The 53,984-nt window shown below is 63.1% G+C and carries 60 protein-coding genes, 1 other RNA gene and 1 pseudogene (2 of these 62 cut by a window edge); 34 read left to right on the top strand and 28 right to left on the bottom strand.

Annotated features, from left to right (window positions below; genetic code table 11):
• Positions 1-390: the final stretch of an ion transporter gene (locus tag PCLY_RS09740; protein WP_061239105.1), read on the top strand. It extends 426 nt beyond the left edge of the window; the window shows 390 of its 816 coding nt (coding positions 427-816); the start codon falls outside the window, past its left edge; the stop codon is at positions 388-390.
• 226 nt (positions 391-616) lie between these two features.
• Positions 617-1,453 (top strand): metal-dependent hydrolase, encoded by an 837-nt coding sequence (locus PCLY_RS09735; RefSeq protein ID WP_061239104.1) that lies wholly within the window; start codon positions 617-619, stop codon positions 1,451-1,453.
• Between the two features lie 151 nt (positions 1,454-1,604).
• Here PCLY_RS09735 and PCLY_RS09730 read toward each other — a convergent pair whose 3' ends face one another.
• A complete protein-coding gene (locus PCLY_RS09730) occupies positions 1,605-2,312 on the bottom strand; it encodes a TetR family transcriptional regulator (RefSeq protein ID WP_061239103.1) in 708 nt (235 codons plus the stop codon).
• 116 nt (positions 2,313-2,428) lie between these two features.
• Between PCLY_RS09730 and PCLY_RS09725 the strand changes: the two genes are divergently transcribed.
• From PCLY_RS09725 to PCLY_RS09715, 3 genes are all read left to right on the top strand, one after another.
• A complete protein-coding gene (locus tag PCLY_RS09725) occupies positions 2,429-3,982 on the top strand; it encodes a flavin-containing monooxygenase (protein ID WP_061239102.1) in 1,554 nt (517 codons plus the stop codon).
• Positions 3,979-4,866, top strand: a complete 888-nt coding sequence (locus PCLY_RS09720; protein ID WP_061239101.1) for an SDR family NAD(P)-dependent oxidoreductase — start codon at positions 3,979-3,981, stop codon at positions 4,864-4,866. Before PCLY_RS09725 ends, PCLY_RS09720 begins: the two co-directional genes overlap by 4 nt.
• A gap of 196 nt (positions 4,867-5,062) precedes the next feature.
• Positions 5,063-5,311, top strand: coding sequence for a hypothetical protein (locus PCLY_RS09715; RefSeq protein ID WP_061239100.1), 249 nt, complete (start codon positions 5,063-5,065; stop codon positions 5,309-5,311).
• 103 nt (positions 5,312-5,414) lie between these two features.
• On the opposite strand, the gene PCLY_RS09710 is transcribed toward PCLY_RS09715, so the two are convergent.
• From PCLY_RS09710 to PCLY_RS09700, 3 genes are all read right to left on the bottom strand, one after another.
• Positions 5,415-5,630, bottom strand: coding sequence for a DUF3820 family protein (locus PCLY_RS09710; protein WP_061239099.1), 216 nt, complete (start codon positions 5,628-5,630; stop codon positions 5,415-5,417).
• A 68-nt stretch (positions 5,631-5,698) separates the two neighbouring features.
• Entirely contained in the window at positions 5,699-6,292 is a 594-nt protein-coding gene (locus tag PCLY_RS09705; RefSeq protein ID WP_061239098.1) for a 2-hydroxychromene-2-carboxylate isomerase, read from the bottom strand.
• Positions 6,293-6,335: 43 nt separating this feature from the next.
• Positions 6,336-7,067 (bottom strand): SDR family oxidoreductase, encoded by a 732-nt coding sequence (locus tag PCLY_RS09700; protein WP_061239097.1) that lies wholly within the window; start codon positions 7,065-7,067, stop codon positions 6,336-6,338.
• An 89-nt stretch (positions 7,068-7,156) separates the two neighbouring features.
• Here PCLY_RS09700 and PCLY_RS09695 point away from each other — a divergent pair, with 89 nt between their 5' ends.
• The 6 genes from PCLY_RS09695 to PCLY_RS09670 all read left to right on the top strand — a co-directional run bounded on the left by PCLY_RS09695 (position 7,157) and on the right by PCLY_RS09670 (position 11,157).
• Positions 7,157-7,723 (top strand): TetR/AcrR family transcriptional regulator, encoded by a 567-nt coding sequence (locus PCLY_RS09695; RefSeq protein WP_061239096.1) that lies wholly within the window; start codon positions 7,157-7,159, stop codon positions 7,721-7,723.
• A gap of 48 nt (positions 7,724-7,771) precedes the next feature.
• Positions 7,772-8,422, top strand: coding sequence for a YceH family protein (locus PCLY_RS09690; protein ID WP_061239095.1), 651 nt, complete (start codon positions 7,772-7,774; stop codon positions 8,420-8,422).
• Between the two features lie 32 nt (positions 8,423-8,454).
• Positions 8,455-8,772, top strand: a complete 318-nt coding sequence (locus PCLY_RS09685) for an I78 family peptidase inhibitor (RefSeq protein ID WP_082768062.1) — start codon at positions 8,455-8,457, stop codon at positions 8,770-8,772.
• Positions 8,773-8,845: 73 nt separating this feature from the next.
• Positions 8,846-9,298: a MarR family winged helix-turn-helix transcriptional regulator gene (locus tag PCLY_RS09680; RefSeq protein WP_061239093.1), complete on the top strand. Its 453-nt coding sequence runs from the start codon at positions 8,846-8,848 to the stop codon at positions 9,296-9,298.
• A 360-nt stretch (positions 9,299-9,658) separates the two neighbouring features.
• Positions 9,659-10,084, top strand: coding sequence for an organic hydroperoxide resistance protein (locus PCLY_RS09675; RefSeq protein ID WP_061239092.1), 426 nt, complete (start codon positions 9,659-9,661; stop codon positions 10,082-10,084).
• A 56-nt stretch (positions 10,085-10,140) separates the two neighbouring features.
• Positions 10,141-11,157: an alpha/beta hydrolase gene (locus PCLY_RS09670; RefSeq protein ID WP_061239091.1), complete on the top strand. Its 1,017-nt coding sequence runs from the start codon at positions 10,141-10,143 to the stop codon at positions 11,155-11,157.
• A 182-nt stretch (positions 11,158-11,339) separates the two neighbouring features.
• On the opposite strand, the gene PCLY_RS09665 is transcribed toward PCLY_RS09670, so the two are convergent.
• From PCLY_RS09665 to PCLY_RS25015, 6 genes are all read right to left on the bottom strand, one after another.
• Positions 11,340-12,707, bottom strand: coding sequence for an aspartate aminotransferase family protein (locus PCLY_RS09665; protein WP_061239090.1), 1,368 nt, complete (start codon positions 12,705-12,707; stop codon positions 11,340-11,342).
• A 23-nt stretch (positions 12,708-12,730) separates the two neighbouring features.
• Positions 12,731-14,077, bottom strand: a complete 1,347-nt coding sequence (locus tag PCLY_RS09660; protein WP_061239089.1) for a glutamine synthetase family protein — start codon at positions 14,075-14,077, stop codon at positions 12,731-12,733.
• Between the two features lie 26 nt (positions 14,078-14,103).
• Positions 14,104-14,661: a helix-turn-helix domain-containing protein gene (locus PCLY_RS09655; RefSeq protein WP_061239088.1), complete on the bottom strand. Its 558-nt coding sequence runs from the start codon at positions 14,659-14,661 to the stop codon at positions 14,104-14,106.
• A gap of 16 nt (positions 14,662-14,677) precedes the next feature.
• Positions 14,678-15,967, bottom strand: coding sequence for an NAD(P)/FAD-dependent oxidoreductase (locus PCLY_RS09650; RefSeq protein WP_061239087.1), 1,290 nt, complete (start codon positions 15,965-15,967; stop codon positions 14,678-14,680).
• Positions 15,968-16,046: 79 nt separating this feature from the next.
• Entirely contained in the window at positions 16,047-16,346 is a 300-nt protein-coding gene (locus PCLY_RS09645; RefSeq protein WP_061239086.1) for a protein kinase family protein, read from the bottom strand.
• Positions 16,347-16,366: 20 nt separating this feature from the next.
• Complete coding sequence (locus PCLY_RS25015) at positions 16,367-16,513, bottom strand: hypothetical protein (RefSeq protein WP_197432168.1); 147 nt, start codon at positions 16,511-16,513, stop codon at positions 16,367-16,369.
• 328 nt (positions 16,514-16,841) lie between these two features.
• Here PCLY_RS25015 and PCLY_RS09640 point away from each other — a divergent pair, with 328 nt between their 5' ends.
• Positions 16,842-17,789 carry an AraC family transcriptional regulator gene (locus PCLY_RS09640; protein ID WP_061239085.1) on the top strand — a complete coding sequence of 316 codons (948 nt, stop codon included), beginning with the start codon at positions 16,842-16,844 and terminating at the stop codon, positions 17,787-17,789.
• A gap of 89 nt (positions 17,790-17,878) precedes the next feature.
• Here the strand turns inward: PCLY_RS09640 and PCLY_RS25295 are convergent.
• The 6 genes and pseudogenes from PCLY_RS25295 to dnaX all read right to left on the bottom strand — a co-directional run.
• Positions 17,879-17,986: pseudogene (locus tag PCLY_RS25295) on the bottom strand (acyl-CoA dehydrogenase family protein); the annotation flags it as partial.
• 23 nt (positions 17,987-18,009) lie between these two features.
• Positions 18,010-19,158: an acyl-CoA dehydrogenase family protein gene (locus PCLY_RS09635; RefSeq protein ID WP_061239084.1), complete on the bottom strand. Its 1,149-nt coding sequence runs from the start codon at positions 19,156-19,158 to the stop codon at positions 18,010-18,012.
• Positions 19,159-19,224: 66 nt separating this feature from the next.
• On the bottom strand, positions 19,225-19,806 hold the full coding sequence (locus tag PCLY_RS09630; protein WP_061239549.1) for an eCIS core domain-containing protein: 582 nt from the start codon (positions 19,804-19,806) through the stop codon (positions 19,225-19,227).
• A gap of 29 nt (positions 19,807-19,835) precedes the next feature.
• Positions 19,836-20,435, bottom strand: coding sequence for a recombination mediator RecR (gene recR, locus PCLY_RS09625; protein ID WP_061239083.1), 600 nt, complete (start codon positions 20,433-20,435; stop codon positions 19,836-19,838).
• A 234-nt stretch (positions 20,436-20,669) separates the two neighbouring features.
• A complete protein-coding gene (locus PCLY_RS09620; protein WP_061239082.1) occupies positions 20,670-20,996 on the bottom strand; it encodes a YbaB/EbfC family nucleoid-associated protein in 327 nt (108 codons plus the stop codon).
• Between the two features lie 23 nt (positions 20,997-21,019).
• Positions 21,020-23,131, bottom strand: coding sequence for a DNA polymerase III subunit gamma/tau (gene dnaX / locus PCLY_RS09615; RefSeq protein WP_061239081.1), 2,112 nt, complete (start codon positions 23,129-23,131; stop codon positions 21,020-21,022).
• A gap of 467 nt (positions 23,132-23,598) precedes the next feature.
• Here dnaX and PCLY_RS09610 point away from each other — a divergent pair, with 467 nt between their 5' ends.
• Positions 23,599-23,820 carry a hypothetical protein gene (locus PCLY_RS09610; protein WP_061239080.1) on the top strand — a complete coding sequence of 74 codons (222 nt, stop codon included), beginning with the start codon at positions 23,599-23,601 and terminating at the stop codon, positions 23,818-23,820.
• A 62-nt stretch (positions 23,821-23,882) separates the two neighbouring features.
• Positions 23,883-24,170 (top strand): DUF3509 domain-containing protein, encoded by a 288-nt coding sequence (locus PCLY_RS09605; RefSeq protein WP_061239079.1) that lies wholly within the window; start codon positions 23,883-23,885, stop codon positions 24,168-24,170.
• A 69-nt stretch (positions 24,171-24,239) separates the two neighbouring features.
• On the opposite strand, the gene PCLY_RS09600 is transcribed toward PCLY_RS09605, so the two are convergent.
• Entirely contained in the window at positions 24,240-25,763 is a 1,524-nt protein-coding gene (locus PCLY_RS09600) for a BCCT family transporter (RefSeq protein WP_231740139.1), read from the bottom strand.
• 373 nt (positions 25,764-26,136) lie between these two features.
• Between PCLY_RS09600 and PCLY_RS09595 the strand changes: the two genes are divergently transcribed.
• The 8 genes from PCLY_RS09595 (at position 26,137) to PCLY_RS09560 (ending at position 32,937) form a co-directional block, all read left to right on the top strand.
• Entirely contained in the window at positions 26,137-26,727 is a 591-nt protein-coding gene (locus PCLY_RS09595; protein ID WP_061239077.1) for an amino acid synthesis family protein, read from the top strand.
• 25 nt (positions 26,728-26,752) lie between these two features.
• Entirely contained in the window at positions 26,753-27,586 is an 834-nt protein-coding gene (locus tag PCLY_RS09590; protein WP_061239076.1) for an alpha/beta fold hydrolase, read from the top strand.
• Entirely contained in the window at positions 27,583-29,064 is a 1,482-nt protein-coding gene (locus PCLY_RS09585) for an aldehyde dehydrogenase (protein WP_061239075.1), read from the top strand. The genes PCLY_RS09590 and PCLY_RS09585 overlap by 4 nt, the downstream gene beginning before the upstream one ends.
• Before the next feature lie 12 nt (positions 29,065-29,076).
• Positions 29,077-29,562: a flavin reductase family protein gene (locus tag PCLY_RS09580; RefSeq protein ID WP_061239074.1), complete on the top strand. Its 486-nt coding sequence runs from the start codon at positions 29,077-29,079 to the stop codon at positions 29,560-29,562.
• A gap of 132 nt (positions 29,563-29,694) precedes the next feature.
• Positions 29,695-31,134 carry an NAD-dependent succinate-semialdehyde dehydrogenase gene (locus tag PCLY_RS09575; RefSeq protein WP_061239073.1) on the top strand — a complete coding sequence of 480 codons (1,440 nt, stop codon included), beginning with the start codon at positions 29,695-29,697 and terminating at the stop codon, positions 31,132-31,134.
• A gap of 18 nt (positions 31,135-31,152) precedes the next feature.
• Entirely contained in the window at positions 31,153-31,551 is a 399-nt protein-coding gene (locus PCLY_RS09570; RefSeq protein WP_061239072.1) for a carboxymuconolactone decarboxylase family protein, read from the top strand.
• 65 nt (positions 31,552-31,616) lie between these two features.
• Entirely contained in the window at positions 31,617-32,369 is a 753-nt protein-coding gene (locus PCLY_RS09565; protein WP_061239071.1) for a GntR family transcriptional regulator, read from the top strand.
• Positions 32,370-32,373: 4 nt separating this feature from the next.
• Positions 32,374-32,937, top strand: a complete 564-nt coding sequence (locus PCLY_RS09560) for an NUDIX hydrolase (RefSeq protein WP_061239070.1) — start codon at positions 32,374-32,376, stop codon at positions 32,935-32,937.
• Positions 32,938-33,046: 109 nt separating this feature from the next.
• Here PCLY_RS09560 and PCLY_RS09555 read toward each other — a convergent pair whose 3' ends face one another.
• On the bottom strand, positions 33,047-33,340 hold the full coding sequence (locus tag PCLY_RS09555; RefSeq protein ID WP_061239069.1) for a DUF1330 domain-containing protein: 294 nt from the start codon (positions 33,338-33,340) through the stop codon (positions 33,047-33,049).
• 77 nt (positions 33,341-33,417) lie between these two features.
• Between PCLY_RS09555 and ribBA the strand changes: the two genes are divergently transcribed.
• The 7 genes from ribBA to PCLY_RS09520 all read left to right on the top strand — a co-directional run bounded on the left by ribBA (position 33,418) and on the right by PCLY_RS09520 (position 40,517).
• Positions 33,418-34,527 (top strand): bifunctional 3,4-dihydroxy-2-butanone-4-phosphate synthase/GTP cyclohydrolase II, encoded by a 1,110-nt coding sequence (gene ribBA, locus PCLY_RS09550; RefSeq protein WP_061239068.1) that lies wholly within the window; start codon positions 33,418-33,420, stop codon positions 34,525-34,527.
• 257 nt (positions 34,528-34,784) lie between these two features.
• Positions 34,785-35,810 (top strand): ABC transporter substrate-binding protein, encoded by a 1,026-nt coding sequence (locus PCLY_RS09545; RefSeq protein ID WP_061239067.1) that lies wholly within the window; start codon positions 34,785-34,787, stop codon positions 35,808-35,810.
• Positions 35,807-36,703, top strand: coding sequence for an ABC transporter permease (locus tag PCLY_RS09540; protein ID WP_061239066.1), 897 nt, complete (start codon positions 35,807-35,809; stop codon positions 36,701-36,703). Before PCLY_RS09545 ends, PCLY_RS09540 begins: the two co-directional genes overlap by 4 nt.
• A gap of 3 nt (positions 36,704-36,706) precedes the next feature.
• Entirely contained in the window at positions 36,707-37,516 is an 810-nt protein-coding gene (locus PCLY_RS09535; RefSeq protein WP_061239065.1) for an ABC transporter permease, read from the top strand.
• Positions 37,517-37,533: 17 nt separating this feature from the next.
• Positions 37,534-38,682, top strand: coding sequence for an ABC transporter ATP-binding protein (locus PCLY_RS09530; protein ID WP_061239064.1), 1,149 nt, complete (start codon positions 37,534-37,536; stop codon positions 38,680-38,682).
• A 246-nt stretch (positions 38,683-38,928) separates the two neighbouring features.
• Positions 38,929-39,945 carry an ABC transporter substrate-binding protein gene (locus PCLY_RS09525; RefSeq protein ID WP_061239063.1) on the top strand — a complete coding sequence of 339 codons (1,017 nt, stop codon included), beginning with the start codon at positions 38,929-38,931 and terminating at the stop codon, positions 39,943-39,945.
• 86 nt (positions 39,946-40,031) lie between these two features.
• Positions 40,032-40,517 (top strand): flavin reductase family protein, encoded by a 486-nt coding sequence (locus PCLY_RS09520; protein ID WP_061239062.1) that lies wholly within the window; start codon positions 40,032-40,034, stop codon positions 40,515-40,517.
• A gap of 66 nt (positions 40,518-40,583) precedes the next feature.
• Here PCLY_RS09520 and PCLY_RS09515 read toward each other — a convergent pair whose 3' ends face one another.
• Positions 40,584-42,530: a methyl-accepting chemotaxis protein gene (locus PCLY_RS09515; protein WP_061239061.1), complete on the bottom strand. Its 1,947-nt coding sequence runs from the start codon at positions 42,528-42,530 to the stop codon at positions 40,584-40,586.
• A gap of 188 nt (positions 42,531-42,718) precedes the next feature.
• Here PCLY_RS09515 and PCLY_RS09510 point away from each other — a divergent pair, with 188 nt between their 5' ends.
• Positions 42,719-43,762 (top strand): LLM class flavin-dependent oxidoreductase, encoded by a 1,044-nt coding sequence (locus PCLY_RS09510; RefSeq protein ID WP_061239060.1) that lies wholly within the window; start codon positions 42,719-42,721, stop codon positions 43,760-43,762.
• Positions 43,763-43,930: 168 nt separating this feature from the next.
• Here PCLY_RS09510 and ffs read toward each other — a convergent pair.
• Together ffs and PCLY_RS09500 are read right to left on the bottom strand one after the other, a co-directional pair.
• An RNA gene (gene ffs, locus PCLY_RS09505) (signal recognition particle sRNA small type) lies at positions 43,931-44,027 on the bottom strand.
• Between the two features lie 103 nt (positions 44,028-44,130).
• A complete protein-coding gene (locus tag PCLY_RS09500; protein ID WP_061239059.1) occupies positions 44,131-45,765 on the bottom strand; it encodes a methyl-accepting chemotaxis protein in 1,635 nt (544 codons plus the stop codon).
• A 277-nt stretch (positions 45,766-46,042) separates the two neighbouring features.
• Between PCLY_RS09500 and PCLY_RS09495 the strand changes: the two genes are divergently transcribed.
• Positions 46,043-46,321 (top strand): HU family DNA-binding protein, encoded by a 279-nt coding sequence (locus tag PCLY_RS09495; protein WP_037004832.1) that lies wholly within the window; start codon positions 46,043-46,045, stop codon positions 46,319-46,321.
• Between the two features lie 52 nt (positions 46,322-46,373).
• On the opposite strand, the gene PCLY_RS09490 is transcribed toward PCLY_RS09495, so the two are convergent.
• The 4 genes from PCLY_RS09490 to PCLY_RS09475 all read right to left on the bottom strand — a co-directional run bounded on the left by PCLY_RS09490 (position 46,374) and on the right by PCLY_RS09475 (position 49,394).
• A complete protein-coding gene (locus PCLY_RS09490) occupies positions 46,374-46,883 on the bottom strand; it encodes a cupredoxin domain-containing protein (RefSeq protein ID WP_061239058.1) in 510 nt (169 codons plus the stop codon).
• A 100-nt stretch (positions 46,884-46,983) separates the two neighbouring features.
• Positions 46,984-47,301: a hypothetical protein gene (locus tag PCLY_RS09485; protein WP_156458579.1), complete on the bottom strand. Its 318-nt coding sequence runs from the start codon at positions 47,299-47,301 to the stop codon at positions 46,984-46,986.
• A 197-nt stretch (positions 47,302-47,498) separates the two neighbouring features.
• Positions 47,499-48,101: a glutathione S-transferase family protein gene (locus PCLY_RS09480; RefSeq protein ID WP_061239056.1), complete on the bottom strand. Its 603-nt coding sequence runs from the start codon at positions 48,099-48,101 to the stop codon at positions 47,499-47,501.
• 135 nt (positions 48,102-48,236) lie between these two features.
• Positions 48,237-49,394, bottom strand: a complete 1,158-nt coding sequence (locus PCLY_RS09475; RefSeq protein ID WP_061239055.1) for an aminotransferase-like domain-containing protein — start codon at positions 49,392-49,394, stop codon at positions 48,237-48,239.
• A gap of 83 nt (positions 49,395-49,477) precedes the next feature.
• On the opposite strand from PCLY_RS09475, the gene PCLY_RS09470 reads away from it, so the two are divergent.
• Complete coding sequence (locus tag PCLY_RS09470; protein WP_061239054.1) at positions 49,478-49,990, top strand: MarR family winged helix-turn-helix transcriptional regulator; 513 nt, start codon at positions 49,478-49,480, stop codon at positions 49,988-49,990.
• A gap of 39 nt (positions 49,991-50,029) precedes the next feature.
• Here PCLY_RS09470 and PCLY_RS09465 read toward each other — a convergent pair whose 3' ends face one another.
• On the bottom strand, positions 50,030-50,671 hold the full coding sequence (locus PCLY_RS09465) for a hypothetical protein (protein WP_061239053.1): 642 nt from the start codon (positions 50,669-50,671) through the stop codon (positions 50,030-50,032).
• Between the two features lie 144 nt (positions 50,672-50,815).
• On the opposite strand from PCLY_RS09465, the gene PCLY_RS09460 reads away from it, so the two are divergent.
• Both PCLY_RS09460 and PCLY_RS09455 read left to right on the top strand, forming a co-directional pair.
• Entirely contained in the window at positions 50,816-51,427 is a 612-nt protein-coding gene (locus tag PCLY_RS09460; RefSeq protein WP_061239052.1) for a LysE family translocator, read from the top strand.
• A complete protein-coding gene (locus PCLY_RS09455; RefSeq protein ID WP_061239051.1) occupies positions 51,427-52,623 on the top strand; it encodes a benzoate/H(+) symporter BenE family transporter in 1,197 nt (398 codons plus the stop codon). Before PCLY_RS09460 ends, PCLY_RS09455 begins: the two co-directional genes overlap by 1 nt.
• Positions 52,624-52,682: 59 nt before the next feature.
• On the opposite strand, the gene PCLY_RS09450 is transcribed toward PCLY_RS09455, so the two are convergent.
• Both PCLY_RS09450 and pyrF read right to left on the bottom strand, forming a co-directional pair.
• On the bottom strand, positions 52,683-53,444 hold the full coding sequence (locus PCLY_RS09450) for an SDR family oxidoreductase (protein ID WP_061239050.1): 762 nt from the start codon (positions 53,442-53,444) through the stop codon (positions 52,683-52,685).
• A gap of 219 nt (positions 53,445-53,663) precedes the next feature.
• A protein-coding gene (gene pyrF / locus PCLY_RS09445) for an orotidine-5'-phosphate decarboxylase (protein ID WP_061239049.1) crosses the window boundary here: on the bottom strand, positions 53,664-53,984 show its final stretch. Its footprint extends 381 nt past the window's final position; only the last 321 of its 702 coding nucleotides appear in the window; its start codon lies beyond the right edge, outside the window; its stop codon occupies positions 53,664-53,666.

Below are 53,984 nucleotides of genomic sequence, written 5' to 3'. Positions count from 1 at the left end.
AGCATCGTCATGCTGATGGGGCTGATCTTCTACGTCGCCGCAGTAATGGCCACCCAGCTGTTCGGCGCGAGCTTTCCAGAGTGGTTCGGTAACATCGGCGCCAGCCTGTACACCCTGTTCCAGGTGATGACACTGGAAAGCTGGTCGATGGGCATCGTGCGTCCGGTGATGGAGCAGCATCCGCTGGCCTGGCTGTTCTTCGTGCCCTACATCCTCATCGCTACCTTCATGATGCTCAACCTGTTCATCGCGGTCATCGTCAACGCGATGCAGAGTACTCACGAGCCCAACGCCGAGGAACTGGCCGCCGCCGCACGCGAACAGGCGATTCTCGACGAGCTGCGTGCACTGCGCAGCGAAGTGGCCGAACTCCGCCGCAGCGCGCCGTAAACCCCGCCACTGACGCAGCCCGTAGCCTCTAGCGCTGCGGGTTGTCACCCTCTCCCCCGACAACACCCGCCTTAAGTTGGCAGCGCACAACGCGCTCACGTCCGATAGTTACATCGTTCAATGACACAGTTGGTCTGTCGAGATTAGCCACCCACGACCCCGAATGCTGTCAGCCGGAGCCGCACAACAATCGGGAGCAGCAACTCCCCAGAAGAGGACTCGAACGATGAGCGCCAGCGCCACCCTGCCCCAGCCGAAATCCAGCTTTCCGGTCCGCCGCATGGACTTCAGCTTCAGCGAGACACCGAAATACTGGTTCTACGACGACCCCTTCATGAGCCAGTTCATGAACAACCTGTCGTCGCTATTTCCCTACGGCGAGAAGTTCTTCGTCGACAGCGTGCGCGCCGTACGTGACCAGGTCACCGAGCCGCAACTGAAGAAGGACATCAGCGCCTTCATCGGCCAGGAAGCCATGCACTCCAAGGAGCACGCGGCGTACAACGACTACGCCAATGCCCACGATATCGATCTGGAACGCCTGGAGCTGCGGATCAAGGTGCTGCTGGAATGGACGACTCGCTTCAGCACCAAGAAGCACCGCCTGGCGGCCACCTGTGCCCTCGAGCACTTCACCGCGACCATGGCAGAGCAACTGCTCAAGCGCGAAGACCTCACCACGCAGATGAACGACCCCAAGCTCTATCAGCTGTGGATGTGGCACGCGATCGAGGAGAACGAGCACAAGGCCGTCTGCTATGACGTCTACCAGCAGGTCTACGGCGGCTACTTCACCCGTGTGTTGGTGATGATGCTGACCACCCTGATGTTTCTCGGCGTGATCGGCTGGTTCCAGATCCATCTGCTGCGCAAGGACGGCCAGCTGTTCAACTGGCGCAGCTGGGGTTTCGGCCTGAAGACGCTGTTCGGTCCGCGCAACGGCTTCTTCACCAAGCTGATCGGCCCCTACCTGGATTACTACCGACCCGGTTTCCATCCCAAGGACCACGATACCGAGGCGCTGGAGAACCGCTGGCGCGAGCGCCTCGGATTCAGCAACTGATCTCAGGGCGGCCCAAGCCGCCCTTTTTCGTTCAAGTGTGCACTTCGTATGAATGCTGTAGGAGTGGCTTCAGCCGCGAACGGCATCGCGGCTGTAGCCGCTTCTACAAAAGCACTGCATACCCCGCACATCCCACAGCAGCAGGCGCCCCTCAGCCCAGTCGCAGCTGCCCCATGCTCTGCAGCACGCTGGCGCCGGTGAACAGCATGACGATCTGCTCCTCAGCCAATGCACAGATCGCCTCGCGCCGCTGCGGCTGGCCGATGTAGTCCAGCGACTGCTCGAACAGACTGCGGCTGATCAGCCCTGAAACCTGGCGCAGCGCCGCCGCGCTGACGATGCCCGGCAACAGCTTGAACTCGATGATGTCCGCAGCCATGTCATCGGCGAAATCGTTCATCACCTGGCGCAAGGCTTCGCGCAACACCGGCGAGGCGCCGTGCAGTTCGCGCACGCCGAGGATGAATGCCTCGGGGTGCTCGGCGACGAAGTCGAAGAATAGTTGCACCGTCTCATGGCAGACCCGCCGCCCACGTCCCAGATCGATACCGAGCAACTTGGGCAGCATCGGCCTCTCATCCTTCACCGCACGCTGCGCGGCCTCGCGGCGCAGGTCACGCAACGGCTGGCGCAGCAAGGTGGTGATCTCACCGATCACGGTCAGGCCGAGGTCGTCGACATCACGGAAATGCCGGTAGAAGGTGTTGGGATTGAGCCCGGCCTCGCGCGCCAACTCCCGCAACCCCAGGCTGCTGAGACTGCGGCTGGTTGAGGTGAGACGTAACGCCGCCTCCATCAACAGGCGCTTGCCAGGCGCTGAGCCGGCCTTTTCGCGTACCTGCGCGTCGTCGCTTTGCATCCTTACCCCTACCTAAAGTTGGCTTGTTGATCGGGTGGCTTGCCGATGAGTATACACATGTCTACCTTGGTAGACAGATGTAGACACCTACAAGAACGACAAGCAGGAGCTCGGCCATGAATGCGCCCGTGTCACCCCCTACCGCTGCCCGCCATTGCAAGATCGCCATCCTCGGCAGCGGCTTTTCCGGCCTCGGCATGGCCATTCGTCTCAAGCAACAGGGCGAGCAGGACTTCCTGCTGTTCGAGAGAGAGGCAGGCGTCGGCGGCACCTGGCGGGTGAACAACTACCCGGGCTGCGGCTGCGACGTGCAATCGCACCTGTACTCCTTCTCCTTCGAGCCGAATCCGAACTGGACACGGATGTTCGCCAAACAACCGGAGATCAAGGCCTACCTGGAAGGTTGCTGGGAGAAATACCGCCTGCAGGACAAGACCCTGCTGGGCACCGAAGTGGTACAGATGCGCTGGGACGAGCACGCCGAGCTGTGGCACCTGCAGGACCGCGCCGGTAACCGCTACAGCGCGCAGTTCGTGGTCTCCGGCATGGGCGCCCTGTCCACGCCTTCGATTCCCAAGCTCAAGGGCCTGGAAAACTTCACTGGTGAGGTGTTCCATTCGCAGCAGTGGAATCACGACTATGACCTGACCGGCAAACGCGTGGCCGTGATCGGCACCGGCGCCTCGGCCATTCAGTTCGTGCCGCAGATCCAGAAGCAGGTCGGGCATCTCGACCTCTACCAGCGCACGGCGCCGTGGATCATGCCCAAGCCGGATCGCGCCATTCGCGACGGCGAGCGCACCCGTTTCAAGCGTTTCCCGCTGGCGCAGAAACTCTGGCGCGGCGCGCTATACGGCATCCTCGAAAGCCGGGTCATCGCCTTCGCCTTCGCCCCGCGCCTGCTGCGCATGGCTCAGGGCATCGCCAAGCAGCACATCAAGAAGCAGATCAAGGACCCGGTGCTGCGCGCCAAAGTGACCCCGGACTACACCATGGGCTGCAAGCGCGTGCTGATCTCCAACGATTACTACCCGGCGCTGACCCAGGCCAATGTCGAGGTGATCACCGATGGTGTCGCCGAGATCCTGCCACACGGCGTGCGCACAGCCGACGGTCAGCAGCGCGACGTCGACGCGATCATCTTCGGCACCGGCTTCACCCCCAGCGACCCGTTGCCGCGCGGCACCGTGTTCGGCCGTGGCGGCGTCGACCTGCTCGACACCTGGCCCGAAGGCCCGGAAGCCTACAAGGGCACCATGACCGCCGGCTTCCCCAACCTGTTCTTCCTCATGGGGCCGAATACCGGGCTGGGCCACAACTCCATGGTCTACATGATCGAGTCGCAGATCACCTACGTACTCGGTGCCCTCAAGCAGCTCGAAGAGAGGCGGCTGCAGAGCCTGGAGCCCAAGCGCGAGGCGCAGGACAGCTTCAACAGGAAGATCCAGGGCACTCTCGGTAATACCGTGTGGAACGCCGGCGGCTGCATGAGCTGGTACCTGCACCCGGTCAGCGGGCGTAACTGTACGGTGTGGCCGGGCTTCACCTGGCGCTACCGCATGCTCACGCGCAACTTCGACCCACATGCCTATCACTTCAGCCGTACACAGGCCGTTCATCCGGCGCAGAGCAACGCCATCACCCTCGATGTGCAGGAGGTCACCGCATGAAATCCTTCGAAAACAAAGTAGCCGCCATCACCGGCGCCGGCTCCGGTATCGGCCGCGCCCTCGCCTACCACCTGGCTCGTCAGGGCTGTCACCTGGCGCTGTCCGACGTCAATGTCGAGGGCCTCAAGGAAACCGCCGAACAGGCGCGCAAGCTCGGCGTTACCGTCAGCCAGCAGCGTGTAGATGTGGCGGATCGCGCCGCTGTCGAGGCCTGGGCCGAGCAGATCGTCAACGAGTTCGGCCGGGTCAATGCCATCTTCAACAATGCCGGCGTGGCTCAGGGCGGTACCGTGGAAGGCAACGACTACGCCGACTACGAGTGGATCATGAACATCAACTTCTGGGGCGTGGTCAACGGCACCAAGGCCTTCCTGCCCTACCTCAAGACTGCAGGCCAAGGTCATGTGGTCAACGTGTCCAGCGTCTTCGGTCTGTTCTCCCAACCCGGCATGAGCGCCTACAACGCCAGCAAGTTCGCCGTGCGCGGCTTTACCGAGTCGCTGCGCCAGGAGCTGGACATGGCCGCTTGCGGGGTTTCCGCCAGTTGCGTACACCCCGGCGGCATTCGCACCAACATCGCCAAGACCGCACGGATGAACGACAGCCTGGCCAAGGTCACCGGCCAGGCCGCCGAGCAGGCACGCCAGCAATTCAACGACCAGTTGCTACGTACCACGCCAGAGCAGGCGGCGAAGGTCATCGTAGGTGGCGTGCTGGCCAACAAGCGACGCATCCTAATCGGCGCTGACGCCCGCACCCTGGACTGGATGCAGCGCAGCATGCCGGCGCTGTATCAACGCCTGGTGACCCTGTCCATGCGCCTGGCCGCCCGCTTTGCCGCAAAGCCAGGAAGCACCGACAAAGTACGTGAAGCGACCGAGTGAAATAGCTGCGCCCCCCACAGCGCCGGCGATTGCCGGCTCTGTGCGTTCGTCGGGCAACGCTCACAGTTACAGCATCTGGACTAAGGTAAGGGGACAGACGCACCACTCATCCACACGGCGCCGCTACCGGCTCCCGGCTGGAACCTCGCTGTAGCGTCGACACCGAGGGCGGCGCCTCGATCTACGAGGTGGCCTAATGAGCGCGCTTACCTGCACCCACCGCGACCACACTATCCACGCCAGTGTCATGGAACACCCAGGTTTACCGACACCCTGGGCCGGCGGTTGCCAAATCACCGATCCTGCGGGCAATACCAGCAAACGGCAGACACTGCCGCTGGATTACGCCTTCATGGATGATTTGACCAAGGCCCAGCACGCCTCCATCGCCCACGGTAAGTGGCTGGTGGACCAGAAGCTGGATCATGGGCGCAACTGGCACTGACGTGAGGGCATTGCCGTAGGCTGTCGCGGAGCTGCCAATGCTGTTCGCACCGCAATTCTGCACACGCGTGGCCGGTGCGTGCGGCATCCCCGACAAGCCGCGCTTAAGTACCCTTGCGCAGTGGATCGAGCAGCGGCTTGAGACCGTTGTGGTCGATCTCCTGCATCAGCGCCAGCAACTGACCCAGCTCTCCCTTGGGGAATCCTTCGCGGGCGAACCAGTTGAGGTAGTGCCCCGGCAGATCGGCGATCAGCCGATCCTTGTACTTGCCATAAGGCATGCGGCGGGTCACCAGGAGTTTCAGTGCTTCGGGGTTCATCGGGTGCTCGAACGGCCGGACAATAATCCGGCCATTGTGCCAGGCATAGGGCTCGGAACGGAAAGCGCCTAGACGCGAAGAGCTTCGCGAACGAAATCCAGGCGATCCTGGCCAAAGAACATCGCGTCACCGACGAAGCAGGTCGGCGCGCCGAATACACCGCGCTTGATGGCCTCCTCGGTGGTCGCCTTGAGCGCATCCTTGACCTCTACTTCAGCGATCTGCGCCTGCATTTGCGTCGCATCGAAACCGGCCGCCACCAGCACGTCCGCCACCTTGGCCGGATCGCCCATGTTCACCCCATCGACCCAGATCGCCCGAAATAGCACCTGCAAAACATCGTCGAAGCGTTCCGGCTGATGCAACTGCACAGCGACCAGCAAGCGCATCAGCGTCAGGGTATTGATCGGAAAATGCGGGTTGAAGCGCATCGGTACGCCGTAGCGCTCGGCAAAACGCGCCAGGTCGCGAATCATGTAACGGCCCTTGGCCGGAATCATCGCTGGCGAGGCATTACCCGTCGCCTGGAATACAGCACCAAGCAGCATCGGCCGATAAATCAGTTCGGCACCGGCCTCGCGACACAGAGCGGGCAGCTGGGTATGGGCCAGGTAGGAGGCCGGGCTGCCCAGGTCGAAGAAGAACTCCACCGTCTTGCTCATCAGTTTCACTCGCTCGCTAGGGTGATTGTGGGCTCAACACAGATTACCAGCGCTCCATCCACGGCCGCAGGTCCAACTCGAAAGTCCAGGCATCGCGCGGCTGGCTGTGCAGGAACCAGTAGCTGTCAGCGATGTGCTCGGGGTCGAGGATGCCATCCTGATCCTTCCTGGCATAGACCTCAGGAAAGCTGTCACGGATGAACGCGGTATCGATGGCGCCATCCACCACCGCATGGGCCACATGCACGTTCAACGGCCCCAGCTCTCGCGCCATGCTCTGCGCCAGCGCACGAATGCCATGCTTGGCACCGGCGAACGCGGCGAATCCAGCAGCGCCGCGTAAACCGGCAGTGGCGCCAGTGAACAGGATGCTGCCACGGCCACGGGCGACCATGCGTCTGGCCACGGCCTGACTGGTGAGAAAGCCGGAGAAGCAAGCCATCTCCCAGATCTTGAAGTACTTGCGTGCGGTCTCTTCGAGGATGCTGCATGGGACGTTGGCGCCGATATTGAACACCATCACCTCGATCGGCCCGATGTCACGCTCGATGTTCTCTACCAACTCAGCCACCTGCTCTTCGCGCCGCGCGTCGGATGCAAAACCGTGCGCCTCACCACCCTCGTCGCGGATTTGCTCCAGCAACGGCTGCAGCTTGTCTAGGCTGCGCCGAGTAACGCAGGCGACATACCCCTCGCGGGCAAAACGTCGGGCAATGGCGCCGCCGGTGGCATCCCCGGCGCCAATGATCAAAGCGACTTTCTTGTTCTCGTTCATGGCTTTCTCCATTAACTAACGACCGTTAGATTAACGAACGTTATGCTATGCTTTCGAGCAGGTCAATCCAGCATAGAAGGGAGCCAAGCATGCGCTACAGCGCCGAACACAAGGCCGAAACCCGCGAACGCTTGCTCGCCAGCAGCGGCGCGCTGGCCAAGCAGCAGGGTTTTGCCGTGACCGGCGTGGATGCGCTGATGAAGACCATCGGCCTGACCGGCGCGGCCTTCTACAGCCACTTCCCGAGCAAGGACGATCTGTTCGCCGAACTGATCGAACGCGAGCTGCATAACAGCCTGAGCCGACTTGGTGGCGAAGCGGGGGATACCGGGCGCGACAAACTGCAACGCTGCCTGAACGCCTATCTCAGCCTGGCGCATGTCGAGCAACCGGACAAAGGCTGCGTACTACCGACCCTGGGCGCGGAGATCGCCCGTGCCGATGAACCCGTGCGGCTGCGTACCGAGCAGCAGATTCTGCAGCTGCAGAGCGCTTGGGCCGAGATTATCGGCGACCCGCAACTGGCCTGGACGATACTCGCGCAATGCCTCGGCAGCCTGCTGCTGGCGCGCATGATGGCCAGTGATGAATCGCGCCGCCAGGTACTCGACGCCAGCCTGGACATGCTCGAACACACATTGATGCCTGTCAGCTGAACGCGGATGCCGTTAACCTAGACAGGTTCTTTCTGCCAGGATCGCCTCATGTCGCACGCCCCGTCCCCGCTGGTTGGTGAAACCCCACTGCACGCCGTCGAGGTGCGCATTCTCGGCTGCCTGATCGAAAAACAACTGACCACACCGGAAACCTATCCGCTGACGCTCAATGCGGTGCAACTGGCCTGCAACCAGAAGACCAGTCGCGAACCCTTGATGAATCTGGAAACCGGTGAAGTCGGGCGCTACCTGCGCAGCCTCGAAGGCCGCCAGCTGGTGCACCTGGTGATGGGCAGCCGTGCCGATCGCTGGGAACAGCGCTGCGACAAGCAACTGGAGTTGGTCAAACCCCAGACGGTATTGCTCGGCCTGCTTCTGCTGCGCGGCCCCCAGACGCTCAATGAGCTGCTCACGCGTAGCAATCGCATGCACGATTTCGACGATGTCGCAGAAGTCCAGCATCAACTGGAGCGCCTGATCGGTCGCGGCCTGGCCATGCTGCTGCCGCGCCAGAGCGGTCAGCGCGAGGATCGCTACATGCATCTGCTCGGCGAACCTGCCGACCTGGAAAACATCCTGGCCAACCGCCCAGCCGCTCGCGCAGAGGTTGCGGCACCTAACGATGATCGACTGGTCGAACTGGAAGCGCGCATCGCAGCGCTGGAAGAACGCCTGGCGCGCCTAGAAGGCGCGCAATGAAAGCCACACCTATGGACAAGGAGCCCAACGCGTTGAACCTCAAGACTCGTTTCAGCCTGATACTCGCCACCGCAATGCTCGCCGCCGGCTGCAGCAGCACCGCCGAAAAACCGGCCTCCATCACCACACCAAGCGGCCCGACTCCGGACAGCTGCACCTCGTCCGCTGTCGAGCACTTCAAAGGCCAGGCTGCGACGCCCGAACTGCTCGAACAGGCGCGTCAGCAAGCCGGAGCCAGCACCGCCCGCATTCTTACGCCAAACAGCGTGGTGACCTTGGAATACAACGGTCAACGCCTTAACCTCAACGTCGATGACCAACGAGTGATCACCCGCGTATCCTGCGGTTGATGCCATCGAGGTGCGGGTCAATTCCCGCACCACTTGGCGGACAACGCCAACCACCTTCGCACAGGCCAATGCCATGATCTCCCAAGTGGAACCCTGCGCCGAGCTGATGCTGGATAACCAGCTGTGCTTCGCCCTCTATTCCACCTCACTGATGATGACCAAGACCTACAAGCCCTTGTTGCAGGCGCTCGGTCTCACCTATCCGCAATATCTGGCCATGCTGGTGCTGTGGGAAAACGAGGGCATCACCGTCAGTGAGATCAGCGCACGCATGCTGACCGACCCCGGCTCTTTGACGCCTCTGCTCAAGCGCCTGGAAAGCGAAGGCCTGCTGCAACGCCAACGCAGCAGTCAGGACGAACGCGTGGTACAGCTGTACCTCACCGACGCAGGTCGTGCCCTGCACGAACAGGCCAAATCACTACCGGCCTGCATCCTCAAGGCGTCTGCCTTGAACATGGAACAGTTGGGCAAGCTACGTGACGACCTGATCGAACTGCGCAGTCATCTGCAAGACGCCCTCTGATCCCTGGCGATGCCAGCCACCGCCTGCTCCCGCTGAACCCTATAGGCCTTTCTTCGCGCGATACCTCGTGTGCGTCACATGCAACGACCTCACCGCGCACACGGGCCCGTATCCCCTGCTCGCCCTGAACCACTATGGCCTTTGAATCTGGCAAATGCCCCCTGCATCTCCTGCCAGGCATGGCGGCAACCCTTGCCACGTGCGCTTATTCCTAAAAAATAAAATCGTATAGCCAAATCTTCCATAGATTTATCTTGTGCACTAATGTTTTGCGCAATATATTTCGCTCCATGGAAACGATTAGCGCACAAAAGATTAGCGAGCCAATCCATCTCTACCCTACCGACAAGGATCAATGCCATGACCATCGAAAACGTTCTCTACCGTGCAACCGCTGAAGCCTTTGGTGGCCGTGAAGGCCGCGCCGTTTCTTCCGACGGTGTCCTCGAAATCGCCCTGACTACCCCGAAAGAACTTGGCGGTGCCGGCGGCAACGGCACCAACCCGGAGCAACTGTTCGCTGCCGGTTATTCCGCCTGCTTCCTCGGCGCCCTGAAATTCGTCGCAGCCCGCGACAAGCTGAGCATCCCGGCTGACACCTTCATCGAAGGCACCGTCGGCATCGGCGCCATTCCCACCGGCTTCGGCATCGAAGTGGAACTGCGCATCAGCCTGCCGGGCCTGGATCGCGACGCCGCGCAAACCCTGGTGGATCGCGCGCATATCGTCTGCCCTTACTCCAACGCCACCCGCGGCAACATCGACGTCACTTTGACCATCGTCTGACCGATCCGGCGCTGGGCCTCCCGGCGCCCTCGCCGAAAAGGAACAGGAACAGGAACATGAAAATCTCGCGCACACTCAGCGCCGGGCTGCTCGCCCTGGCCATCAACAGCAGCTTTGCTGCCGGCAGCCCCGGCGTGGAACGCACCACCCAAGGCTTCCTCGATGCTCTGGCCGCCGGTGGCGGTCAACCGCTGGAAACCCTCTCGCCGAAAGACGCCCGCGCCGTACTGGTCGGCGCACAGGCCAGCGTCAAGGTCGATTTGTCCGGCATCAAGATGGACACCAAGGTGATCCAGGTGAATGGTCAGTCGCTAACCCTCAAGGTGGTACGCCCAGAAGGTGCGCGCGGCATCCTGCCGGGATTCATGTTCTTCCACGGTGGTGGCTGGGTGCTGGGCGACTACCCGACCCACGAACGCCTGATCCGTGACCTGGTGGTGGGCTCCGGCGCGGCGGCTATCTACGTCGACTACACGCCGTCGCCGGAAGCCAAGTACCCGACCGCGATCAACCAGGCCTACGCCGCCACCAAATGGGTCGCCGACAACGGCAGCCAGATCGGTGTCGACGGTTCGCGCCTGGCGGTGGCCGGCAACAGTGTCGGCGGCAACATGGCCGCTGTGGTGGCCATCAAGGCCAAAGAGGCTGGCACGCCGAAGTTGCGCGCCCAGGTATTGCTGTGGCCAGTGACCGACGCCAACTTCAACAATGGCTCCTACAACCAGTTCGCCGAAGGCCACTTCCTGACCCGCGGCATGATGGAATGGTTCTGGGACAACTACACCACCGACCCGAAGCAGCGTAACGAGATCCATGCATCGCCACTGCGCGCCAGCCTGGAACAGCTCAAAGGCCTGCCGCCGGCACTGGTGCAGACCGCCGAGATGGATGTGCTGCGTGACGAAGGCGAAGCCTACGCCCGCCGCCTCAACGCTGCCGGCGTACCGGTGACCGCCGTGCGCTACAACGGCATGATCCACGACTACGGCCTGCTCAATGTCGTGGCCGAAGTGCCGGCGATACGTACCGCTCTGGATCAGGCCGCGCAGACGTTGAAAAACAGCCTCAAGTAAGCGGCTGAACAACAAACCCCCGCCACCGATGCCGGTTGCGGGGTTTTCTTTTGATCATCGTCCTTCGCGGCTGAAGCCGCTCCTACGCAAAAGCTACATCTGTAGGAGCGGCTGGGCGGCATTACGCTTTAGCTGCGGGTTGTTCCTGTCGCGGCTGAAGCCCCTCCCACCGGATCGTGAGCTTATGCCAGGCTACGCACCTGCTCCCAGGTCAGATCCAGGCACTTGCGTGCTTTCTCCACCAGTTCATCCACCTCCGCCTGGCTGATCACCAGAGGCGGCGCGATGATCATGGTGTCGCCGACGGCGCGCATGATCAGACCGTTGTTGAAGCAGTGGCCACGACAGACCATGCCCACGCCCACATCAGCGGAGAAGCGCTTGCGCGTGGCCTTGTCCTGCACCAGTTCGATGGCGCCGAGCATGCCGACGCCGCGCACTTCGCCCACCAGTGGGTGATCGGCCAGCTCACGCAGGCGCTTTTGCAGGTAGGGCGCGGTTTGCGCCTTGACCCGCTCGACGATGCCTTCTTCCTTGAGAATGCGCAGGTTCTCCAGGCCCACCGCCGCCGCTACCGGGTGGCCGGAATAGGTGAAACCGTGGTTGAAGTCGCCGTGCGCCTCGATCTCCTCGAACACCTTGTCGCTGACGATCAACCCGCCCATCGGCACGTAGCCCGAGGTCAGGCCCTTGGCAATGGTCATCAGGTCGGGTTTCAGATCGTAGTACTGACTGCCGAACCACTCGCCCGTCCGGCCGAAGCCGCAGATCACCTCGTCGGCGACGAACAGGATGTCGTACTTGGCGAGGATTTCCTTGATACGCGGCCAGTAGGTTTCCGGCGGGATGATCACACCGCCTGCGCCCTGGATCGGCTCGGCGATAAAGGCCGCCACGTTTTCCTCGCCCAGTTCGAGAATCTTCTTCTCCAACTGATCGGCAGCCCAGATGCCGAAGGCTTCCGGGGTCATATCACCGCCTTCACCAAACCAGTACGGCTGCGGAATATGGGCGATGCCCGGGATCGGCAGATCGCCCTGCTCGTGCATGAATTTCATGCCGCCGAGGCTGGCGCCGGCCACGGTGGAGCCGTGGTAGCCGTTCTCGCGGCCGATGATGATCTTCTTGCTCGGTTGGCCCTTGCATGCCCAGTAGTGGCGCACCAGGCGCAGCATGGTGTCGTTGCCTTCAGAGCCCGAACCGGTGAAGAACACATGGTTCATGCCGGCCGGCGCCAGCTGGGAGATGGCATGAGCCAGCTCCAGCACTGGCGGGTGGGCGGTCTGGAAGAAGGTGTTGTAGAACGGAAGCTGCAACATCTGTTTGGAAGCTGCAGCGACCAGTTCCTCACGGCCATAGCCGACGGCCACGCACCACAGGCCGGCCATGCCATCGAGGATCTTGTTGCCCTCGCTGTCCCACAGGTGCACGCCCTTCGCTTCGGTGATGATGCGCGGGCCCTTCTCGGCCAACTGCTTGTAATCACTGAACGGCGCCAGGTGATGGGCCTGGCTCAGTGCCTGCCAGTGGGCGGTCTTGGGGTTGTTCATGGCGTCTCCTTCTATCCGTGACATCACAGGTACCAGCGGTATTCGCGCGGGCTGATGTCGTGCATGAAGGCCAGGTGATCCTGGCGTTTGTTCTCGCAATAAACCATGACGAACTCGCTGCCCAGGCCGGCGGCGACCCGCTCGCTGGTCTGCATGCGGCGCACGGCGTCGAGCATGTCCTTGGGAAAGTGGACGCCACTGGCGCGGTCGTCATTCAGGGGTGCGATGGGCTCGACCTTGGCGTCGAGGCCCTGCTCGATACTGCTCAGCAGCGCCGCCAGCACCAGGTAAGGGTTGGCGTCGGCGCCTGGCAGGCGGAACTCCAGGCGCAGGTTGCGCGCGTCCGATTCGGGAATGCGCACACAGGCGTCGCGATCCTCGAAGCCCCAACTGGCCTTGCTCGCCGAGTTCACCTGGGCGCCGAAGCGGCGGTAACTGTTGTGGTTCGGCGCGTAGATCGGCATCAGTTCCGGCAGCAGTTCCAGACAACCGGCCACGGCATGGCGCAACGGACGCTGCGCATCACGGGCCAGCAGGTTGTCGCCCGCCTCGTCGTACAGGCTGACGTGGATATGCATGCCGCTGCCCGGATACTGCAGATACGGCTTGGCCATGAAGCTGGCGCGATGGCCATGCTTGAGCGCCACGCCACGGGCCACCCGGCAGAACAGCGCCGACCAGTCGGCCGCCTGCATCGGGTCGGTGTTGTGGCTGAAGTTGATCTCGAACTGCCCCGGGCCGATCTCGGCGGTGATCACCGTGGTATCGATGCCCTGCAGACGCGCGGTCTCGCTGATGTCGTCGAGCACCTCGGCAAAGCGCGAGAGGCGCTCGATGTGCATGTTCGGCTGGTCGTCAGCATCGCCACTCAGATCATCGCGCGGGTACTGCGGCAAGCCGTCCTTGAGCGCCTTGTCGAACAGGTAGAACTCCAGTTCGAAGGCCACCACCGGACGAATGCCACGCGCCGCCAGACGCTCCACCACCCTCGCCAGCACCTCGCGCGGCTCGAATTCGATGGGCGCCTCGGTGCCATCAGAGCTGATCAGCATCTGCCCCAGCGGTTGGCGCTCCCAGTTCACTGGTTTGAGCGTGCCGGGGATCAGTCGCCGTGGCGCGTCCGGGTCGCCATCATGGAAGCAATAGTCACCAATTTCGTAGAGGCCGCCCTGGGCACCGAGCAGCACGCAGTTCTGCGGCAACTTCAGGGCACTGCCGGCGGCGACCTTCTCCAGCATCTCGATGGGGTAGCGCTTGCCATAGAAATGCCCGGGAATGTCCAGGCAGATCAGGTCGACGAAGCGCACCTCGGGGTGGGCCTGGCGGAATTGGCGGACTTCGTCGAGCAGCTCGACTCGGATGGCGTTCATTGTGGTTATTTCCGGTTCACGGGAGGTCAGGTGTAGATCCACAACACCCGTGCGGGGGTGTCGCCTTGGTTGGCATAACGCAGGTGCGCATAGCTCGGCACCTGGAAAACATCGCCGGGATAGAGGGTGGCGCTCTGTTCATCCTCGCCCAGCCACAGCGTTAGCTGGCCTTCGAGCACGTAGCCGGCCTGCTCGGAGCGGTCGCTCATCTGCCGCTCGCCGCTGCTGGCACCGGGTTCGAGCAGGCTGTCGACCACCATGAAGGCGCCCTGCAAGGTTGGCGAGGCCATGATGTCGGTGATGCCACCGGCCAGGTACAGGGTGCGGCGCTCGTCGGGACGGGTGACCCAGTCCAACGCCTTGGGCTTGGGCAGGCTGTAGAAATAGGTAGTCGGCACGTCGAGCGCCTCGGCGATGGCAGTCAGATCAGCCACCGTCGGCCGCGACAGGCCGCGCTCGACCTGCGAGAGAAAACCCACGGAGCGACCGACGCGCTCGGCCAGCTCGTTGAGGGTGACCTTCTTGTGCTTGCGCAGGTCATGGATAAGCACGGCCAGTGCCGCCATTTCCAGATGGTTGTCCATATCAGGGCTGTCCATTTCAGAAGCTGTCTCTCAGTCGGTACCAGGCCTTGCCGATGGCCTCGAGCGGCGCCGCCAGGCGTTCGCCAAATGGAAATGCGGGGTTGCGCAGTTGCTGATACAGGGCCAGTTCATCGTCATGGCCGAGGATCGCGTCGCTGACTGCCCGAGCCGCCGCCAGCGTCGGCAGCACGCCATGGCCGGAGAAACCCTGCAGCCAATAGCGGCCATTCTCGCCGCCAATATCCGGGGTGCGCGCACGGGTGATATCGATATGCCCGCCCCAGGCGAAGTCGATGGCTACGCCTGATAATTGCGGGAAGACGCGCTCGAGGAAAGGCCGGGTGGCGGCTGCCATGTCCCTTGGCAAGCCGCCCAGGTAGGTGCAGCCGCCGCCGAACAGCAGACGGTGATCCGGAGTGCGGCGGAAGTAATCGAGGACGAACTGGTTGTCGGTGACGCAGGCATTGCGCGGCAACAACGCCTCGGCGCGTTCTGCGCCCAGCGGCGCGGTGGCGATCTGGTAAGTGCCTACCGGTAGGATACGCCGCGCCAGACACGGCTCCAGGCGATCGATATAGGTGTTGCAGGCCAGCACCAGTTGATCGGCCTGCACGCTACCCTGCTGGGTACGCACTCGGTAGCGGCCGCCCTGCGCCTCCTGGCTCAACGCACGGCTCTGCTCGAAGATCTGCCCACCAGCGCGAACGAAGGCCTCGGCCAGACCGAGCGCCAGCTTGAGCGGGTTGAGGTGCCCCGCCTCGGGGTCGTAAAGCCCGGCCTGATAGCGCTCGCTGGCAACCCACTGCGGCATCTGCTCGCGGGAGACGAACTGCAGAGCGCGGTGCCCCCACTTATAGGCGGCCTGCTCCTGCCACTCATGCAGCAACGCCACGCGCCGCGGCAGCACCGCCGTCCACAGATGGCCACGCCGGTAATCGCAGTCGAAACCATGGCGCTGGGGCAGTTCACGCAGCTCGTTGGCAGCCCAGACCATGCCACTCCAAAGACGCCGCGCACGCTCGACGCCAAGCGCCTTTTCCAGCGGCGGCATATCGCAGGACCAGCCCAGAATCGCCTGCCCGCCGTTACGACCGGAGGCGGCCCAGGCCACGCGACTGGCTTCCAGCAGAATGACCTTGCGCCCCACTTCGGCCAGACGCAAGGCAGTGTGCAGGCCACTGAAACCGGCGCCGACCACCAGTACATCGCACTGCAACTCACCTTGCAGGATCGGATGATGCTTCAGTCGATCACTGCAGCTTTGCGCGTAGTAGCTGTCGACGTGCTCACTGGCGTGGCAAAACATAGACGACTCATGAAATTTAAATTAATTAATTTCATGAAAATCTATAGAGATAAATTCACAAAGGCAAGCCTGAGCGGCCTCAGGCAACCTGTCGCTTCAACTCCATACCGCATTCGAGATGACTGAACAGCCCCTCGTCTATCGCCGCGGCGATTACCTGACGCAGTCCCTCACTGCCAAGGAAAGCGTCGCGTGCCGCTGCCGAACTCCAATGCCCTTCGACCTGCCAGGTCAGCGAGTCGCCATGCAGGGCAGACACACTCAGGCGTTCACAGCCCGGAATATCCCGGCCGACCTCATGCAAGCGCGCCAGGCATCGCCCCAGCCGGATCGAGCGGTCGTGGCGAGCGCGAACGGTCATACGGTGAATGATGCTCATGGCAACCTCCTGGAAGTGAATCAGTACACACCGGCAGCGTTTCGCTGCAGAACGTGGGGTGCTGCGTCCGGCTCTGCAAAAGCCGCCTCGCCGACGGCCCTGGAATCGAGCCAGGCCGTGGCGAGCAACAACAGCGTCAGCGGCGCGATCAGCCATCTGGCGGACATGGCGCGCTCCTTGAGTGACGTAAGGGACACCGCTTAGCGGGTGACAGGGCTACTGCTGGCGTTCGGGCCGACACAGGGACACGGCGCGATGACTGCAACGATCAGGCAGAACGTCATCAGGGCGTTAGTCGATTACTGGCAAATTCTTGCCTAAAACTGCATTACCTGAATCTGCCGCAGGCAGCTAGATCGCTGCGCAAGATATCTTGAAACACCCCGCATCACTGGTAATTTGCCCATTACTGGCAAATATTTGCCTAATCCTGCCGCACCCCATGACTTGCCTGAAAAACCTGGCTAGGCTGCGCTGACTTTCTGGAGGCGCGCCATGCACTCATCCATCCATACCGCCACAAATCTCGACACGCCCCTTGCCGAACTGAGCCATGAAATGGCGCGCCTCGTCGAACGCTTCGTCCCCGAGGACGGCCTGCACCTCACTGCCATTCCCGGTCTGAAACTGGCGCGTGCGACGACGCCGAGCCTGCCGATGCAGACGGTGTACGACCCTTGCCTGTGCATCATCGCCCAGGGGCGCAAGGAGATCCGCCTGGGCGACGAACTCTACGTCTATGACCCGCTGAATTATCTGGTGGCATCGGTGGTGCTCCCGGTGACCGGCCGGGTAATCGAAGCCAGTCCGGAGGCGCCCTATCTGAGCCTGGCACTGGAAATCGACCCGGCACTGATCAGCAGCCTGCTCACCGAAATGCCGCCCATCCCGGCACCGGATGCCGCCTCACAACGCGCGCTGTTTCTCGACCGCTTAGACCCCCGCCTGCTGGATGCGGTGATTCGTCTACTGCGACTGCTGGAGACTCCGCGCGACATCGCCATGTTGGCGCCATTGGCCCTGCGCGAAATTTTCTATCGCATGCTGCTCAGCCCGCAGGGCCATCGCCTGCATGAGATCGTGATCGCCGACAGCCAGAGCCAGCGCATCTCCCGCGCCATCGAATGGCTGCGCAAGAACTTTGATCAGCCGCTACGCATCGAGGAACTGGCCCGCGAGGTGAACCTGAGCCCATCCACCCTGCACCATCGCTTCAAGGCCGTGACGGCGTTCAGCCCGCTGCAGTACCAGAAGCAACTGCGCTTGCAGGAAGCTCGCCGGCTGATGCTGTGCGACAACCTTGAGGCGGCAGCGGCCAGTTACCGCGTGGGCTATGAAAGCCCATCGCAGTTCAGCCGTGAGTACAGTCGCCTGTTCGGCGACCCGCCACAGCGTGACATCGCCCGTCTGCGCCAGGCAGCGCAGAATCAGCAAGCATCCTGATAGACATGACATCGTGGGAGGCGCTTTAGCGGCGAGCTTTACCGCCTCTTTAAGGCTGATCGCGGCTAAAGCCCCTCCCACAGAAGCGGCTACAACCCCATCTGCTTGGCAATGATCTCGTTCATGATTTCCCGCGTGCCGCCGCCGATGGAGAGAATGCGATTGTCGCGGTACAGGCGCTCGACCAGGGATTCGCGCCATAGAGGCCCAAGTACCGCGTCTACAGCCCCATCTGCTTGGCAATGATCTCGTTCATGATCTCCCGCGTGCCGCCGCCGATGGAGAGAATGCGGTTATCACGGTACAGGCGCTCGACCAGGGATTCGCGCATGTACCCCATCCCCCCCATGATCTGCACCGCATCGTAGGTCAGCCGGTCGGCGATATCGGTGGCGAAGTTCTTGGCCATGGAGATTTCCTTGATCACGCTCCTGCCAGCCGCCATCTGCGCAGCCTGGCGATAGGTGAACTCGCGCGATACCTCCAGTTGCGTGGCCATCTCGGCGAGGCGGTGCTTGAGCACCTGGAACTTACCCACCGGCTTGCCGAACGCCTGGCGCTCGTGCGCCCATTTCAGGGACTCCTCCAGCGCCAGTTGCGCGGTCATGTTGGCCATGATCGCTAGGCTCAGGCGCTCACTCTGAAAGTTGGCCATGATGCAGGCGAAACCGGCGTTCTCCACGCCGATCAGGTTCTCCACCGGCACCTGACAGTCGTCGAAGAACAGCTCGGCGGTGTCCGAGGCCCACCAGCCCATTTTCTTCAACTTGCGGCCGACGCTGAAACCCGGCGTGCCCTTCTCCACCAGCAGCAGGCTGACGCCGCCGAAACCCTCGCCGCCGGTGCGCACCGCCACCGTGTAGTAATCGGCACGTATGCCGCTGGTGATGAAGGTCTTGCTGCCATTGATGCGGTAGTGATCACCGTCACGCACGGCGCGGGTCTTGAGATTGGCCACGTCGGAACCGCCTGAAGGTTCGGTCACCGCCAGCGCCATGATCTTCTCGCCGGCTAGCACCTGCGGCACCACGCGCTCACGCACCGCCGGCTTGGCCCACTTGAGAATCGGCGGCAAGCCGATATCCAGCGAACCGAGCCCGGCCACCAGGCCACCGGAGCCGCTGCGCATCAGTTCCTCGCTGGCTGCCACTTTGGCGAACACGTCACCCTCATGGCTGCCGCCGTACTGCTCGGGGTAGCCGATACCGAGAATGCCCGCCGCGCCAGCCTTGAGGTACAGCTCCCGAGGAAACTCCTCGGCCTCCTCCCATTCATCGATAAACGGCAGGATCTCGCGCTCGACGAAACGCCGAACGGAATCACGAACCAATTGATGGGATTCATCGAAATGCGACAGAACGGCGGCCATGCGGGTGCTCCCGTTATTGTTTCGGCCACCCTAACCTAGCGCTTGCTTGGTTTTCAAGCGAGCGTTTTATTCTGGCTCACGCAATGCCTTTCTCACCCGCTCGCCCATCTCGTAGGCAGGCCCTTCCACCGCCTGGAAGTCACGGGTGTAGCGCTGGGCGAAGCCATCGGTGCCCCATTCGCGGTACTGCTGCACATGCCAGAGTTCATGCGCCCACAGCGCAGCATCCTGCGCGGCGGCAGCGACGTCGCGAAACACCACCACATCGACCAGGGTCACGGCCTGCACGTCCGGGTTCTGCAGCATCACGGTAGCGGCATCCATCTCATCGGTGATACCGACGCGATAGCGCACCTCATCGAGCAAGGCGTCGTCGTAGAACGGCGCAAGCTGGGCGCGAATCATCAAAGGAATGGGCTCGGTGCCGGCGCGTAGCGCCGCCTGGCGAGATTGCAGCAACCAGGCTTCGAGACGAGCCGCGGCCATGTTCAGGCCGCCTTCGCGCACCCGCACAGGATCCGGCACGCACAGGCAGGAGGCCCCGAGACAGACCTGAACCTGCCCGCTCGGGCACTGGCCGGCCTGTACGGCCAGCGGCGCGCCAAGCAGGAGCAGCAGACTCATACGACGCAGAGTGTCAGCGATCACGGGCACTACGGGTCCGGCGGTTGGGGTAACTACAGACTGATCGGACGGCGGCCAGCCAGGGCGTGCGCCAGAGTCCCGCCATCGACCAGCTCCAGCTCGCCACCCAGCGGCATGCCGTGGGCGATACGCGAGGCCACCAGGCCCTTGCCGACGAGAATCTGCGCGATGTAATGCGCCGTGGCCTCACCTTCCACCGTCGGGTTGGTCGCCAGGATCACCTCACTGAAGGCGCCGGCCTCGATGCGCTCGAGCAACTCGGGAATACCAATGGCCTCCGGGCCCAGACCATCGAGTGGTGACAGATGGCCCTTGAGCACGAAGTAGCGCCCGCGAAACCCGGTCTGCTCAACCGCGTGCACATCCATCGGCCCTTCCACCACGCACAGCAAACTGTCGTCGCGGCGCTCATCCAGGCACAGCTGGCACAGCTCATCCTCACTCAGGCTGCGGCAGCGCTTGCAGTGCCCCACGCCTTCCATCGCCGCGTTGAGCGCCTGCGCCAGACGCTGACCACCGCTGCGATCACGCTCGAGCAGTTGCAGGGCCATACGCTGCGCGGTCTTCTGCCCCACACCGGGGAGGATGCGCAGGGAGTCGATCAACTGGCGAATCAGGGGACTGAAACTCATGGAATTCCTACAGAGTCGTAGCCCGGATGCAATCCGGGAAATCGTGTATGCCGTGTTTCCCCGGATTGCATCCGGGCTACAGGCCCGCCCTTGATGACGGTGCCAGAGTGGCGATCAGGCGGCGTGCAGGGCAAGGCGCCGACGAGCGAGGAACCGCAGTGTGCTGCAGCACATGAGGATTCCGAGTTCGCCGGCAACGCCGCCATGTGCGTCGACTGGACGGCACGAGGCCTGTCAGAAGGGCATTTTGAAGCCTGGGGGGAGCTGCATGCCAGCCGTCATGCCGGACATCTTCTCCTGGCTGTTCTGCTCGACCTTGCGCACCGCGTCGTTGACCGCAGCGGCGATCAGGTCTTCGAGCACTTCCTTGTCTTCCTGCATCAGGCTGTCATCCAGGGAGATGCGCTTGACGTCGTGACGACCGGTCATCACCACGCTGACCAGGCCGGCACCGGACTGGCCGGTGACTTCGGCATTGGCCAGTTCTTCCTGCATCTTCTGCATTTTTTCCTGCATCTGCTGAGCCTGCTTCATCAGGCCTGCCATGCCACCTTTCATCATCTCGGTATCCTCGGTGTTCAGAATTAACTGGGGGTATCGATAGGTTCGATACTGTCATCGCGAATCTTCGCGGCGAACTGCTGAATCATTTGCTGCACCAGCGGATCGGCATGAATGGACGCCTCGGCACTGCGCTGGCGTTCGGCGCGGCGACGGGCAGCCGCCTGCGCCGGGGTCTCCTGCTCCGGCTTGCACAGCTCGATGCGCAGTTTGATGCTGCGCCCCTGCTGCTGGTTCAGCGCATCGTTCAGGCGACGCTGCTGAGTCGGGTTGAACAGCGCGCTGTGCGCGGGATCCAGGTGCAGCAGCCAATCGTCGCCGTTGGCCTCGATCAGGGTGCAGTTGGCCGCGATGCTACCGGTCATGCCGCCAAGGCCCAACTGCGGGAACAACGCCAGCCACTCTGCCGCCAGACCGGTTGCCGGCTTGGCGGCCGGCAACGGCTCTTCGACCACAGGTGTCTCGGCTTCGGCGTGGCCAAAATCGTAGTCGAGCGTTTCGGCGTCCATCTCGACATAGTCGTAGTCGCCGGGCGGCGGTTCGTCATCAGCGCCATCGACGTCCACGACAGGCTGCACAGGCGCGCTAGGCGCTGGCGCGGCCACCGCTGGTGTTTCCGGCGCTTGCGGCTGTGCACGCTCCACCTCAGGCGCAGCAGCGGATTGAACAGCCTCCACCGCAGGCTCTGCAGGCGTGGCAGTTTGCCAAGGCACATCGACAACCAAAGGAGCGACGGGCTCAGGCGCAAAATTCGCTGCCGGCGCGGCTGCGGGCTCAGCCTGCGGCGGCGGCTCGCTCACGACGGGCTCCGGGGCCGGCGGCGGCGCTACCGGGCTTGCTTCAACCGGGACGGGAGCAGGCACAGACGCTGCAGGTATGGCCATCGGCTCTGGAGCTGGAGCTGGAGCTGGAGCTGGAGCTGGAGCTGGCGAGGAGACCACAGGAGCAGGAGCCGGCATAGCGGTGCCGGCCACTGGATTCTGTTGGGAATCAGCAGTGGCCTGGCTGATCCCCAAGGGCTTTAGCGTGACCTTTGGCGCATCGTCGGCTCCCGCCGGGCGGAAGGCCAACATCCGCAGCAGCACCATCTCGAAGCCGCCGCGTGGCTCAGGTGCCAGAGGCAGATCACGACGACCGATCAGGCCCATCTGATAGTAGAACTGCACGTCCTCGGCCGGCAGCGCCTGGGCCAGCTGCAATACCCGCTCACGGTCGCCCTGACCATTGTCCACGGCATCGGGCAGCGCCTGAGCGATAGCGACGCGGTGCAGGACGTTGAGCATTTCCGAGAGCACGCCATTCCAGTCCGGCCCCTGCTCGGCGAGATGGCGTACCGCCTCGATCAGAGCGCGCGCATCACCCTCGATCAGAGCGTGCAGCACACCGTAGACCTGGCCGTGATCCAGCGTACCGAGCATGGCACGCACATCGGCCGCCAGCACCTTGCCCTCGCCGAACGCGATGGCCTGGTCGGTCAGGCTCATGGCGTCACGCATCGAACCATCGGCAGCACGGCCGAGCAGCCACAGGGCATCGTCCTCGAACGGCACGTTCTCGGCGGTCAGTACGTGGGTCAGGTGCTCGACCACCCGCTCCGGCGGCATGTTCTTCAGCGAGAACTGCAGGCAGCGCGACAGCACGGTGACCGGCAGTTTCTGCGGGTCGGTGGTGGCAAGGAGGAATTTGACGTGAGGTGGCGGCTCTTCCAGCGTCTTCAACAGCGCGTTGAAGGAACTGGTGGAGAGCATGTGCACTTCGTCAATCAGGTAGACCTTGAAGCGGCCACGACTCGGCGAATACTGCACGTTGTCGAGCAACTCGCGGGTGTCTTCGACCTTGGTACGGCTGGCGGCATCCACTTCGATCAGGTCGACGAAGCGCCCTTCATCGATCTCCCGGCACACCGAGCAGGTGCCACAGGGGGTGGAGCTGATACCCGTTTCGCAGTTCAGGCACTTGGCGATAATGCGCGCGATGGTGGTCTTGCCCACCCCGCGCGTACCGGTAAACAGGTAGGCGTGGTGCAGGCGCTGGCTATCCAGTGCGTTGATCAGGGCTTTGAGCACATGAGTCTGGCCGACCATTTCGCGGAACGAGCGCGGACGCCATTTACGTGCAAGAACCTGATAACTCATGGAAAACCGTCATGTGAGGAAAGCAAAAGTGGGCTAATCCTAGCGGAGCAACCGGCAAATTGCATCCGCCAACCGAACCCGGTAGACGTCGCACGCGAACGCCAACAAATAGAGCTGTTCAATTCTTGAACAACCGCGTATGATCCGCCCCGTTCGTACCACGCTGTAAGTCAAAAAGGCCTTTTGCGCCCCCTCGCTGGTTTCCCGGTTCAACGTCTAGCGCATCTGCGCGCTGCCGCCCTCCCCGATCCCATCTGCTGACTGATCAGGCCGACTCGCCGTTTATCGGTGCAGTTCCTCTGCCTGCCTCCGACGTACCGACCACGACGACGAACCGTAACAATGGAACTTTATCGTGCCAATCAAGCTCCGATCGGTTGACATGCTATGGCCGCTTTTCGGCCAACCACATGGAGCTACACCACGCGCAACGAAGCGCACATGCTTTAAAGGAAAGACCTAGAAAAATGAATACTCAACATCAAGTTCAGAAAGCCATCAGCACCCTGACTCACGCCTTCGCACCGTTCGACTGCCGTATCCAGGCAACGCGCAAGGGCAGCTTCAGCTTTACCCTGGTCGACAAGACCGGTATCGCCCAGTACAGCCAGCGCCTCTACCCTGGCCAGTACAACGACGAATCGCTGCAGCAGGTGATCGAACGCACCCGCCAGTCGCTCATTGCCTGATCGACTGAACCAATCCGCCATCCCGAGGTCAAACTTGATCAACCATCAGGATGGAGTAGGACATGGAACTCACCAACCAACAGCTCGTCGATCACCTGTTCAATCCGCTGCGTGCCAGTTTCAGCTCGCCCCGCCCGGATGGCAGCATCATCCTCGCCCTGCTCGACGATAGCGACAGCACCGTCTACAGCCGCGTCCTGGCCAAGCCACAGATCGCCGACCAGAATGCCTTCGCCCAGAGCCTGGAAGAAATTCGACTGGAACTGGCCGTACGCGCAGGCAACATTCCTGCCGACCTGCGCAAGATGCTCAAGGAGCAGGACAGCGTGCTGAACTACCGCATCGCCTGAGTTCCATTTCGCGCCAATGCAAACGCCCGATGCCAATGGCATCGGGCGTTTTCGTTTCTACGCCGGCCCTCAGGAACTGCGCAACGCCGCGCTCGGTTGCACGCCTCTGGCGGTGGCGACTTCCTCCTGATGCAGGGCCTTGACCAAGCAATAGCAGATCAGCAACAGGATCACCGAGAACGGCAAGGCCGCCACAATGGTAGCCGCCTGCAGGCCCTGCAGACCGCCGGCCAGCAACAGGGTGCCGGCCAGCGCTCCCAGACCCAGCCCCCAGATCACGCGATAACGCTGCGGCGGATTCTGGTTCCCCATCGACAGGATGGTGCATATCACCAGAGTCGCCGAGTCGGCCGAGGTGACGAACCAGCTGACGATCATCAAGGTCGCCAGGCCAGCCATGGGCAGCGTCGCCCACTCCACGCCAAGGCCTTCGATGGTCTTGTACAGCACCATGGTCAGGTCGCTGTTGGCGACGCTGGACAGATCCACGCCATTGAGCTGCAGATGTACGCCGGTGCCCCCCATGATCACGATCCACAGGAAGGCGCCGAGGGTCGAGGACAGCATGCCGCCCAGCACCACCTGACGCACCGTGCGGCCACGCGAGATGCGCGCGATGAACATGCCCACGAATGGCCCCCAGGACAACCACCAGCCCCAGTAGAAGATGGTCCACCAGCCCTGCCACTGGCGCTCGGGGTCAGGATCGGTCCACAAGCCCATCGGCACGAAGTGCGCCAGGTAGTCGCCGATGCTGGACGCGTAAAGCCCCAGGAGGAATACCGTCGGACCGGCCAGCAGCAGGAACAGGAACAAAATGCTGCTCAGGCGGATGTTCCATTCGCTGAGCCAGAGAATGCCGCGGCGTACTCCGGAAACCGCCGACAGCGTGGCGACCACGGAGGTACCTGCGATCAACAGCAGCTGATTGGAGGTGGAAATCTCCCAGCCGAACATGTAGTTCAGCCCTGCATTCATCTGCGAGACGCCGAGCCCCATGGTTGTCGCCGTACCGAATAGAGTGCTGAAGATCGCCAGCAGATCCACCGCATGACCAATAGGGCCATGGATGCGCTCGCCCAGCAGCGGATACAACGCCGAGCGAATGGTCAGCGGCAGGTTGTGACGATAGGCGAAATAGGCCAGCACCAGGCCCACCAGGATATAGATGCACCAACCGTGCAGCCCCCAGTGGAACATCGTGATGCGCAAGGCGACCTGGCCTGCCTCGGGCGTACCCGCCTTGACGCCGGCCATCTCCATGAAGGGATTGCCCTGCATATGCATCAGAGGCTCGGCGATGCTCCAGAACAGCAACCCGGTCCCCACCGCCGCGCTGAACAGCATCGCGAACCAGGAAAAATTGCTGAACTCGGGGCGCTCGTCATCCTTGCCCAGGCGCAGGTTGCCGAAACGGCTGAGCCCCACCCAGAAGGTAAAGAACAGCACACCGCTGACCACCGCGACGTAGTACCAACCGAGCGAGCGCTCGATCCAGGCCTTGGCAGCGGTATAGAGACCGTTGGCCAATTCCGTGTTGGTAATGGTGAATAAAACGAAGGCGAACACCATGGCGATAGAGGCAATCGCCATGGTCGGGTTTACTCCTGCGAAGCAGCGTTCGAGGAGGGAATTGGGGCGCACGCTCACAGGCGTCTCCTTGTTCTTGTTTTGCAACCAATGGGACGTCGCAGGCACCACAGGCGATGCCAAAACGGGCCAGGCTCAGCGAGCGACCTGAGCGCCGTGACGCTCACCCATATCGCTCGTTCGAGGCTGGCCAGCCTTGCGATATATTATGGTATACCATCAACCATAATTGAGATTCAACGCCTGCTTGTTGCCAGCTATCACCTTGTCTACCGACTGACAGAAGGCAACTGCGAGTGCTTGACTTGCGCAATCGGTATTATGGTATACCATGATACAAGAACAACGACTCACCCGCCCCAGGAGCGCACCGAACATGAGTTTCGAAATCCGCAAGATCGTCACTTACCTCGAAGAAACCCGCATCGAAGGCGGCAAGGCCACCGACAAGCCGGTGACCATGGTGGGCCTGGCCGTGGTCATCAGGAACCCCTGGCTGGGTCGCGGCTTCGTCGAGGATCTCAAGCCCGAGATCAAGGCCAACTGCTCCGATCTTGGCGCCCTGATGGTCGAGCGCCTGACCGCCGCGATAGGCGGTGCCGACAAGATCGAGGCCTATGGCAAGGCTGCAGTGGTTGGCGCCGAAGGCGAGATCGAACACGCCTCGGCGGTGATCCACACCCTGCGCTTCGGCAACCACTACCGTGAGGCGGTCCAGGCCAAGAGCTACCTGAGCTTCACCAACAAGCGCGGCGGCCCGGGCACTTCGATCCAGATCCCGATGATGCACAAGGACGACGAAGGCCTGCGCTCGCATTACATCACCCTGGAAATGCAGATCGAGGACGCCCCGCGTGCCGACGAGATCATCGTCGTGCTCGGTGCCGCTGACGGCGGCCGCCTGCACCCGCGCATCGGTAACCGCTACATCGATCTGGAAGAACTGGCCGCCGAGAAGGCGCAGTGATGCCAACCTTGGGCAGGAGCACGCAATGATTCGGCTCACCGCTGAACGCACACCAGCCGGCACCAGTTACCTGGCGACCGGCCAGGGTCATCCCGTGGTGCTGATCCACGGGGTTGGCCTCAACAAGGAAATGTGGGGCGGCCAGATCGTTGGCCTGGCGCCACACTTTCGGGTCATCGCCTATGACATGCTCGGCCATGGCGACAGCCCACTGCCGGCGCCCGGCACCAGCCTGGAAGGTTATGCCGAACAACTGCGCGAGCTGGTCGAGCACCTTGAGCTGCCGCGCGTCAGCGTCATCGGCTTCTCCATGGGGGGGCTGGTCGCTCGCGCCTTCGCCCTGCACCATGGACAGTTGCTGGACAGCCTGGTGATTCTCAACAGTGTGTTCAACCGCAGCGCCGAACAGCGCGCCGGCGTGATCGAGCGCACCCGCCAGGCGGCCGAGCATGGCCCCGATGCCAATGCCGAGGCGGCACTGTCGCGCTGGTTCAGCCGCGAATACCAGGCGGCCAATCCGGCGCAGATGGCTGCCATTCGCCAGACTCTGGCGGGCAACGATCCGCTGGGCTATCTGACCACCTACGAACTGTTCGCCACTCAGGACATGTACCGTGTCGAGGACCTCGGCAGCATCCAGGCCCCGACCCTGGTCGCCACTGGCGAACTGGACCCTGGCTCGACGCCAGAAATGGCACGCGAGCTGGCCGGACACATTCCCGGCGCCCAGGTGGCCATACTCGATGAGCAACGGCACATGATGCCGGTGGAATCGCCACGCCTGGTCAACCAGGTGCTGCTGGATTTCCTGCAGCAGGCCCAGGCTTTCCAGAACCAGTCAAAAGGGATCGTCGCATGACACTCGCACGCTTCCAGATGTGCATAGACGGACAGTGGGTCGATGCCCTGTCCGGCAAGACCTTCCAAAGCCTCAATCCGGCCCTGGCCGAAGCCTGGGCAGAGCTGCCCGACGCCGGCGAAGACGATGTCGAGCGTGCCGTGCAGGCCGCCCAGAAAGCCTTCGAAAGCCAGGTGTGGCGCAGCCTCAGCGCCACGGCTCGGGGCAAGCTGCTGCGCCGCCTGGGCGACCTGATTGCCGAGAACAAGGAACACCTGGCGCAGCTGGAAAGCCGCGACAACGGCAAGCTGATCCGCGAAACCCGTGGCCAGGTCGGCTACCTGCCGGAATTCTTCCATTACACCGCCGGCCTGGCCGACAAGCTCGAAGGCGGCACCCTGCCCCTCGACAAGCCGGACATGTTCGCCTACACCACCCACGAGCCAATTGGCGTGGTCGCCGGCATCATTCCCTGGAACAGCCCGCTGTACCTCACCGCGATCAAGCTGGCTCCAGCTCTGGCCGCTGGCAACACCATCGTGCTCAAGCCATCCGAACACGCCTCGGCGACCATCCTCGAGCTGGCCCGACTAGCCCTCGAAGCCGGCTTCCCGGCCGGTGTGATCAACGTGGTCACCGGTTATGGCCCGAGCACCGGGGCCGCCCTCACCCGCCACCCGCTGGTACGCAAGATCGCCTTTACCGGCGGCGCCGCCACCGCTCGCCACGTTGTGCGCGCCAGCGCCGAGAACTTCGCCAAGCTGTCGCTGGAGCTGGGCGGCAAGTCGCCGAACATCATCTTCGCCGACGCCGATCTGGACAGCGCCATCAACGGCGCCGTAGCCGGGATCTATGCCGCCTCCGGGCAGAGCTGCGTGGCCGGCTCACGCCTGCTGGTGCAGGACGAGATCTACGACGAATTCGTCGAGCGCCTGGTCGAACGAGCCAAGCGCATCCGCATTGGCAATCCGCAGGACGACGCCAGCGAAATGGGCCCGATGGCCACCGCGCAGCAACTGGCCGTGGTCGAAGGACTGGTCGCCGACGCCCTGGCCGAGGGTGCCCGGCTGCGCCTGGGCGGCAAGCGCCCCCAAATCGACGGCAACGGCTGGTACTACGAGCCGACGCTGTTCGAGTGCGACAACCACTCGATGAAGATCATGCAGGAAGAGGTCTTTGGCCCCGTGGCCTCGGTGATCCGCTTCAAGGACGAGGCCCAGGCACTGGCCATGGCCAACGACTCGCAGTTCGGCCTGGCCGCCGGCATCTGGACGCGCGACCTGGGCCGCGCCCATCGCATGGCCAAGGCCGTGCGCTCGGGCATCATCTGGATCAACACCTACCGCGCGGTATCGGCCATGGCGCCCATCGGCGGCTTCAACAACAGCGGCTACGGCCGCGAGAGCGGCATCGATTCGGTGCTGGCCTATACCGAACTGAAAACGGTGTGGATCAATCTCTCGCAGGCGCCCATGCCCGATCCCTTCGTCATGCGTTGAGAGGCCATCATCATGATCGAACCCGGCATCTATAAAGAAGTGATGGGCTCCTTCCCGTCCGGCGTCACCGTGGTGACCACCCTGGACAGCGACGGAGAGATGGTCGGCATCACTGCCAGCGCCTTCAGCGCTCTGTCCATCGACCCGGCGCTGGTGCTGTTCTGCCCCAACTACGCTTCGGACACCTACCCGATCCTGCGCGACAGCAAGCGTTTCGCCATCCACCTGCTGTGCGCCGACCAGCAGGCCGAAGCCTACGCCTTCGCCAAGAAAGGCAGGGACAAGAGCAAGGGCATCGAGTGGCACCTGAGCGAACTGGGCAACCCGCTGCTGTCGAAGGCCACCGCCATCATCGAGTGCGAACTGTGGCGTGAATACGACGGTGGCGACCACGCCATCATCGTCGGCGCGGTGCAGAACCTGATCCTGCCCGAGCAGGAGGTAACGCCAATGGTCTATCACCGCGGCAAACTGGGCGCCCTGCCGCACATCAGCTGATTTCCTTGGCCGCGCCAGCCCCCCCTCGGTAACGGCCTTTTTTATTCGATGGCTTATGCCTCGCAGGGCGCGCCATGCGCCCTGCGACAGCTGCCATAGCCTTTGTTCATGCGCCACTTTCACGGAGCTGTCATGACCTCATTGTTCCGCCAACAGGCCTTCATCGACGGTCGCTGGCTCGATGCCGAGGACGCCTCGACCTGCACCATCTTCAACCCGGCCAATGGCCAGAAGATCGGTACGGTGCCGAACATGGGCGCCGCCGAAACCCGCCTAGCCATCGCAGCCGCCAACCGCGCCTGGCCAGCCTGGCGGACGCTGACCGCCAAGCAGCGCAGCAGCCTGCTCAAGCGCTGGCACGAGCTGATCCTCGAAAGTGCCGACGCCCTGGCACAGATCCTCACCCAGGAGCAGGGCAAGCCGCTGGCCGAAGCCAAGGGCGAAATCCTCTATGCAGCGAGCTTCATCGAGTGGTTCGCAGAGGAAGCCAAGCGCATCTACGGCGACACCATTCCCAGCCACAAGGGCGATGCGCGCATCGTCGTGAGCAAGGAGCCGATCGGCGTGGTCGCGGCGATCACACCGTGGAACTTCCCGGCGGCGATGATCACCCGCAAGGTCGGCCCAGCCCTGGCCGCGGGCTGTCCGTGCATCGTCAAACCGGCACCGGAAACGCCCTTCACCGCCCTCGCCCTCGCAGCCCTGGCCGAACAAGCCGGCATACCCGCCGGCATCCTCAATGTGGTCACGGGTGACGCCGTGGCCATCGGTGGCGAGCTGACCGCCAGCGCCCAGGTACGCAAGCTCTCCTTCACCGGCTCCACGCCCATCGGCAAGCTGCTGATGGCGCAGTCGGCCAACACCCTGAAAAAGGTGTCGCTGGAGCTGGGCGGCAACGCGCCGTTCATCGTCTTCGACGATGCCGACCTGGAGAAGGCCGTCGACGGCGCACTGATCGCCAAGTACCGCAACAACGGCCAGACCTGTGTCTGCGTCAACCGCTTCCTGGTTCAGGACGGCATCCACGATGCCTTCGTCGCACGCCTGGCCGAGCGGGTCGGCGAACTGGCGATCGGCGATGGCTTCGCAGCCGGCGTCAAGCTCGGTCCGCTGATCAACGAACGCGCCGTGCAGAAGGTCGAAGATCATGTGGCTGACGCCCTGAGCAAGGGAGCCCGGCTGGTGTGCGGCGGCGAACGTCACCCACTGGGCCACGGCTTCTTCCTGCCGACAGTGCTGGCCGGAGCCACGAGCGAGATGAAGGTCGCCCATGAGGAAACCTTTGGCCCATTGGCAGCGGTGTTTCGCTTCCACGACGAGGACGCAGCGGTTCGACAGGCCAATGACACCGAATACGGCCTGGCTGCCTACTGCTATACCCGCGATCTGGGCCGCGCCTGGCGTATGAGCGAGGCACTGGAATATGGCATGGTCGGCATCAACGAAGGGTTGATCTCCACCGAGGTCGCCCCATTCGGCGGCGTCAAATCGTCAGGCCTGGGCCGCGAAGGCTCGAAGTACGGCATCGACGATTATCTGGAGATCAAATACACCCTCATGGGTGGCCTGTAACCACAGAAGGACGAGCAGATGAGCAACGAGAAGTACGAGAAGGGCCTGGCCATTCGCACTCAGGTGCTGGGCGAGGCCTACGTCAACAAATCCATCGAGAACGCCGACGACTTCAACCGACCGCTGCAGGAGCTGGTCACCGAGTACTGCTGGGGGCATGTCTGGGGCCGCGACGGCTTATCGCTGAAAGAACGCAGCATGATAAACTTGGCCATGATTTCGGCCCTTAATCGCCCGCACGAGCTGAAACTGCACATTCGCGGCGCCCTGCGCAACGGCCTCAGCCGCGAGCAGATCCGCGAGATACTGCTGCAGGTCGGCATCTACTGCGGTGTTCCCGCAGCAGTGGACAGCTTCCGCATCGCTCGGGAAGCCTTCGCCGAAGCGGAGGCAGAAGAACAAGGCCAGCAGAACTGATGAAGGAGCACCCGCGGGTGCTCCTTCGTTGTTTTTCTACGGATAGACACACCAGAGCGGACCCTATGAAACGCCTGCCACTCGACGACAGCTTCAAGGTCAATCGCAACCCCGTCACCCTGCGCGAAATCGTGCTCGACAAGTTGCGTAGCGCCATCATGAACTTCCAATTGCTGCCGGGTGATCGCCTGGTGGAGCGCGACCTCTGCGAGCGCCTGGGAGTAAGCCGTACCTCGGTACGCGAAGCGCTGCGCCATCTGGAGTCCGAAGGCCTGGTGGAATTCGCCGGCAGCAAGGGCCCGCGCGTGGCCATCATCACTCTGGAAGATGCACGCGACATCTACGAGCTGCGCTGCGTGCTCGAAGGCCTGATCGTCCAGCTGTTCACCCTCAATGCCAAGCCCAAGGACATCCGTGCCCTGGAAAAGGCGCTGGAAGACAATCGCAAGACGCTCGAAGGTGGCGACCTGCCGCAGGTGCTCGACTCGGTGCAAGGCTTCTACGACGTGCTCCTGGAGGGCTCCGGCAACCAGATCGCCGCGACTCAGCTACGTCAACTGCAGGCGCGCATCAGCTATCTGCGCGCCACTTCGGTATCGCAGGCCAATCGCCGCGGCACCAGCAACAAGGAAATGGAGCGCATGGTCGAGGCGATCAAGAGCGGTGATCCGCTGGCCGCTCACCAGGCCTCGGTCGATCACGTCCGTGCCGCGGCCAAGGTCGCGCTGGACTACCTGCGTTCCAAACAGGCCGAGCCGGGTGAGCCGCGCGACTTCGTCACCCCCATCGCCCTGCAAGAGCCGCGCATAGGACGCTGATGCCATGCCCGCCCCGCGTTTCTGCCCGCAGTGTGGCTCAGCCGAGCTGAGCCACCGGCAACCGGAAGGGGACACGCATGCGCGACTGATCTGTGGTGGCTGCCACTACGTCCACTACGAAAACCCCAAGATCATTGCCGGCTGCATCATCGAGCGCGACGGCAAATACCTGTTGTGCCAGCGCGCCATACCGCCGCGCCCCGGCACCTGGACCTTGCCAGCCGGCTTCATGGAAAACGGCGAAACCACCGAGCAGGCAGCCCTGCGCGAAGTCTGGGAAGAGTCCGGCGTGCGCGCCGAGATCCTCTCGCCCTACTCCATTTTCAGCGTGCCGCGTATCAGCGAGGTCTACATCATCTTTCGCGCCTGCGCGCTGGAGATCACTGGCGAGCACGGGCCGGAAACCATGGACTACCGCTTCTTCGCGCCCGAGGAAATCCCCTGGGATGCCATCTATTACCCGGCCATCCGGCAGATTCTCGAGCGTTACATCGAGGAGCGCCAGGCCGGTGTCTACGGCATCTACATGGGCAATGACGACACCGGCAAGGTGCATTTCATCCGCTGACTCCGCCAGTTGCGGAGTGCGGATCTGAGCCGTAACCGACGCCAGATCCCGCTGCCGGCAAGCGCCCCTCTACCCTGCCGCCGGGCAGACGCGCCAGACCGCGCAGAACCTACGCCTCGACGCCCTCGACGATGATCACTTGCGCGTTCGCCACGCCCTGGCGATGCACGCAAGCCTCCTGATACTCGGCCGAGCGATAGCAGGCCAGCGCCTGTTCATAGGAGTCGAACTCGATGACCACGCTGCGTTGTGGCGTCTCGCCGCCCTCCAGCGCCTGCGAACGCCCGCCACGGGCCAGGAAGCGCCCGCCGTACTGAGCAAAGGCCAGCGGCGCACGGCGGGTGTACTCGCCGTATTGCTGCGCATCCGTCACATCCACATGCGCGATCCAGTAAGCCTTCATCTTCACCTCCGCGGTTTGCGTTGAATATGTATTATGGTATACCACAAACCAACACTCTCCTTCATCAGGTGCCCGCCATGCCGTTCAATTCAATCGAAGAAATCATCGAAGACTACCGCCAGGGCAAGATGGTGCTGCTGGTCGACGACGAGGATCGCGAGAACGAAGGCGACCTGCTGCTGGCCGCTGAAAAATGCACGCCCGCCGCGATCAACTTCATGGCCCGCGAGGCCCGCGGACTGATCTGCCTGACCCTGACCGAAGCGCACTGCCAGCGCCTGGGTCTCGAACAGATGGTGCCCGCCAACGGCAGCGCCTACAGCACGGCGTTCACCATATCCATTGAGGCGGCGCAGGGCGTGACCACCGGCATTTCCGCCGCCGACCGCTGCCATACGGTGCTGACCGCCGTAGCCCCCGACGCCGTGGCGGACGACCTGGTGCAACCGGGCCATATCTTCCCCCTGCGCGCCCGTGAAGGCGGCGTGTTGACCCGCGCAGGGCACACCGAAGCGGGTTGCGACCTGGCCCACCTGGCCGGTTTCAGCCCGGCATCGGTGATCGTCGAAGTCATGAACGACGACGGCAGCATGGCCCGCCGTCCGGACCTGGAAGCGTTCGCTGCCCGGCATGGCATCAAGATCGGCACCATCGCCGACCTCATCCACTACCGGCTGAGTACCGAGCACACGGTCGAGCGCATCGGCGAGCGCGAACTGCCGACGGTGCATGGCACTTTCCGCCTGGTCACCTTCGAGGACCGCATCGAAGGCGGCGTGCACATGGCCATGGTGATGGGCGACATTCAGCGCGACCAGCCCACCCTGGTGCGTGTCCACGTAATCGATCCGCTGCGTGACCTGGTCGGCGCTGAGTACAACGGCCCGAAGAACTGGACGCTCTGGGCTGCCCTGCAAAAGGTCGCCGAAACCGGCCACGGCGTGGTGGTGGTGCTGGCCAACAGCGAATCCTCGCAGGCACTGCTCGAGCGCGTCCCGCAATTGACGCAGCCGCGTCGCCAGTTCAACCGCTCACAGTCACGCATCTATTCCGAAGTCGGGACCGGTGCCCAGATCTTGCAGGATCTCGGTGTCGGCAAGCTGCGCCACCTCGGCCCACCGCTGAAGTACGCGGGCCTGACCGGCTACGACCTGGAAGTGCTGGAGAACGTCCCGTTCGAAGGCTGAACCCATGCGCCATCGATCAGCGCGGCCCAACACCTGACATCAGGATGCGATTACGGACTTGCAGAAAGTTTGGAATACCATAATATGATATTCCATAGGCCGAGATTGTTGTCTGACGTTCAAGTCAGCAAGAGCAACAAGAAAAAACGCTCGGACACGGCCAAGCTTCAAGAAGCCTCAATGGCTGACTGCTCCCTGAAAAGCGGGCAAAAAAAGTGCCCGCTTGCGTAAAAACACAACAAACGAGGGCAAGCAAGATGGTGTTCAAGAAGACGTTCAACACGGTCATAGGCGCCGCGATCATGGGTCTGGCCGCCACGGCAGCCACGGCCAGCGAAAGCCTCAGCTTCGTCAGTTGGGGTGGTACAACCCAGGATGCACAGAAGAGCGCCTGGGCCGAACCCTTCACCCAGGAAACCGGGATCAAGGTGCTGCAGGATGGTCCCACAGACTATGGCAAGCTCAAAGCCATGGTCGACAGCGGCAACGTACAGTGGGACGTGGTCGACGTAGAAGCGGACTTCGCCCTGCGCGCTGCCCGCGAAGGCCTGCTCGAACCCCTCGACTTCAGCGTGATCCAGCGCGACCGCATCGACCCGCGCTTCGTCTCCGACCACGGTGTCGGCTCCTTCTTCTTCTCCTTCGTGCTCGGTTACAACGCGCGCCGCCTGGGTAACCAGCAGCCGCAGGACTGGTCCGCCCTGTTCGACACCGCCACCTACCCCGGCAAGCGCGCGCTGTACAAGTGGCCGAGCCCGGGCGTGCTGGAACTTGCCCTGCTGGCAGATGGCGTGACGCCTGACAAGCTCTACCCGCTAGACCTCGACCGCGCCTTCAAGAAACTCGACACCATCAAGAAGGACATCGTCTGGTGGGGCGGTGGCGCCCAGTCGCAGCAACTGCTGGCCTCCGGCGAAGTCAGTCTGGGCCAGTTCTGGAACGGCCGCATCCATGCCCTGGAGCAGGAAGGTGCCTCGGTTGGCGTGAGCTGGAAACAGAACCTGGTCATGGCCGATTTCCTGGTCATCCCCAAGGGCGCCAAGAACAAGGACGCAGCCATGAAGTTCCTGGCCACCGCCAGCGGCGCTGCCGGCCAGGCCGAGTTCGCCAACCTGACCGCCTATGCGCCGGTCAACCTCGACTCGGTCAACCAGTTGGAGCCTGAGCTGGCCCCCAGCCTGCCGACCGCCCATGCCGCCGATCAGGTGACCCTGGACTTCGCCTACTGGGCCGAGCACGGGAACGAGATCGCCGCGCGCTGGAACGAGTGGCTGGTCAAATGAAAATCGCCGCCGCGCCGTTGACTCAGTCACCCGCCGGCGGCGCAAGCCGCCCGGCTCGCCTGCAGCGCTGGCGGGGGGCCTCCCCTCTGCTGCCGGCGCTGCTGTTCCTGATGCTGTGTTTCATCGCCCCGCTGGTCGGGTTGCTGTTGCGCGGCGTACTGGAACCCGAGCCTGGGTTGGCCAACTACGAAGCCCTGTTCGCCAACTCGGCCTATTCACGAGTACTGCTCAATACCTTCATGGTGGCCGGTCTGGTCACCCTGATCAGCGTGCTGCTGGGCTTCCCGCTGGCCTGGGTGATCACCCTGGTGCCGCGCGGCTGGGGACGCTGGCTGCTGAGCATCGTCCTGCTGTCGATGTGGACAAGCCTGCTGGCACGTACCTATGCCTGGCTGGTGCTGCTGCAGGGCTCGGGCGTCATCAACTCGGTCCTGATGTGGGCCGGGCTGATCGATCAGCCACTGGAAATGGTGCACAACCTGACCGGCGTGGTGATCGGCATGAGCTACATCATGATTCCATTCATCGTGCTGCCGCTGCAGGCCACCATGAGCGCCATCGATCCAATGGTGCTGCAGGCCGGCTCGATCTGCGGCGCCAGCCCGTGGAGCAACTTCTTCCGCGCGTTCCTCCCGCTGTGCCGCCCCGGCCTGTTCTCGGGCGGGCTGATGGTATTCGTCATGTCCCTGGGCTACTACGTGACCCCGGCGCTGCTCGGCGGCGCACAGAACATGATGCTGCCGGAATTCATCATCCAGCAGGTGCAGTCCTTCCTCAACTGGGGCCTGGCCAGTGCCGCCGCCGCGTTGCTGATCGCCATCACCCTGTTGCTGTTCTACGCCTATCTGAAGCTGCAGCCGGAATCTCCGGTCGCCTCCAGCACTGCGAGGTAAGTCATGCTGCTTTCACCCAATGCCATGGGACCGCGCCTGCGCGCGGGCCTGTTCCTGACCACAGCTGCCATCGCCGCATTCCTGCTGCTGCCCATCGTCTTCATCGTGCTGCTGTCGTTCGGTTCCTCGCAGTGGCTGGTCTTCCCGCCACCAGGCTGGACGCTGAAATGGTACGAACAGTTCTTCTCCAACCCGGACTGGATGCAGGCCGCCTACACCAGCCTCAAGGTCGCGCTGCTGACTACTGTCTGCGCGGTGGCACTGGGTCTGCCCTGCGCCTTCGCCCTGGTACGTGGCAAATTCCCGGGCCGTGAGCTGCTGTACGCACTGTTCACGCTGCCGATGATCGTGCCGCTGGTGATCATCGCCGTGGCCGTGTACGCGCTGTTTCTCAAGCTCGGCTACACCGGCACGCTGCTGGCCTTCGTGATCAGCCACGTGATCGTCGCCCTGCCCTTCACCATCATCTCGATCATCAACTCGCTGAAGCTGTTCGACCAGTCCATCGAGGATGCCGCAGTGATCTGCGGCGCCTCGCGCCTGCAGGCCATCGTCAAGGTCACGTTCCCGGCGATCCGTCCCGGCATGATGGCCGGCGCGCTGTTCGCCTTTCTGGTGTCGTGGGATGAGGTGGTGCTGAGCGTGATGATGGCCAGCCCCAGCCTGCAGACCCTGCCGGTGAAGATGTGGACGACCCTGCGCCAGGACCTGACCCCGGTGATCGCCGTCGCTTCGACGCTGCTGATCGGGCTTTCCCTATTGATCATGATCGTTGCCGCCGTCGTCCGCCGGCGCAGCGAACACCGCGCCTGACCCACGAGGTAAGCGAGATGAGTGCCGTGCTCCAAGAACAATCCCCCCAGGCGCCTCTGGTCAGCCTGCGTGACCTGAACAAGCACTACGGCGACTTCGCCGCCGTCGACAACATCAACCTGGATATTCAGGAAGGCGAGTTCCTCACCTTCCTCGGCTCCAGCGGCTCGGGCAAGAGCACCACGCTGTCGATGCTCGCCGGCTTCGAGACGCCCAGCTCCGGGGAAATCCTGGTGGAGGGCAAATCGCTGATCAACGTGCCGCCGCACAAACGCGGCATCGGCATGGTGTTCCAGCGCTATTCGCTGTTCCCGCACCTCGACGTGCGCGACAACATCGCCTTCCCGCTGACCATCCGCAAACTGGGCGCTGCCGAGATCGCCAAGCGGGTCGACGCCATGCTCAAGCTGGTGCAACTCGAGCCCTTCGCCCACCGTCGCCCGGCGCAGCTCTCCGGCGGCCAGCAACAACGTGTGGCCATCGCCCGCGCGCTGGTCTACGAGCCGCGCATCCTGCTGATGGACGAGCCGCTCGGCGCACTGGACAAGAAGCTGCGTGAGGACCTGCAGGACGAGTTGCGCCATCTGCACCGCCGCCTCGGCATCACCATCGTCTACGTCACCCACGACCAGGAAGAAGCCATGCGCCTGTCGCAGCGCATCGCCATCTTCAGCCACGGCAAGATCGTCGGCCTGGGCAGCGGCTACGATCTGTACCAGAACCCGCCGAACGCCTTCGTCGCGTCCTTTCTCGGCAACTCCAACTTCCTCCGGGCCAAGGTACAAGGCGCGGCGGCAGTCACGTTCGAGAGCCAGGCACTGGCCATCCGCCCGACTGCCAACCTGCATGACGGCCAGGACGTGATAGTGATGGTGCGCCCCGAGAAAGCCACCCTGCTGACCCAGCAGGAAGCGGAACGCACGCCGCTGCCGGCGGGCTGCAACGAGATCGCTGCACGGGTCGAGGAAATGGTCTTCCTCGGCGACAGCCTGACCTGCAGCGTGATAACCGCAGGCGGCACCCGCATGACGCTCAAGGCGTTGTCCGGTGCAGGCGCCTCTCCCCAGCCTGGCAGCCCCATACGAGTACGCTGGCAGGCCGCGGAGAGCTGCGTGTACAGCGAATGGAACGAAAGCGACCTGCTCAAGGGCGCTGGCAGTCACTGATCCGCAGGCAAAACTCGGCGCCGTCTGCCAGGGCGGCGCCGATAGTGCTGAAACAGGCTAGACGTCACAAAGATCGCATTGGCGTTTGACTTCACGCCGGCGAAGCATGCATTAGACAAGGCGCTGTTGCGCCTGTCCGACAATCGCGGCAAGACCGCACAAATCCAGTGGCTGCAACAGGTAGAGCAATGCAGGAAGGTGTACCGGGATATTTCTGAGCTGTACCCATAGAAAGGGAGGGGTCACATGAACAATAGGCTGTTGGCAGTGGGGGCGCTGATCGCCGCCTGCCAGTTCAATTCGGCACAGGCCGAGCAACAGACCCTGACGTTCGTCAGTTGGGGCGGCTCTACTCAGGACGCTCAGGAACAAGCCTGGGCCGTGCCGTTCGAACGTGAAACCGGCATCCGCATCAAGCAGGCCGGCCCGACGGACTACGAAAGCTTTCGCAAGATGGTCGAGAGCGGCGACGTAACCTGGGACGTGGTCGACGTCGAAGCCGACTTCGCCCTGCGCGCCGGACGTGAAGGCCTGTTGGAGCCTCTGGACCTGAAACAGGTCGCCCAGCGCCAGATCGATCCACGCTTCGTCACCATCTATGGTGTCGGCTCGTTCTACTTCTCCTTCATTCTCGGCTACAACACCCAGTCCCTGAGCGAGACTCCCTCCGGCTGGTCGGCGTTGTTCGACCTCGAACGCCACCCCGGCAAACGCGCCCTGTACAAATGGCCAAGTCCGGGTGTGCTGGAGATGGCCCTGCTGGCCGACGGCGTCGCGCCCGAAGCGCTCTATCCGCTGGATCTCGACCGCGCCTTCAAGAAGCTCGACACCATCAAGAAGGACATCGTCTGGTGGGGCAGCGGCGATCAGTCACAACAATTGTTGGCCTCTGGCCAGGCCAGCCTCGGCATGTTCTGGAACGGTCGGGTCAGCGCTTTGCAACGCGAAGGTGCAAGCGTAGGCATCGACTGGCAGCAGAACCTGGTCACGGGTGACTTCCTGGTCATTCCTCGCGGTTCGCGCAACAAGGACGCCGCCAAGCGTTTCCTTGGCTTTGCCTCCAGCGCCGCGCCTCAGGCCGACTTCGCCACACGCAGCGGCTATGCCCCCGTCAACCTGGGCAGTGCCGCCCTGATCCCGGCCAAGCTCGCCAAGGAGCTGCCGAGCTCACACGAAGCGGGCCAGATCACCCTCAACTTCAAGTACTGGAGCCGCAACGGCGCGTCCATCAGCAAGCGCTGGTACGCGTGGCAGGAGCAATAGCGCCAGCATTCGAGGACTTGCGCGCCCACCTTTTTGGTATACCATATTATCGTAATACCTCAGCAGTTCATTCAGAGGCCACTGCGATGATTCACCCCGATACCTACAAGAAAGTCATGGGCGCCTTCCCCTCCGGCGTTACCGTCATCACCACCCTGGACGAAGACGGCCAGGTCGTCGGTCTGACCGCCAGCGCTTTCAGCGCCCTGTCGCTGGATCCGGCTCTGGTGCTGTTCTGCCCCAACTACAGCTCGGACTCCTACCCGGCACTGATCCGCAGGCAGCGCTTCGCCATCCACCTGCTTTCTGCCGAGCAGCAGCATGAGGCCTACGCCTTCGCCAAGAAGGGCAAGGAGAAGGCTCAGGGTATCGAATGGACGTTGAGCGAACTGGGTAATCCGCTGCTGGCGGGCGCCACGGCGATCATCGAATGCGAGCTGTGGCGTGAGTATGAAGGCGGCGACCATGCCATCCTGGTCGGCGCGGTGAAGAACCTGATCGTCCCCGAGCAAAGCCCGGCACCGATGGTCTATTGCCGCGGCAAGATGGGCGCGCTGGCGGCCATCGCCTGACCCTCTGTGCGACCACCCCGAGGGGTGGTCGCGTCTGTTGCACGAGCGCCCAGGCGCTCGCCCTCCTCAGGTCTTGAAGCGACGCACCAACGCATTCAACTCGTCGGACAGCGCCGTCATGGTCTTCGCCTCGCTGCTGGTGGAGCTGGCCAGCTCGGCGACCTGCTGCGAATCGCCGTGGATCTGGCTGATGTGGCGATTGATGTCCTCGGCCACCTGATGCTGCTCCTCGGCGGCGGTGGCGATCTGCGTACTCATGTCGCGGATGTTGTCCACCGCATCGCGGATCGTCTCGAAACTGGAGCGCGCCTCACCCATGGCGTTGACCGTCTGCCGCGACACATCGAGGCTGGCGTGCATCTGTCGCGCCGTGTCCTGGGTGCGTCGGGCCAGGTTGCCAAGCAGACCGTCGATCTCCTCGGTAGCGTCGGAAGAGCGCTTGGCCAGCGCCCGCACCTCGTCGGCCACCACGGCGAAACCGCGGCCCTGCTCGCCGGCACGTGCCGCCTCGATGGCCGCGTTGAGCGCCAGCAGGTTGGTTTGCTCGGCGATGGCGCGGATGGTGCCCAAAATCGACTGGATCGAGTCGCTGTCCTGCTCCAGTTGCTGCATCGACTGCACCGAACGTGCGATTTCATCGCTCAGACGCGTAACGCTATCGGCCGAGGCCTGAATCTGTTGCTGTCCGGCATGCGCCTGGCGCTGACCGGCATCGGCCGAACCCGCCGCCTCGGAGCAGGCACGCGCCACCTCGTTGGCGGTCATGACCATCTCGTGGAACGCGGTCGACACCATGTCCACGGCCTCGCGCTGGCGCGCCGCCACATCTTCCAGCTCCTGGGCGACCCCGGCCGAGCTGCTCGAACTGCTGTGGATGCTCTTCGCTGCCTGGCCGATGCTGAGAATCATGTCGCGAATGGCCGCAAGGAACTGATTGAACCAGCCCGCGAGCTGCGCGGTTTCATCGCGACCGCGCACCGTCAGTTCGTTGGTCAGGTCGCCCTCGCCTTGCGCGATACCTTCGAGGCCCGTGGCCACTGCCTGGATCGGGCGCACGATCATGCCGGCGAACAGCGCACCCAGGGTGGCGAAGGCCAGCGCCACGATGGCCGCCAGGGAGACGATGATCCAGGTCAGGCGTGTGGCGCTGGCCATCACCTCGCTCTTCTTGACCAGACCGACGAACTGCCAGCCCAGGCTGTCCGATGAGTAGACGTTGGCCATGTAAGCCTCGCCATTGAGGACCAGCTCCACCGAACCACTGCGCGTCGCAGCCAGCTCGGCATAACCGGGGCCGAGATCCTTGAGCGCCTTGAAGTTATGCTCGGGCTGGCTCGGATCGACCAGCACGTTACCGTTGCGCTCCATCAGCATCAGATAGCCACTCTGGCCCAGCTTGATCTGCTTGACGATGTCAGTGAGCTGGCGCAGGGAAACATCGATATTGACCACGCCCCCCTGCTGCCCCAAACGGTTGGAGAAACTACGCACGGTGCTGACCAGTACCACATCGTCGGCTGCCCAGTAGTAGGCCTCGGTGCGCAGGGTCTTGTCCGGCTGCGCCATCGCCCGCTGATACCAGGGCCGCGTACGCGGATCGTAACTGCTCAGGTTCGGATCACCCGGCCAAAATGCGTAGCCGCCCTCAGTGGTGCCGAGGGAAACATAGGCATAACCCGGATGACTGTTCGCCAGGCCGGCGAACAGCTCGAACACGGCACGATCCTGCGCGCCCTGGGGCTGGCTGGCTGCGTCGGCGGCCAGGTAGCGCTTGAGCCCTGCATCGATGGCGGCAAGCTGCGGATGCTTGGCCAGGTAATCGACATTCTGCTCGATACCTTCGAAGAACAGGCGCATGGCGTTCTCCACCTGCCGAATCTCGCGTCCGCTGCTGTCGATGAAATCCTCGCTGGCTGCCTGTCGCAGGTTAACGACCACCAGAATCGCGACCAGAATCACCGGAAGGCTGGCGATGGCGGCGAAGATCATCACCAGTTTGTGCTTGATGCTCATGAGCTGTCCTTTGTATTGAGGATCAATCGGAACCCTTGCAGATATCCCGTATTATGGTATACCAATATATAGCGATCGACGCCGCCTTGCATAGCACCCCGCCGACGTAGCGGCCCATCCAAGCAGAAGCGCAACGCACGCTTCGACGCCGCCCCCGGCAGCCCAATCACAGACTCGAGGACAGCAGCATGAAATTCTCTTTGTTCGTTCATATGGAGCGCTACGACGAACAGGTCGGCCATCGCCAACTATTCGATGAACTGACCGAGCTGACGCTCATGGCCGAGGCAGGCGGCTTCTCCACCGTATGGATCGGCGAACACCACGCCATGGAGTACACCATCTCCCCCAGCCCCATGCCGCTACTGGCCTACCTGGCCGCCCGTACCACCACCATCCACCTGGGCGCCGGCACCATCATCGCGCCGTTCTGGCACCCCATCCGCGTGGCCGGTGAATGCGCCCTGCTCGACGTGATCAGTAACGGTCGCATGGAAGTCGGCCTGGCTCGCGGCGCCTACCAGTACGAATTCGATCGCATGATGAACGGCATGCCCGCCACTGACGGCGGCAAGTACCTGCGCGAGATGGTGCCGGTGGTCAAGGCCCTGTGGCAGGGCGATGTCGCCCATGAGGGCGAGATCTGGAAATTCCCCACCGCCACCTCCTCGCCTCGCCCGCTGCAGAAACCGACTCCGCCGATGTGGATCGCCGCACGCGACCCCGACTCGCACAACTTTGCCGTCGCCAATGGCTGCAACGTGATGGTCACGCCCTTGATGAAAGGCGACGAAGAAGTCGTGGATCTTAAGAACAAGTTCGAAACTGCCCTGGCCAACAACCCGAGCGTGCCGCGCCCACAACTGATGGTGCTGCGTCATACCCATGTGCACAGCGCAGATGACCCGCAGGGCTGGAAGATCGGCGCCGAAGCCATCTCGCGCTTCTATCGCACCTTCGACGCCTGGTTCGGCAACAAGCAGACGCCGATCAACGGCCTGTTGCCGCCGAGCCCGGAAGAGAAATTCAAGGAGCGCCCGGAGTTCGAGCTGGAGAATATTCGCAAGAACACCATGATCGGCACCCCGGAGGAAATCATCGCGCGCATCCGCCACTACCAGGAACTGGGCGTCGACGAGTTCAGCTTCTGGGCCGACAACAGCCTGCCCTACGCCGAGAAGAAGAAATCGCTGGAACTGTTCATCAAGCACGTGGTGCCAGCGTTCCGCTGATACCCGCAGCCTTGCCGATCATTGCGCCTGCCGTGGCTCACGCCCGGTGGGCGCAATGCATTCAGGGCCCAGGGAAGCGATGGCAACGGCGAAGAGAACGGCACACCGCCTGCCACATAACTGGCTGGAAGCGTCAGAGAAATCGGGAGATGAAAGACTGGAGGTGGACCCTACCAGCCACACCCCGGCACACAATGTTCCCGCTGTGGCTGCTCCCTTCCGGGCCTGACCAGGTTAACGGGTAATCGTTGCGAGGGGACCGGCAGGGCCACCATAACGCTGCCCGCCATTGCGACGGGCCGCGCCATTGTAACGACTAAACGCAAACTTACAACCGCTTCAAACACTTAGATACGTCGCCGCGCACGTCACACCCGAAAACGCCCCACCAACTGGGCCAGGCCAAGGGACAGTTCCGACAGGTGCTGGCTGGCCAGCGTGCTCTGCTCGGAGGTCTGCGCCGCTTCGTTGGACAGGTCGCGAATATCACTGATGTTGCGGGCGATCTCTTCGGTGACGCTGCTCTGCTCCTCGCAGGCAGTGGCGATCTGCGCAGCCATGTCGTTGATGCGCTGCACCGAATCGCCGGTCACGCTCAACGCCTGATCGACACCGGCCGCCTGCTCCACACTCTGCCGCGCTCGGGCACTGCCCGAGTGCGTGGCCTTGACCGCGTTCTGCACTCCGGCTTGCAGGCGCTCGATCATCTGCTGGATATCCTTGGTCGACTCCTGGGTCCTTGCCGCCAGCGCCCTTACCTCGTCAGCGACCACGGCGAAGCCACGCCCTTGCTCGCCGGCCCGAGCCGCCTCGATGGCCGCGTTCAATGCCAACAGGTTGGTCTGGTCCGCGATGCCCTTGATCACCGCCAGCACCGCGCCGATGTTGGCGGTTTCCTGCTCCAGGGTCTGGATCGTGTCGGAGGCACTTTCCACTTCCTGGGCCAACTGGCGAATGGAGTGAATGGTCGCGCCCACCACTCCGGCACCTTCGCGCGACTGCACCTCAGCCTGCCGCGCAGCATCGGCAGCGTTCTGCGCGTTACGCGCCACCTCGTGCACCGCCACGCTCATCTCCGTGGCGGCAGTACTGACCTGATCCACCGCCGCGTGCTCGCTGCTGATCAGCCGATCATTGGCGGCCGCCATGCCTGCCAGACTCTTGGCCGAATCAGCGACCTCGCCGGTCACACGCCCCACTTCCTTGATCAGCGGCTGCAACTTGTCGAGAAAGCGATTGAAGGCATGGCTGAGCTTGCCCAGTTCGTCCTTGGACAGCACATCCAGGCGCACGCGCAGGTCGCCATCGCCATCGGCGATCTGTTCGATGCGGTGCAGCAGGCTGTGCAGCGGACGGGTCACCAGCAGCGGGAAGCCCACCACCAGCAGCAGGCACACCAGCAGGCCGATGGCGATGATCAGCCCCTGCTGCCAGATCAGCGCCTCACCGCGAACGATGGCTTCGCTGCCAACGGCGTTGGCGGCGTTGTCTTCCAGCTCACCCAGCTTGTCGATGGCGCTGCGCGCTTCTTCGAACTGCGCTTCGCTGTCGGAAAAGCTCAGCCGGCTGGCGGCATTGGGATCACTGCTGGCCATGTCCAATACACGTAGCGAGGTCGCCTTCCAGCGTTCGTAGCCACGGTCGAACTCGGCCACCAGCGCCAGCGCCTCGCTGCCCGGTTTCAGGTCAGCGAACTTGTGCACACGGTCATAAGCCTGCTGCAGGTTCTCGGCATGCGCGGCGCGCAGAACCGCAGCGTGCGAACCGGAGTCCTCGTCGAGCAGGCTGCGCTCGGCGACGAAGGCCTGGTACAAGTCGCGGTCGGCATTGAGCAGCAGGCTGATAGCCGGCAGATGCCGATTGGTCAGCGTGGTGCTGGACTCTGCGACCTGGGTAATGCCGCGCATCCCCAGCGTGCCCATGGCCACCAGAAGCGCGGCGAGCAACAGAATGGGTACGGCAATCTTCCAGCGAAAACCCAAATCAGCGAAGACGCGTAACATGGTGGCACTCCAGCATTAGGCAGGTACCTGTAGCTTAGTCCAGCTTCGTCAGGTCGCCCCGAACCTTGCCAAAGCCACGCCCCATCGCCCTCCCCTAGCGGGCGAGGTTTTTTGCTCGCGCACCGGAACCACAGGGACCGATGCGACACTAAGCCCTATCGGCAAAACCTGTCAGGCACTGCCGAGCGATCCCTTTTGTGCTAGCTTTCCCACGTTTTCGGCGGTGCAGCCTCATATCTGCCGCGCCGAGCCTCTCACCTGCAAACGGAGTTACATCATGGCAATCACCAAAGACCAACTGATCAGCGACCTGGCCGAGGCCGTTTCCCTGCCGAAAGCCACCGTCCGCACCCTGATCGATCAGCTGGGCGAAATTGTCGGCGACGCACTGGAAAACGACGGTGAGATCACCCTGCCGGGCGTCGGCAAGCTGAAAGTGAGCGAGCGTCCCGCCCGTACCGGCCGCAACCCGCAGACTGGCAAGAGCATCGAAATCGCTGCCAAGAAAGTGGTCAAGCTGGTGCCTGCCAAGGCCCTGACCGACGCTCTGAACTGATTCAGAGTGCGGCCGCGACCCCATCTGGGTCGCGGCCTTCCCCTACCCTGTCTTAATCAGCCAGCACCTCGATACTGCCGCGCATACCGGCCTGGTAATGTCCGGCGATCAGGCAGGCGAACTCGAATTCGCCAACTCGGTTGAACGTCCAGATCATCTCGCCCTGTGCCGCTGGCGCCACATGCGCCATATACGCCTCGCCGTGCGCCATGCCCGGTCCCTTGAGCATCTCGGCGGCATGCTCATCCAGCGTCTGCCGCGTTCCCAGGACGAACTCGTGCATCAGCTTGCCATCGTTGTGATGAACGAAGCGGATGGTCTCGCCCTGTCTGACCTGTAACTTCTGCGGCGTGAAGCGCATGTTGTCGCCCATGCGAATCTCCACGGTGCGATCGACCTTGGCGCCCTGCCCGGCGATCCCCCAGGGCTTTTGCTCCGGCCCATGATCCATCATGTTCATCGCGCCGTGCCCGGCGTGGCTGCTCTCATCGGCCTGCACCTGCAACGCAGGCAACAGTGCAGCGAAAAGCAGGACCGGCAAGGGACTGATACGTCGTTTCATCGGTAAATCTCCAATCGTCTGTATCGTTCACGCGCGAGGGCGCGCGTACGGCGTGCCGACTGCTGCAGCCGGCATCAGGCCGTGGTTCAAAGGTGTTCGATCAGGAGAAAGACAGACGGGGTGGGCGCTCGGGCATATCCGGCACCACGGAGACCAGGCGCTCGCTCAGCATCAGCGGCGGCTGTGCGCGAAGCGCCTCAACGGCCTGAACGACGGGCTGGGCGAACACCACGGCACCAACGCAGAACGCGCAGAGGCTGCAGGAAACGGCCTGCGCAGGATGCTGCTGACTAGGTTGCACATCGACTACCGGCTTCATCGCAGCAGGTCGCTCGCCATGCTCGGGCATGGCATGCAGCGCGGCACCAGGGTGAACCTGCTGGCAAAGCTGCATGCCGAACGCGGCCATCGCTTGCATCGGCAAGGCCAGCATCAAGAGGCAGACTAGAGCGGTACGCAGCCGTTGGCGCATGGGGCAGTCAGTGACCAGTAGGATTGCAGACGCCGATTATCCACCCCGGGGCCGCGATAGTCCAAGCTCAGCTGGCAGCCCAAAACACCATGTTCGCGCGGCAGCGCTGCGCCCAGCGCACGCAGGCTGCCGCCGACCAGTGATCAGCCCAGCATGGTCACGTGGCGTGGATGACTGGCGATGCGATCGAGCCAGGCGCGGACCGCGGGGAAGGCTTCCAGGCTGAAACCACCCTCATCGGCTACATGCGTGTAGGCATACAGGGCGATATCGGCGATGGAGTAATGCTCACCCACCAGATAAGGGGTGCGCTCGAGCTGCTTCTCCATCACCTTCAGGGCCTTGTAGCCCAGCTTCAAGCAACGCGCGTGCTCCTCGCGGCGCTCCTCGGGCATCCCCAGATAAAGCTGGATGAAACGCGCCACCGCAACGTATGGCTCGTGGCTGTATTGCTCGAAGAACTGCCACTGCAGCACCTGGGTACGCAGGCGCGGCTCGCTGGGCAGGAAATCGCTGCCATCGGCGAGGAAGTTGAGGATGGCATTGGACTCCCACAGGCAGGTGCCGTCTTCGAGCTCCAGCACCGGAATCTTGCCGTTGGGGTTCTTCGCCAGGAAAGCTTCGCTCTGCGTCTCACCCTTGAGGATATCGACATCGATCCACTGGTACTCCTTGCCCAGCAGATGCAGCATCAGCTTGACCTTGTAGCAGTTGCCCGAACGGTAATCGCCGTAGACCTTGAACATCGCGTTGCCCTCCCTATCTATCCTCGCGGCACGCTCGCCGCCAATCACCCTGCTTTTGTAGGAGCGGATCTATCCGCGAAAATCGCGGCTGAAACGGAATGCCGCCCTAGCCGCTCCTACAGCGGTAAAACTCAATCACGCACCCTGCGCGTCGCGGATAACCGCTGCCAGCCGACGCAGCCCCTCGCTCAGGCGCTCCGGGGCCACGTGACTGAAGTTCAGTCGCAGGTGCCCGGGGTTGGCGTCCGGATCGATGAAGAACGGTTCGCCCGGCATGAACGCGACGTTCTGCGCCAGCGCCGCGTCGAGCAGTGTGCGGGTATCGAGCGGCTGCTTCAGGGTCAGCCAGAAGAACAGGCCGCCCTGGGGAATCTCCCACTCGGCCAGGTCGCCAAAGTGCTCGACCAGCGCGCTCTGCATGGCGTCACGGCGGATGCGGTAGAAGTCGCGCAGCTCGGCCAGGTGACCACGGTACTGCTCGCTGCCCAGCCACTGCAGCGCCTGCCACTGACCGACGCGGTTGGTGTGCAGGTCAGCCGACTGTTTCAGGCGCAGCAGATGCGGATACAGGTCCTTGGTGGCGATCAGGTAGCCGACGCGCAGGCCCGGCAGCAACGTCTTGGACACGGTACCGGTGTAGATCCAGCTGGCCTGCTTCAGGCGGCTGACGATGGGCGTGGCCTGGCCTTCATCGAACACCAGCTCGCGGTACGGCTCGTCTTCGATCAGGGTCACGCCGAACTCGTCGAGCAGCGCCGCCACGGCTTCACGCTTGGCTTCGCTGTAACGGGTAGCGGACGGATTCTGGAAAGTCGGGATCAGGTAGGCGAAAGCCGGCTTGTGCTTTTCCAGGCGCTCACGCAACGCCGCCAGCTCGGGGCCGTCGGCCTCCTGCGGCACACTGATGCAGTCGGCACCGAACAGCTGGAAGGCCTGCAAGGCCGCCAGGTAGGTCGGCGCTTCTAGCAGCACTTCGGTGCCCGGATCGATGAACAGCTTGGCGGCCAGGTCCAGGGTCTGCTGCGAGCCGCTGACGATCAGCACCTGGCTGGCCTCGCAGGGCACGCCCAGCGCACGCGCCTCGGCGGCAATGGCCTCACGCAGCGCCGGCTCGCCTTCGCTCATGCCGTACTGGCCCATGCTCGCCGGCATTTGCGCCCAGTCCACCTTCGGCAGCATCGGCTCGGCCGGCAGGCCACCAGCAAACGACATCACTTCCGGACGCTGCGCCGCGGCAAGAATTTCACGGATCAGGGAGCTTTTCAGGCGGGCGATGCGTTCGGAGAAGGCCATGGGATGTCCTGGGGTGCAAAAGTCATTGGAATTAAGTCAAACTGCTTGACCGAAACTACGCCGCCAAACAGAGATACGTCAATATGACTGACCTAAAAAATTTCTCCGAGAAATTTTTAACGTCGCCCGCCGAGGGCACGCAGGCCGGCCGTCAGGGCGCGCAGGTGATCAAGAACACCACGGCTCAGCAGGCCGCGATGGAAGCGTTCTTCTTCGGCTACCAGGCCTTTACCGCCAAGCCGGACGAAATGCTCGCCAAACGCGGTCTGTCACGCGTGCATCACCGCATCCTGTTCTTCATCGCCAAGTATCCAGGCCTGAACATGACCGAACTGCTGGGCTATCTGGGCGTGAGCAAGCAGGCGCTGAACATGCCGTTGCGCCAGTTGATCGAAATGAATCTGGTGCAGAGCGAAGCGGCCGCTGACGACAAGCGCAAGCGTGTACTCGGCTTCACGCCCGAGGGTGCCAAACTGGAGCAGGCCCTGCGCCGCGAACAGGCGCGCCTTCTGCAGCGCGTGTTTGGCGAGATGGGCGAAGACGCCGTGCAGGGCTGGCTGGCCGTCAACCATGCACTGGCGCGTGGACGTACCTAGAAGGCGCCGCCGCAGCTCAAGCCACGGCGGCACGGCAGCCTACTGCGCGCGCAGCTCACTGGCCCCGCGAAAGAACACCAGCCCCTGCGCCACGCAAACCGCCAGTGCCGGCAATATGGCTAGCGGCAACAACAGCACACTGGCGAACATCACACCACTGGCAATAGACAGCCAGGCCAGGATCCGCAGAGAGGCGTACGCCAGCCTCACCTTGAGCAAGCGAATACCGAACCAGACAATGCCAAGTCCCATCAGTACCATCAGGCCCAGGTAGGCGATGGTCAGCACGCCAAGTGTCTTGAACACCTGATCCCCGACCATGAAGTCCATCGACCCGCTGACCAAGGCCAGCACAACGATGATCCAGACCGGCCAGCTCAACCCCTGCGCCGCAAAACGCTGCTCGATGAAGCTCTTGAGCCGGATCAGCAAGTAGTTGCCCAACAACATCAGCAACAGGCTCAGCCAGCGGGTATAGCGCTCGACTTGTTGCCCTTCTGCCTGGCCCAGCCAGTTGCTGGCGAAAATGACGCCCAGCATCAGCGCACTGCCCAGCGCCGACATCAGCGCCAACCAGCCAAGCACCTGCAGCTGACGCACACTCCAGCCTGGAAGCTGACGCAGCGGCAGGTCATCGATCAGTTCGACCTGCGGGGCACTGTAGGGGTTATCCGGTTGCATGGGGCTTCCTTGTCCGCAAAAGGGCAAGGCTAACCAGAGATCAGCCGCTTGCCCAGCCCGACTGTACGGCCCAACCCGGCCATGGCTGTACCGCGACGCCGCCGCGACCGCGCAATAGGCTTTGCCAGTCACCGGAGAATGACCATGTCCATCGAACTGCTGCTCGCCTTCATTGCCTTCGCCTTCGTCACCTCGATAACGCCGGGGCCCAACAACATGATGCTGCTCGCCTCCGGGGTAAACTTCGGTGTGCGCCGCAGCATTCCGCACATGCTCGGCATCAGCCTCGGTTTCATGCTGCTGGTGGCCGCCGTGGGTCTGGGCCTCGGCCAGGTGTTCCAGCGCTTGCCGGTGCTGCACGATGTGCTGCGCTATGTCGGCGCCGCGTACCTGCTTTACCTGGCCTGGAAGATCGCCCAGTCCGGCGCGCCGCAAAGCCGTGAAAACCCCGAGGCCAAGCCGTTCACCTTCATACAGGCAGCGGCCTTTCAATGGGTCAATCCCAAGGCCTGGATAATGGCCATCGGCGCCATCACCACCTATACGCCGCAGGATGGCTTCTTCAGCAACGTGCTGCTGATCGCCGCCCTGTTCGCACTGGTCAACTGCCCCAGCGTGGGTTTGTGGACCGTCGCCGGCAGTATGCTGCGCAAGTGGCTGAACAACCCACGTGCGCTGCGCGCCTTCAACATTGGCATGGCCCTGCTGCTGGTCGCCTCGCTCTATCCCATCATCGTCGACACTGGAATGTTCTGATGCAAGACGCCGCCCCTACTCGCCTGCGCCCACTGGCAGACACCTCGACCTCGGCCGTGGTCGCCGGCTTCATCGCCATGCTCACTGGCTACACCAGCTCCCTGGTGCTGATGTTCCAGGCTGGCCAGGCCGCCGGCCTCAGCAGCGGGCAGATCTCCTCGTGGATCTGGGCACTGTCGATCGGCATGGCGCTGTGCTGCATCGTGCTCTCGCTGCGCTACCGCGCGCCGGTGATGATCGCCTGGTCCACCCCTGGCGCCGCGCTGCTGATCACCAGCCTGCCGCAGGTCTCCTACGGTGAGGCCATCGGCGCCTATATCCTGGCCTCGGGGCTGATCGTGCTGATCGGCCTGACCGGCACCTTCGACCGCCTGATGCGCCGCATCCCCGCCTCCATCGCCGCGGCTCTGCTAGCCGGCGTGCTGTTCAAGATCGGCCTGGAAATCTGCGTGGCGGCCGAGCAACAGCCGATTCTGGTGATAGCCATGTTGCTCGCCTACCTGCTCGGCAAGCGCCTGTGGCCACGTTACGCAGTGCTCTGCGCGCTGATCGTCGGCAGCGTGCTGGCTGGCGCCTTCGGCCTGCTGGACTTCACCGGCTTCCAGCTGCAGCTGGCCACGCCTGAATGGACCACACCCAGCTTCTCCCTGGCGGCGGCAATCAGCATCGGCATTCCGCTGTTCATCGTCGCCATGGCCTCGCAGAACCTGCCGGGTATGGCCGTGCTGCGCGCCAACGGCTACGACGTGCCCGCCTCACCGCTGCTGACCAGCACCGGCCTGATGTCGATCCTGATGGCGCCGTTCGGCAGTCACGGCATTCATATGGCCGCCATCAGCGCCGCCATCTGTGCCGGCCCGGAGGCCCATGAAGACCCACGCAAGCGCTACACCGCGGCAGTCTGGTGCGGGGTGTTCTACGCCATCGCTGGCATCTTCGGCGCCACCCTGGCCTCGCTGTTCTCGGCGTTGCCGGCGGCGCTGATCCTGTCCATCGCTGCGCTGGCCCTGTTCGCCTCGATCATCGGCGGGCTGACTCAGGCCATGAGCGAGCCCAACGAGCGCGAAGCGGCGCTGATCACCTTCCTAGTCACCGCCTCGGGCATGACCCTGGCCGGCGTGGGCTCGGCGTTCTGGGGCATCGTCGCCGGCCTGCTGACCCTGGCGATCCTCAACGCGGGCAAACGAACGGCCTGATTCCGAGGCTCATGAAAAAGGCGCCAGATGGCGCCTTTTTCACGTTCATGTCCGGTCGATCAGATCGCCGTGGCCCCACCATCTACCGCCAACGCCTGACCAGTGGTGAACGCCGCATGGTCGCTGCACAGGTAGAGCACGGCAGCCGCAATCTCCTCGACCTTGCCGATGCGCCCTACCGGGTGCATGGCGGCAGCGAACTCGGCCTTCCTCGGATCGGCTTCGTAGGCGCGGCGGAACATGTCGGTGTCGATCACGGCCGGGCACACCGCGTTCACCCGCACCTTCTTCTTCGCATACTCGACCGCTGCCGACTTGGTCAGGCCGATCACCGCATGCTTGGAGGCTGCATAGATGCTCATCTTCGGCGCAGCCCCCAGGCCGGCTACCGAAGCGGTGTTGACGATGGCGCCGCCGCCCTGGGCCAGCAGCAACGGGATCTGGTGCTTCATGCACAGCCACACGCCCTTGACGTTGACACCGATGATGGCGTCGAACTCGGCCTCGCTGCCGTCGGCCAGCTTGCCCTGCTCGATCTCGATACCGGCGTTGTTGAAGGCGTAGTCCAGACGGCCGTACTGCGCCACGGTGGCGTCCATCAGCGCCTTGACCTCGGCATCGCGGGTCACGTCGCAACGCACGAAGCAGGCCTCGCCGCCGGCCGCGCGAATCAACTCGACGGTGGCTTCGCCACCAGCCACATCGACATCGGAAACCACCACTTGTAGTCCTTCGCCAGCGAAGGCCAGGGCGGTGGCTCGGCCAATACCGGCGGCAGCGCCGGTGACCAGGGCGACCTGGCCGGAGAACGTCATGCTCATGTCTGCTTCCTCGCAGCGATTCTTGTTGAATTGGCGAGGAGTCTAGCCAGGCGACAGCGCGCAGAGCAGCACTATCAGGCGTTGGAGTGGCGGGTCATGCAGGGCGCTGATGACGACTCCACCAGCGCGGTGCCGCGATCAGCGGGTAGCCCGGATGAAATCCGGGAAAGATCGGACGGCATTCCAGACCGGCCCCGGATTTCATCCGGGCTACAGGGCTCAGCCTTGCAGTTCGGCAACCACTGCGGCCAGCGCCTGTGCCGGGTCGGCGGCCTGGCTGATCGGGCGGCCGATCACCAGATAATCGGAGCCGGCGTCCAGCGCCTGACGCGGGGTGAGGATGCGCTTCTGGTCGTCTGCGCTGCTGCCGGCAGGACGAATGCCCGGCGTCACCAACTGCAGGCGCGGCTGCGCAACCTTTAGCGCGCGGGCTTCCTGCGCCGAACAGACCAGACCATCGAGCCCGGCATCGGCAGCCAGGCCGGCCAGGCGCAGCACCTGCTCCTGTGGCGGCACGTCCAGGCCGATACCGGCCAGATC

It is taken from the genome of Ectopseudomonas composti (assembly GCF_001567565.1).
In the GTDB taxonomy this organism is placed as follows: Bacteria; Pseudomonadota; Gammaproteobacteria; order Pseudomonadales; family Pseudomonadaceae; genus Aquipseudomonas; species Aquipseudomonas composti_A.
Note: the sequence above shows the minus strand (reverse complement) of the source record. Positions and strands in the feature narration are given on the sequence as shown.

Excerpts from the sequence above, each read along its gene's own strand:
- PCLY_RS09735 (WP_061239104.1), top strand. The coding sequence starts at position 617 with ATGAGCGCCAGCGCCACCCTGCCCCAGCCGAAATCCAGCTTTCCGGTC.
- PCLY_RS09730 (WP_061239103.1), bottom strand. The coding sequence starts at position 2,312 with ATGCAAAGCGACGACGCGCAGGTACGCGAAAAGGCCGGCTCAGCGCCT.
- PCLY_RS09725 (WP_061239102.1), top strand. The coding sequence starts at position 2,429 with ATGAATGCGCCCGTGTCACCCCCTACCGCTGCCCGCCATTGCAAGATC.
- PCLY_RS09720 (WP_061239101.1), top strand. The coding sequence starts at position 3,979 with ATGAAATCCTTCGAAAACAAAGTAGCCGCCATCACCGGCGCCGGCTCC.
- PCLY_RS09715 (WP_061239100.1), top strand. The coding sequence starts at position 5,063 with ATGAGCGCGCTTACCTGCACCCACCGCGACCACACTATCCACGCCAGT.
- PCLY_RS09710 (WP_061239099.1), bottom strand. The coding sequence starts at position 5,630 with ATGAACCCCGAAGCACTGAAACTCCTGGTGACCCGCCGCATGCCTTAT.
- PCLY_RS09705 (WP_061239098.1), bottom strand. The coding sequence starts at position 6,292 with ATGAGCAAGACGGTGGAGTTCTTCTTCGACCTGGGCAGCCCGGCCTCC.
- PCLY_RS09700 (WP_061239097.1), bottom strand. The coding sequence starts at position 7,067 with ATGAACGAGAACAAGAAAGTCGCTTTGATCATTGGCGCCGGGGATGCC.
- PCLY_RS09695 (WP_061239096.1), top strand. The coding sequence starts at position 7,157 with ATGCGCTACAGCGCCGAACACAAGGCCGAAACCCGCGAACGCTTGCTC.
- PCLY_RS09690 (WP_061239095.1), top strand. The coding sequence starts at position 7,772 with ATGTCGCACGCCCCGTCCCCGCTGGTTGGTGAAACCCCACTGCACGCC.
- PCLY_RS09680 (WP_061239093.1), top strand. The coding sequence starts at position 8,846 with ATGATCTCCCAAGTGGAACCCTGCGCCGAGCTGATGCTGGATAACCAG.
- PCLY_RS09675 (WP_061239092.1), top strand. The coding sequence starts at position 9,659 with ATGACCATCGAAAACGTTCTCTACCGTGCAACCGCTGAAGCCTTTGGT.
- PCLY_RS09670 (WP_061239091.1), top strand. The coding sequence starts at position 10,141 with ATGAAAATCTCGCGCACACTCAGCGCCGGGCTGCTCGCCCTGGCCATC.
- PCLY_RS09665 (WP_061239090.1), bottom strand. The coding sequence starts at position 12,707 with ATGAACAACCCCAAGACCGCCCACTGGCAGGCACTGAGCCAGGCCCAT.
- PCLY_RS09660 (WP_061239089.1), bottom strand. The coding sequence starts at position 14,077 with ATGAACGCCATCCGAGTCGAGCTGCTCGACGAAGTCCGCCAATTCCGC.
- PCLY_RS09655 (WP_061239088.1), bottom strand. The coding sequence starts at position 14,661 with ATGGACAACCATCTGGAAATGGCGGCACTGGCCGTGCTTATCCATGAC.
- PCLY_RS09650 (WP_061239087.1), bottom strand. The coding sequence starts at position 15,967 with ATGTTTTGCCACGCCAGTGAGCACGTCGACAGCTACTACGCGCAAAGC.
- PCLY_RS09645 (WP_061239086.1), bottom strand. The coding sequence starts at position 16,346 with ATGAGCATCATTCACCGTATGACCGTTCGCGCTCGCCACGACCGCTCG.
- PCLY_RS25015 (WP_197432168.1), bottom strand. The coding sequence starts at position 16,513 with ATGTCCGCCAGATGGCTGATCGCGCCGCTGACGCTGTTGTTGCTCGCC.
- PCLY_RS09640 (WP_061239085.1), top strand. The coding sequence starts at position 16,842 with ATGCACTCATCCATCCATACCGCCACAAATCTCGACACGCCCCTTGCC.
- PCLY_RS09635 (WP_061239084.1), bottom strand. The coding sequence starts at position 19,158 with ATGGCCGCCGTTCTGTCGCATTTCGATGAATCCCATCAATTGGTTCGT.
- recR (WP_061239083.1), bottom strand. The coding sequence starts at position 20,435 with ATGAGTTTCAGTCCCCTGATTCGCCAGTTGATCGACTCCCTGCGCATC.
- PCLY_RS09620 (WP_061239082.1), bottom strand. The coding sequence starts at position 20,996 with ATGATGAAAGGTGGCATGGCAGGCCTGATGAAGCAGGCTCAGCAGATG.
- dnaX (WP_061239081.1), bottom strand. The coding sequence starts at position 23,131 with ATGAGTTATCAGGTTCTTGCACGTAAATGGCGTCCGCGCTCGTTCCGC.
- PCLY_RS09610 (WP_061239080.1), top strand. The coding sequence starts at position 23,599 with ATGAATACTCAACATCAAGTTCAGAAAGCCATCAGCACCCTGACTCAC.
- PCLY_RS09605 (WP_061239079.1), top strand. The coding sequence starts at position 23,883 with ATGGAACTCACCAACCAACAGCTCGTCGATCACCTGTTCAATCCGCTG.
- PCLY_RS09600 (WP_231740139.1), bottom strand. The coding sequence starts at position 25,763 with ATGGCGATTGCCTCTATCGCCATGGTGTTCGCCTTCGTTTTATTCACC.
- PCLY_RS09595 (WP_061239077.1), top strand. The coding sequence starts at position 26,137 with ATGAGTTTCGAAATCCGCAAGATCGTCACTTACCTCGAAGAAACCCGC.
- PCLY_RS09590 (WP_061239076.1), top strand. The coding sequence starts at position 26,753 with ATGATTCGGCTCACCGCTGAACGCACACCAGCCGGCACCAGTTACCTG.
- PCLY_RS09585 (WP_061239075.1), top strand. The coding sequence starts at position 27,583 with ATGACACTCGCACGCTTCCAGATGTGCATAGACGGACAGTGGGTCGAT.
- PCLY_RS09580 (WP_061239074.1), top strand. The coding sequence starts at position 29,077 with ATGATCGAACCCGGCATCTATAAAGAAGTGATGGGCTCCTTCCCGTCC.
- PCLY_RS09575 (WP_061239073.1), top strand. The coding sequence starts at position 29,695 with ATGACCTCATTGTTCCGCCAACAGGCCTTCATCGACGGTCGCTGGCTC.
- PCLY_RS09570 (WP_061239072.1), top strand. The coding sequence starts at position 31,153 with ATGAGCAACGAGAAGTACGAGAAGGGCCTGGCCATTCGCACTCAGGTG.
- PCLY_RS09565 (WP_061239071.1), top strand. The coding sequence starts at position 31,617 with ATGAAACGCCTGCCACTCGACGACAGCTTCAAGGTCAATCGCAACCCC.
- PCLY_RS09560 (WP_061239070.1), top strand. The coding sequence starts at position 32,374 with ATGCCCGCCCCGCGTTTCTGCCCGCAGTGTGGCTCAGCCGAGCTGAGC.
- PCLY_RS09555 (WP_061239069.1), bottom strand. The coding sequence starts at position 33,340 with ATGAAGGCTTACTGGATCGCGCATGTGGATGTGACGGATGCGCAGCAA.
- ribBA (WP_061239068.1), top strand. The coding sequence starts at position 33,418 with ATGCCGTTCAATTCAATCGAAGAAATCATCGAAGACTACCGCCAGGGC.
- PCLY_RS09545 (WP_061239067.1), top strand. The coding sequence starts at position 34,785 with ATGGTGTTCAAGAAGACGTTCAACACGGTCATAGGCGCCGCGATCATG.
- PCLY_RS09540 (WP_061239066.1), top strand. The coding sequence starts at position 35,807 with ATGAAAATCGCCGCCGCGCCGTTGACTCAGTCACCCGCCGGCGGCGCA.
- PCLY_RS09535 (WP_061239065.1), top strand. The coding sequence starts at position 36,707 with ATGCTGCTTTCACCCAATGCCATGGGACCGCGCCTGCGCGCGGGCCTG.
- PCLY_RS09530 (WP_061239064.1), top strand. The coding sequence starts at position 37,534 with ATGAGTGCCGTGCTCCAAGAACAATCCCCCCAGGCGCCTCTGGTCAGC.
- PCLY_RS09525 (WP_061239063.1), top strand. The coding sequence starts at position 38,929 with ATGAACAATAGGCTGTTGGCAGTGGGGGCGCTGATCGCCGCCTGCCAG.
- PCLY_RS09520 (WP_061239062.1), top strand. The coding sequence starts at position 40,032 with ATGATTCACCCCGATACCTACAAGAAAGTCATGGGCGCCTTCCCCTCC.
- PCLY_RS09515 (WP_061239061.1), bottom strand. The coding sequence starts at position 42,530 with ATGAGCATCAAGCACAAACTGGTGATGATCTTCGCCGCCATCGCCAGC.
- PCLY_RS09510 (WP_061239060.1), top strand. The coding sequence starts at position 42,719 with ATGAAATTCTCTTTGTTCGTTCATATGGAGCGCTACGACGAACAGGTC.
- PCLY_RS09500 (WP_061239059.1), bottom strand. The coding sequence starts at position 45,765 with ATGTTACGCGTCTTCGCTGATTTGGGTTTTCGCTGGAAGATTGCCGTA.
- PCLY_RS09495 (WP_037004832.1), top strand. The coding sequence starts at position 46,043 with ATGGCAATCACCAAAGACCAACTGATCAGCGACCTGGCCGAGGCCGTT.
- PCLY_RS09490 (WP_061239058.1), bottom strand. The coding sequence starts at position 46,883 with ATGAAACGACGTATCAGTCCCTTGCCGGTCCTGCTTTTCGCTGCACTG.
- PCLY_RS09485 (WP_156458579.1), bottom strand. The coding sequence starts at position 47,301 with ATGCAAGCGATGGCCGCGTTCGGCATGCAGCTTTGCCAGCAGGTTCAC.
- PCLY_RS09480 (WP_061239056.1), bottom strand. The coding sequence starts at position 48,101 with ATGTTCAAGGTCTACGGCGATTACCGTTCGGGCAACTGCTACAAGGTC.
- PCLY_RS09475 (WP_061239055.1), bottom strand. The coding sequence starts at position 49,394 with ATGGCCTTCTCCGAACGCATCGCCCGCCTGAAAAGCTCCCTGATCCGT.
- PCLY_RS09470 (WP_061239054.1), top strand. The coding sequence starts at position 49,478 with ATGACTGACCTAAAAAATTTCTCCGAGAAATTTTTAACGTCGCCCGCC.
- PCLY_RS09465 (WP_061239053.1), bottom strand. The coding sequence starts at position 50,671 with ATGCAACCGGATAACCCCTACAGTGCCCCGCAGGTCGAACTGATCGAT.
- PCLY_RS09460 (WP_061239052.1), top strand. The coding sequence starts at position 50,816 with ATGTCCATCGAACTGCTGCTCGCCTTCATTGCCTTCGCCTTCGTCACC.
- PCLY_RS09455 (WP_061239051.1), top strand. The coding sequence starts at position 51,427 with ATGCAAGACGCCGCCCCTACTCGCCTGCGCCCACTGGCAGACACCTCG.
- PCLY_RS09450 (WP_061239050.1), bottom strand. The coding sequence starts at position 53,444 with ATGAGCATGACGTTCTCCGGCCAGGTCGCCCTGGTCACCGGCGCTGCC.